45 protein-coding genes and 1 pseudogene (1 of these 46 only partly in view) are annotated in these 49,468 nt (G+C 64.9%); 22 read left to right on the top strand and 24 right to left on the bottom strand.

Going from position 1 to position 49,468, the window contains the following annotated elements:
- Window positions 1–203: 203 nt before the first annotated feature.
- The 3 genes from AC1D1F_RS02365 to AC1D1F_RS02355 form a co-directional block, all read right to left on the bottom strand.
- Complete coding sequence (locus AC1D1F_RS02365; RefSeq protein WP_477679281.1) at window positions 204–749, bottom strand: hypothetical protein; 546 nt, start codon at window positions 747–749, stop codon at window positions 204–206.
- Between the two features lie 203 nt (window positions 750–952).
- Window positions 953–1,405: a DUF2721 domain-containing protein gene (locus AC1D1F_RS02360; protein WP_477679280.1), complete on the bottom strand. Its 453-nt coding sequence runs from the start codon at window positions 1,403–1,405 to the stop codon at window positions 953–955.
- Window positions 1,406–1,468: 63 nt separating this feature from the next.
- On the bottom strand, window positions 1,469–2,224 hold the full coding sequence (locus AC1D1F_RS02355; RefSeq protein ID WP_477700645.1) for a DNA-formamidopyrimidine glycosylase family protein: 756 nt from the start codon (window positions 2,222–2,224) through the stop codon (window positions 1,469–1,471).
- Between the two features lie 242 nt (window positions 2,225–2,466).
- Here AC1D1F_RS02355 and AC1D1F_RS02350 point away from each other — a divergent pair, with 242 nt between their 5' ends.
- On the top strand, window positions 2,467–3,243 hold the full coding sequence (locus AC1D1F_RS02350; protein ID WP_477677826.1) for a glutathione peroxidase: 777 nt from the start codon (window positions 2,467–2,469) through the stop codon (window positions 3,241–3,243).
- 4 nt (window positions 3,244–3,247) lie between these two features.
- On the opposite strand, the gene AC1D1F_RS02345 is transcribed toward AC1D1F_RS02350, so the two are convergent.
- From AC1D1F_RS02345 to AC1D1F_RS02315, 7 genes are all read right to left on the bottom strand, one after another.
- Window positions 3,248–4,060: a hypothetical protein gene (locus AC1D1F_RS02345; protein ID WP_477677827.1), complete on the bottom strand. Its 813-nt coding sequence runs from the start codon at window positions 4,058–4,060 to the stop codon at window positions 3,248–3,250.
- A 447-nt stretch (window positions 4,061–4,507) separates the two neighbouring features.
- Entirely contained in the window at window positions 4,508–5,854 is a 1,347-nt protein-coding gene (locus tag AC1D1F_RS02340) for a type II toxin-antitoxin system HipA family toxin (protein WP_477677828.1), read from the bottom strand.
- A complete protein-coding gene (locus AC1D1F_RS02335) occupies window positions 5,854–6,195 on the bottom strand; it encodes a helix-turn-helix domain-containing protein (RefSeq protein WP_477677829.1) in 342 nt (113 codons plus the stop codon). The genes AC1D1F_RS02340 and AC1D1F_RS02335 overlap by 1 nt, the downstream gene beginning before the upstream one ends.
- Before the next feature lie 157 nt (window positions 6,196–6,352).
- Window positions 6,353–8,473, bottom strand: coding sequence for a TonB-dependent receptor domain-containing protein (locus tag AC1D1F_RS02330; protein WP_477677830.1), 2,121 nt, complete (start codon window positions 8,471–8,473; stop codon window positions 6,353–6,355).
- 107 nt (window positions 8,474–8,580) lie between these two features.
- Window positions 8,581–9,837 carry an Hsp70 family protein gene (locus AC1D1F_RS02325; protein WP_477677831.1) on the bottom strand — a complete coding sequence of 419 codons (1,257 nt, stop codon included), beginning with the start codon at window positions 9,835–9,837 and terminating at the stop codon, window positions 8,581–8,583.
- Window positions 9,834–10,355 carry a hypothetical protein gene (locus AC1D1F_RS02320; RefSeq protein ID WP_477677832.1) on the bottom strand — a complete coding sequence of 174 codons (522 nt, stop codon included), beginning with the start codon at window positions 10,353–10,355 and terminating at the stop codon, window positions 9,834–9,836. Before AC1D1F_RS02320 ends, AC1D1F_RS02325 begins: the two co-directional genes overlap by 4 nt.
- 115 nt (window positions 10,356–10,470) lie before the next feature.
- On the bottom strand, window positions 10,471–10,938 hold the full coding sequence (locus tag AC1D1F_RS02315; protein WP_477677833.1) for a nuclear transport factor 2 family protein: 468 nt from the start codon (window positions 10,936–10,938) through the stop codon (window positions 10,471–10,473).
- A gap of 99 nt (window positions 10,939–11,037) precedes the next feature.
- Here AC1D1F_RS02315 and AC1D1F_RS02310 point away from each other — a divergent pair, with 99 nt between their 5' ends.
- Window positions 11,038–11,637: a TetR/AcrR family transcriptional regulator gene (locus tag AC1D1F_RS02310; protein WP_477679179.1), complete on the top strand. Its 600-nt coding sequence runs from the start codon at window positions 11,038–11,040 to the stop codon at window positions 11,635–11,637.
- Here AC1D1F_RS02310 and AC1D1F_RS02305 read toward each other — a convergent pair.
- Complete coding sequence (locus AC1D1F_RS02305) at window positions 11,594–12,058, bottom strand: MerR family transcriptional regulator (protein WP_477679180.1); 465 nt, start codon at window positions 12,056–12,058, stop codon at window positions 11,594–11,596. The genes AC1D1F_RS02310 and AC1D1F_RS02305 overlap by 44 nt on opposite strands.
- 23 nt (window positions 12,059–12,081) lie before the next feature.
- Window positions 12,082–12,534 (bottom strand): nuclear transport factor 2 family protein, encoded by a 453-nt coding sequence (locus AC1D1F_RS02300; RefSeq protein ID WP_477679181.1) that lies wholly within the window; start codon window positions 12,532–12,534, stop codon window positions 12,082–12,084.
- A 147-nt stretch (window positions 12,535–12,681) separates the two neighbouring features.
- On the opposite strand from AC1D1F_RS02300, the gene AC1D1F_RS02295 reads away from it, so the two are divergent.
- Complete coding sequence (locus AC1D1F_RS02295; RefSeq protein ID WP_436154316.1) at window positions 12,682–12,921, top strand: hypothetical protein; 240 nt, start codon at window positions 12,682–12,684, stop codon at window positions 12,919–12,921.
- Window positions 12,922–12,933: 12 nt separating this feature from the next.
- Here the strand turns inward: AC1D1F_RS02295 and AC1D1F_RS02290 are convergent, their stop codons facing one another.
- The 4 genes from AC1D1F_RS02290 to AC1D1F_RS02275 are packed head-to-tail and all read right to left on the bottom strand — an operon-like array spanning window position 12,934 to window position 15,781.
- The gene (locus AC1D1F_RS02290) at window positions 12,934–13,239 is read right to left on the bottom strand and encodes a hypothetical protein (protein WP_477700644.1); all 306 of its coding nucleotides are present in this window, start codon (window positions 13,237–13,239) and stop codon (window positions 12,934–12,936) included.
- 10 nt (window positions 13,240–13,249) lie between these two features.
- Window positions 13,250–13,924, bottom strand: coding sequence for a hypothetical protein (locus AC1D1F_RS02285; protein WP_477678413.1), 675 nt, complete (start codon window positions 13,922–13,924; stop codon window positions 13,250–13,252).
- Window positions 13,921–14,955, bottom strand: a complete 1,035-nt coding sequence (locus AC1D1F_RS02280; protein ID WP_477697416.1) for an MlaD family protein — start codon at window positions 14,953–14,955, stop codon at window positions 13,921–13,923. The genes AC1D1F_RS02285 and AC1D1F_RS02280 overlap by 4 nt, the downstream gene beginning before the upstream one ends.
- Before the next feature lie 22 nt (window positions 14,956–14,977).
- Window positions 14,978–15,781 (bottom strand): MlaE family ABC transporter permease, encoded by an 804-nt coding sequence (locus AC1D1F_RS02275; RefSeq protein WP_477678415.1) that lies wholly within the window; start codon window positions 15,779–15,781, stop codon window positions 14,978–14,980.
- Between the two features lie 105 nt (window positions 15,782–15,886).
- Between AC1D1F_RS02275 and AC1D1F_RS02270 the strand changes: the two genes are divergently transcribed.
- Window positions 15,887–16,537 (top strand): LysE family transporter, encoded by a 651-nt coding sequence (locus AC1D1F_RS02270; protein ID WP_477697418.1) that lies wholly within the window; start codon window positions 15,887–15,889, stop codon window positions 16,535–16,537.
- A gap of 4 nt (window positions 16,538–16,541) precedes the next feature.
- Here the strand turns inward: AC1D1F_RS02270 and AC1D1F_RS02265 are convergent, their stop codons facing one another.
- Complete coding sequence (locus tag AC1D1F_RS02265; RefSeq protein WP_477697419.1) at window positions 16,542–18,002, bottom strand: aminotransferase-like domain-containing protein; 1,461 nt, start codon at window positions 18,000–18,002, stop codon at window positions 16,542–16,544.
- Between the two features lie 194 nt (window positions 18,003–18,196).
- Between AC1D1F_RS02265 and AC1D1F_RS02260 the strand changes: the two genes are divergently transcribed.
- From AC1D1F_RS02260 to AC1D1F_RS02250, 3 genes are read left to right on the top strand one after another with little or no spacing between them, the layout of a single operon-like run.
- The gene (locus AC1D1F_RS02260) at window positions 18,197–18,565 is read left to right on the top strand and encodes a hypothetical protein (RefSeq protein ID WP_477678418.1); all 369 of its coding nucleotides are present in this window, start codon (window positions 18,197–18,199) and stop codon (window positions 18,563–18,565) included.
- Window positions 18,566–18,615: 50 nt separating this feature from the next.
- Window positions 18,616–19,251 (top strand): LysE family translocator, encoded by a 636-nt coding sequence (locus AC1D1F_RS02255; protein ID WP_477652153.1) that lies wholly within the window; start codon window positions 18,616–18,618, stop codon window positions 19,249–19,251.
- 59 nt (window positions 19,252–19,310) lie between these two features.
- Window positions 19,311–19,793 carry a RidA family protein gene (locus AC1D1F_RS02250; protein ID WP_477697420.1) on the top strand — a complete coding sequence of 161 codons (483 nt, stop codon included), beginning with the start codon at window positions 19,311–19,313 and terminating at the stop codon, window positions 19,791–19,793.
- 251 nt (window positions 19,794–20,044) lie between these two features.
- On the opposite strand, the gene AC1D1F_RS02245 is transcribed toward AC1D1F_RS02250, so the two are convergent.
- Window positions 20,045–21,202 carry a PQQ-dependent sugar dehydrogenase gene (locus AC1D1F_RS02245; protein WP_477678432.1) on the bottom strand — a complete coding sequence of 386 codons (1,158 nt, stop codon included), beginning with the start codon at window positions 21,200–21,202 and terminating at the stop codon, window positions 20,045–20,047.
- 225 nt (window positions 21,203–21,427) lie between these two features.
- Here AC1D1F_RS02245 and AC1D1F_RS02240 point away from each other — a divergent pair.
- Window positions 21,428–21,976: pseudogene (locus AC1D1F_RS02240) on the top strand (C40 family peptidase); the annotation flags it as partial.
- Window positions 21,977–22,163: 187 nt separating this feature from the next.
- On the opposite strand, the gene AC1D1F_RS02235 reads toward AC1D1F_RS02240, so the two are convergent.
- Complete coding sequence (locus AC1D1F_RS02235) at window positions 22,164–27,134, bottom strand: beta strand repeat-containing protein (protein WP_477696997.1); 4,971 nt, start codon at window positions 27,132–27,134, stop codon at window positions 22,164–22,166.
- 62 nt (window positions 27,135–27,196) lie between these two features.
- Window positions 27,197–28,903 carry a ShlB/FhaC/HecB family hemolysin secretion/activation protein gene (locus tag AC1D1F_RS02230; RefSeq protein WP_477678852.1) on the bottom strand — a complete coding sequence of 569 codons (1,707 nt, stop codon included), beginning with the start codon at window positions 28,901–28,903 and terminating at the stop codon, window positions 27,197–27,199.
- 446 nt (window positions 28,904–29,349) lie between these two features.
- Between AC1D1F_RS02230 and AC1D1F_RS02225 the strand changes: the two genes are divergently transcribed.
- From AC1D1F_RS02225 to AC1D1F_RS02175, 11 genes are all read left to right on the top strand, one after another.
- The gene (locus AC1D1F_RS02225; RefSeq protein ID WP_477678851.1) at window positions 29,350–29,760 is read left to right on the top strand and encodes a VOC family protein; all 411 of its coding nucleotides are present in this window, start codon (window positions 29,350–29,352) and stop codon (window positions 29,758–29,760) included.
- A gap of 83 nt (window positions 29,761–29,843) precedes the next feature.
- A complete protein-coding gene (locus AC1D1F_RS02220) occupies window positions 29,844–30,761 on the top strand; it encodes a glycosyltransferase family protein (RefSeq protein ID WP_477696996.1) in 918 nt (305 codons plus the stop codon).
- Window positions 30,762–30,763: 2 nt separating this feature from the next.
- Window positions 30,764–31,882: a winged helix DNA-binding domain-containing protein gene (locus tag AC1D1F_RS02215; RefSeq protein ID WP_477696995.1), complete on the top strand. Its 1,119-nt coding sequence runs from the start codon at window positions 30,764–30,766 to the stop codon at window positions 31,880–31,882.
- 168 nt (window positions 31,883–32,050) lie between these two features.
- A complete protein-coding gene (locus AC1D1F_RS02210; RefSeq protein WP_477676900.1) occupies window positions 32,051–32,554 on the top strand; it encodes a (2Fe-2S)-binding protein in 504 nt (167 codons plus the stop codon).
- Window positions 32,551–34,767, top strand: coding sequence for a xanthine dehydrogenase family protein molybdopterin-binding subunit (locus AC1D1F_RS02205; RefSeq protein ID WP_477676899.1), 2,217 nt, complete (start codon window positions 32,551–32,553; stop codon window positions 34,765–34,767). The genes AC1D1F_RS02210 and AC1D1F_RS02205 overlap by 4 nt, the downstream gene beginning before the upstream one ends.
- A complete protein-coding gene (gene soxX / locus AC1D1F_RS02200; RefSeq protein ID WP_477676898.1) occupies window positions 34,764–35,222 on the top strand; it encodes a sulfur oxidation c-type cytochrome SoxX in 459 nt (152 codons plus the stop codon). The genes AC1D1F_RS02205 and soxX overlap by 4 nt, the downstream gene beginning before the upstream one ends.
- A 9-nt stretch (window positions 35,223–35,231) precedes the next feature.
- Complete coding sequence (locus tag AC1D1F_RS02195) at window positions 35,232–35,708, top strand: SoxY-related AACIE arm protein (protein ID WP_477696993.1); 477 nt, start codon at window positions 35,232–35,234, stop codon at window positions 35,706–35,708.
- Window positions 35,708–36,031 (top strand): thiosulfate oxidation carrier complex protein SoxZ, encoded by a 324-nt coding sequence (soxZ, locus tag AC1D1F_RS02190; protein WP_477676896.1) that lies wholly within the window; start codon window positions 35,708–35,710, stop codon window positions 36,029–36,031. The genes AC1D1F_RS02195 and soxZ overlap by 1 nt, the downstream gene beginning before the upstream one ends.
- Window positions 36,028–36,816, top strand: a complete 789-nt coding sequence (gene soxA, locus AC1D1F_RS02185) for a sulfur oxidation c-type cytochrome SoxA (RefSeq protein WP_477676895.1) — start codon at window positions 36,028–36,030, stop codon at window positions 36,814–36,816. The genes soxZ and soxA overlap by 4 nt, the downstream gene beginning before the upstream one ends.
- A gap of 501 nt (window positions 36,817–37,317) precedes the next feature.
- Entirely contained in the window at window positions 37,318–37,683 is a 366-nt protein-coding gene (locus AC1D1F_RS02180) for a nuclear transport factor 2 family protein (RefSeq protein ID WP_477676903.1), read from the top strand.
- 7 nt (window positions 37,684–37,690) lie between these two features.
- A complete protein-coding gene (locus AC1D1F_RS02175; protein ID WP_477676894.1) occupies window positions 37,691–38,602 on the top strand; it encodes a polysaccharide deacetylase family protein in 912 nt (303 codons plus the stop codon).
- A gap of 56 nt (window positions 38,603–38,658) precedes the next feature.
- Here AC1D1F_RS02175 and lpdA read toward each other — a convergent pair whose 3' ends face one another.
- From lpdA to aceE, 4 genes are read right to left on the bottom strand one after another with little or no spacing between them, the layout of a single operon-like run.
- A complete protein-coding gene (gene lpdA / locus AC1D1F_RS02170) occupies window positions 38,659–40,500 on the bottom strand; it encodes a dihydrolipoyl dehydrogenase (protein WP_477676893.1) in 1,842 nt (613 codons plus the stop codon).
- Window positions 40,497–41,087: an MFS transporter gene (locus AC1D1F_RS02165; protein WP_477676892.1), complete on the bottom strand. Its 591-nt coding sequence runs from the start codon at window positions 41,085–41,087 to the stop codon at window positions 40,497–40,499. Before AC1D1F_RS02165 ends, lpdA begins: the two co-directional genes overlap by 4 nt.
- Before the next feature lie 14 nt (window positions 41,088–41,101).
- A complete protein-coding gene (gene aceF, locus AC1D1F_RS02160; RefSeq protein ID WP_477676891.1) occupies window positions 41,102–42,766 on the bottom strand; it encodes a dihydrolipoyllysine-residue acetyltransferase in 1,665 nt (554 codons plus the stop codon).
- 52 nt (window positions 42,767–42,818) lie between these two features.
- Complete coding sequence (gene aceE / locus AC1D1F_RS02155; RefSeq protein WP_477700643.1) at window positions 42,819–45,554, bottom strand: pyruvate dehydrogenase (acetyl-transferring), homodimeric type; 2,736 nt, start codon at window positions 45,552–45,554, stop codon at window positions 42,819–42,821.
- 294 nt (window positions 45,555–45,848) lie between these two features.
- Here aceE and AC1D1F_RS02150 point away from each other — a divergent pair, with 294 nt between their 5' ends.
- From AC1D1F_RS02150 to folD, 3 genes are all read left to right on the top strand, one after another.
- On the top strand, window positions 45,849–48,416 hold the full coding sequence (locus AC1D1F_RS02150) for a PAS domain-containing sensor histidine kinase (RefSeq protein WP_477652172.1): 2,568 nt from the start codon (window positions 45,849–45,851) through the stop codon (window positions 48,414–48,416).
- Window positions 48,417–48,465: 49 nt separating this feature from the next.
- A complete protein-coding gene (locus AC1D1F_RS02145; protein WP_411877690.1) occupies window positions 48,466–49,092 on the top strand; it encodes a response regulator transcription factor in 627 nt (208 codons plus the stop codon).
- A gap of 84 nt (window positions 49,093–49,176) precedes the next feature.
- Window positions 49,177–49,468, top strand: partial view of a bifunctional methylenetetrahydrofolate dehydrogenase/methenyltetrahydrofolate cyclohydrolase FolD gene (gene folD / locus AC1D1F_RS02140; RefSeq protein ID WP_477696914.1) — the beginning only. It continues 554 nt past the right edge of the window; only the first 292 of its 846 coding nucleotides appear in the window; it begins with the start codon at window positions 49,177–49,179; its stop codon lies off the right edge, out of view.

Here is a 49,468-nt window from a genome sequence, read left to right as displayed (position 1 = left end):
TGAGCCGAAGGCGAGTTTAGCGAGACCCCGTCTGGACCGAGCACCGCAGGTTGCCCGTAGCGCAGCGAAGGGACGCAGCAACCAGGGTCGCCTTTTCTTTTGCTTACTTTTCTTTTGGCGAAGCAAAAGAAAAGTGAGTAGCCGCCGGGCTACCCCGGCCAGCAGAACTCAGAAGAGCACACCGCCGGGGAACAAGCACTGATTTAAATCGAACCAAGGTCTTGAATAGCATCCACCACCATACTCGTCCCCACAGCAATCAGCAGAATGTCAGTGGCAACCCGCACATATTTATGCCCTGCTGGCGGCGCACCCAACTGCACCACCACAGCCGAAGGCACGGGATAGAACACGACGTCGCGAGGGAGCGGCTGGCCGATGGCGTATTTCTTCGCCTGGCCCGGGGGCAGGCAGCCGTTGTTTTTCTTGGCCAGGCCCGGAGGGCAATGGCCGGCCTTGAATTGTTTGCCGTAGTAGTTCTGGACCACGACGCGCTGCTGCGGCACAAAATAGCCGCCGACTTTGACATCAGCGGCATGCTTGTTCTTCTTCGCCTTTTTGCCGCCCTGCCCGTCATCACCGTGGTCGGACTGTTCCGCCTGCTCGTGCTTGTTGCCTTTGTTTTTGCCGCCGCCTGCCCATTCGGGTTTCTCGGCAAAACTCGTGGAGCAAACCATGGCGGCCGCCATCAGCAGTGCAAGGCTGCGGCCGGGCAGGCGCGGTCCAGTGGTCATCGTGGTGTTTTTCATTGTGGTTCTCCGGTAGTTATGGATGAAGGCCGATACGGCGGGCATGCAAACCATGCGAGGCACATGCCTGAACTGTTCAACGGAGGCCGTCCGATGCCGTTGACGGTGTTTTGCCCATTCTGGCTCCGGTGAGATAAAAAGCACTGTAGGGAAACAAGCTGCGACAGCGTCCTACATTTGCTCACATTCAAGTGCCGTGCGCCTCAAGCCGAAGGCTCCGCGAATTTGAGCAAGCGTGTTGCCAGCAAGGTCTCCGCCAGAAAACACACCAGGGCCAGCAGAAAACACACCACCCCCGACAGAAAACACACCGTCGCGATCCGTAGCGTTGGAAGCTCACTGGTTTCCCCGAGGAACAGCAGGATGATGGTGCTGCCGATCAGGATGGCGCAGAAGGTCAGCAAGGCGATGCAGATGTTGACCAGCCAGCCGCGGTGGCGAAGCTCGCGCAGCTCGGCGTACATGCGGTGCGCGCGAGGCTCTTCCACGCCACCGGCTTCGAGCCGGTTTTCCAGGAAGCGCGCGCGGTCGATGATGCGGGCCAGCCGGCCGGCGACGGCGGCGATCATGCCCGAGACGGCGGTGAGCAAAAACACCGGCGCCACCGCCAGCTGGATGCCGTGGGTGACCGTGGCAAGGTCGGGTGCAAAGTTCATGCAAAGCTCCAGCTGCGGGTTGAAAGGCCTGCATTTTGTCATGCCGCTCGCCGGGGCACGGTGCTACTTGAGCTCGAACGGCGCTTCGTAGCGTCGCTGGCAGTTCTCGCAGAAAAAGCTGCGCCGCTGGGTTTTACCGAGATGGGCTCTCACAAAAGGGATTTCGCAGCGCGGGCAGATGGTTTTGGTGTGGGCCAACCAGTGCTGCCTGAGCACAAAGGCTTTTTTCCAGGCGAGAAAATCAAAGCTGTACTGCCGGGCCTGCGCCACCAGCTCGCGCAGTTTGGGCGCAGGCAAAGCCCCGACAATTGACAAGGGGTGGACCCGGATACGAAACAGCACCTCGTTCTTGATGATGTTGCCGACACCGGAGAATACCGTCTGGTCCAGTAGCGCGTCGCACACCAGGGCGTCGGGCATGGCCCGCAGTTTCTTGCGGGCGGCCGCGGGATCCCAGGCATCCGACAACACATCGGCGCTCCAGTCGTAAACAGTGTCCAGGGGCTCTTCGACGTAGCGGACCGAGCAGTTGTAGAAGTTCAGTTCCTGGCCTCGGGCAAACCCCAGGCTCAACCGGGGCGCCGCGCCCTCCTTGCCTTCATTGATGCGATAGCTGCCGAACATCAACAGATGGATGCGGACGGAAAAGCCTTCGAACTCGAGCAAAAAATGCTTGCCCCAACTGCGCACCGCTAAAAGGCGCCGGCCCACCAGCCGCGCGATGTCGATGCGGCTGTTGCCACCGGCGCGCCGTACGATCTTGCCGGCAAAGCCCGCGGCCTGTTCCCTGAGAATTTGGATTGACGGCCCTTCGGGCATGAAAACTCCTCCAGCGCCCGGCGGCAGGCAGGCGTGAGGAGATTCTGGAGTTCGCGCCATGCCGGTGCATGTGGGCCGAGGCCGGTGGCAACTGACGGTGCGCGCGCGGCCGCTCGTGGGATTGCCCTACAGCAATGTCGTCGCTGTCCGACAACTCGCAGCGCGCGATGGTCCGCACAATAAATTCATCTCATCGGCGCGGCTGCGATGCGCAGTAGCGCGCCCCAACCAAAGGACTTCCCATGCTCTCCAACAATGAGGGACAACGCGTCCCCGACGTTACCTTCAAGACCCGCCAGAATGAGCAATGGGTCGACGTCACCAGCGCCGACCTGTTCGCCGGCAAGAACGTCGTGGCCTTCTCCCTGCCCGGCGCCTACACGCCCACCTGCTCATCCACCCACCTGCCGCGCTTCAACGCACTGGCAAGGACCTTCAAGGCCCACGGCATTGACGACGTGATCTGTTTTTCGGTCAACGATGCCTTTGTGATGAACGAATGGGGCAAGGCCCAGGAGGCCGGCAATATCACCCTGGTTCCTGACGGCAACGGCGATTTCTCAAAAGGCATGGGCATGCTGGTCGACAAAAGCGATCTTGGCTTCGGCAAGCGCTCCTGGCGCTACTCCATGCTGGTGCGCGACGGCCTGATCGAAAAGATGTTCATCGAGCCCGAGAAAGACGGCGACCCCTTCGAGGTCTCGGACGCCGACACCATGCTCAGCTACCTCGCACCGGATGCCGTGGCGCCCGAACCCATCACCCTGTTCAGCAAGCCGGGCTGCCCGTTTTGCGCCAAGGCCCGCGCCATGCTGGATGAAGCCGGCCTTTCTTACGAGGAAATCACGCTGAGCCACGGCATCAGCACCAACACGCTGCAGGCGGTGGCGGGCGCCGCCACGGCGCCGCAGGTGTTTGCGGGCGGAAAAAAAATCGGCGGATCGGAAGACCTGCAGGCTTGGCTGAAGGAGTTGAAGTCCAGGGCGGAACCTGCATCGCCGCGCCAGTTTCTCAGCTAGGGCTCTACTTGCCCAGCCCGATCGCCGCGCGCATCTTCTCCAGCTGGTCCGCTGTCGGTACCACAAAGGAGAATTGCGGGCCCAGGTCCAGCGCGACGGCGAGCGGCTTGGAGGGTGCTGTCAGGCCCTGGAAGGCGGCAACAGCCTTCTTGACGGTGGCATCCGGCACACTGGCGTGCAGATACAGGCCAAAGCCGACGCTGGTGGCCTTGGTCGGAACCACCACGAGGCGTGCCTGGTGCACTTTTTCGGAGCGCCCGGCGAGGCCCTTGAGGCTGACGCCCAATGCCGCGGGCTCGCGGGTGACGACGCCTGCCCAGGACTGCTCCTCCCACGCAAAGACGGCTTTTGCAATCAGGCCCTGCTGGCCGACGGTGGCTTGCGGCGCGACATCCTCCACATTGCCGCACAGGCCCTCGGCTTTCGCGATGGCGGCCTCCACACCGGCAGCCGTACCAAAGCACTTGGAGCGTTGGAGCTGGTCCAGCACGGCTTTCTGCTCTGCCGGCGGCAGGGTTTTCAGCGCCACGGCGCCCGCGTCGGTGGCGGCCTTGCCGGCAGCGGTAATCGCCAGCACCGCTGGCTGGACCACTTCATTGTTGAACACCACAAGCTTGTAGCCGCTCATCAGGCCGATGACCTGGTTGGTGTAGACCCAGCAATAAGGCGTCCGCCCCGATGCGGTAATGTCGTCCACTTTCTTGATGGCATACAAGGGCGTCTGCGGCAGGCCGGCGCGACCGATGAAGGCATGCATTTCCTGTTCGGCCACGGCGCTTTGATAGGCTGCTTCACCACGGAAAAGCTGGGGGTTCATGTAGGCCCCTCCGTCGCAGCTTTGTGCCCTGGCGGCCGGTGCCAAGCATGCGGCTGCCAATGCCAGCGAAAGGGAAATACGGGACAAATAGTGCATGTTTGGCTCCAGAAGCGGTGGCATTTGACAATTGGGCAGTTTGGCTGCGGTCACCGGATTTAGTAACAAAGTATGACATGCATACATCGGGCCATGATACGGACGACCCTGCTGGAAAGGCAGGCGTTTACCCGGGGTTGACCCGAATATTAGGCAGTAGACGTTGCCATCAGTTTGGCAAGCCGGCAGCCCGGCCCCCGCTCCCGGCCGGAAGGAAACTATGAAATCGGTAGCACGCCAGGTATGTCGGTATTGGGTTACCAGCTCTTCTTCCGAGCATTGTGGCTAGCCAATAGTTATCCTGCGAGCGGTTTTCAACAAGCCGCAGGCTGCCGGCCAAGGGAGCATCCTCTAAAGCGCTTGCGCCCTGCGCCGGGCGCCCGCCGCGCGCCGGGCCCGCCAGCTCTTCACCGCGTCGCAGGCCTCGAAATGCTTGAGCAAGTTCTGCTTTTGCCGCTCCAGCAGGCTGCTGGCCTCGATCATCCGCGGCCAGGTCTCGCAGGCCTTGCCTACCGCTTCATTGAGGACGCCGCGCACGCGCGTTTCGAACATGCCGGTGGCATTGCAGAAGCTGCGCAAGGTCTGGGCCGTGAGCCTGGCCTGCTTTTCCCCGCCGGGTACAAATCGCAAGGCATGGCCGCGCCCGCCCAGGTAAGCCGCGTAGGCCACCACGTCATAGGCCGGGGACAAGCCGGGCGTGCGGCCATCGCGGTAGAGCACGCCGAAATTCTTGACGTGGGCGTCGTAGTTGCCCAGCATCTCATTGACCATCACGCGGCGTATCAACTCCTCCGCCGCGCCCTCCCCCACCTCTGAAGGCAGGCTCATGCCTTCGCGTAGCGTCCTGGCCATGGCGGCATAGCTGGCGGCGGGATGGGTGTATTTTTCTTCGGGCTGGATGCGCAGGATCTGTGCGAAGTCCTCGCAGTGGATATGCCCCTGCGGCCCGCGGTCAAACCGTTTGACGGCCAGGAAATGGCGGCTCTCGCCGAGCACAAAGGGTTGTTCCGCCACGATTTCGTCCATGGGCGCCAGCCAGGCCTCGCAGATATCCACACCCGCGGCCTGCGCCAGGCGCAGCGAGAGTTCTTCCACCTCGGGCAGCAGGGCGAATTCCGCCGTGGGCAGTTTGGCGATGATGTGCGTGCCCTGGGCGTCGCGGGTGCGCGCCACATAGCGACCCTGCTGCTGCACCAGCGCCAGCTTGGGCTGCACGCCCGACAGCGAAGTCGCATCGGGCAGAGGGTCGGCGGTGACGGACATCTCAAGCGCGTCATGGTGCTGGGTGACCACGCCGGCCAGCGCCTTGGCATCGAGATGCGCCGGGTAAGCGTAAACGTTGCCCGGCAGGTCGGTTCCGCAGGCGGCCAGCATGTCGAAATGGTCGTTGGGCCCGCATCCGCGCAGTTGCTCCAGGTGGCGGCGCAGCGGCCCCTCGGGCAACAGGTTTTGAAAGAAAGCCGGCAGGCGGCCGCCTTCGGCATTGAAGAACGGCGTGTTGACGTAGCTGCGCCAGAAAATCTCGCGGCGATGTGCGTCGTCGTCCGTGGCCGACCAGGAAAACACCGGCGATGCCGGGTTGGACCAGAAGGCCTCGTCGGGAATGAAGCGCGTGAGCGCCGTGCTGCCCGTGCCGTATTGGAACAGCAGCCCGGCGCGCAAGGATCCCAGATAGATATCAAGCGCCAGGACATTCATTACCAAGGGCCTTTGGTTTTCCTTGTGCCTGCCGCAGCCGCAGCGAGCTGCGAGGTCTCGGCCACAATGCGATCCACCCGCGAGAGCGCGGGCGGCGCGGGCTCCTGGACACCGTGCGCCTGCAGGCCGGCGGCCACCACTTTGGGCAGCAGCAGCACTTCCAGCCCTAGCTGGTCGGCAATCGCCATCAGCGTGGTGATGCGCGGTGCGGTGCGCCCTTGAAGCACGTTGCGAACGGACAAGGGCGTGAGCCCCGTCTTTTCGGCCAGGGCCTGGTAGTCCAGCTTCAGGCCTTGCCGTTCCTCTTCGAGGCGTGTCGCGATTTCAGACAATGTTTTCATAAATAAAAATATCGTTTTTTCATAAAACAATAGTATTTTATCTATTTATTGGCTTGCGATGGGAAATAATCCATACAAAACTATCTTTTACTCAATAAAAGATAGTTTTATATAGTTTGATTGCGAATCAATGAAAATGAGGACGCGAGTCCTAAAACTAAAACGCGTAGCTGCCCATCCACGAGAGCAGCCAAGTCCGCCCCGCGGCCGGTTCAAAGTAACGGCCGTTGCCTTCGTTGACGATGACGGAACCCGCGTACTTTTTGTTGAAAAGATTGTCCAGCCGCAACGTGCCCAGCATCTTCCAGCCGCCCGCCTCCACGGCATAGCCGACATGCGCCGCCGCGACGGTGAACGAGGCGGCCGCGTCTGAATTAAGGTCGTTGACGGGAACGCTGCCCAGGTAGCGGGCCTCAACGCCGCCGCGCCATCCCCGCACCGGCCGCCAGCCGGCTTCGAGCGCCAGGGCCGAGCGCGCGATGCCGGGAATCCGGTTGCCCGCCGGCACCGCCACATTGGGTGTGGCGCAAGGCGTGGCCGCGCAGGTCAAAAATGCATCGCGGTAACGCGCCTCCAGCCAGGTATAGGAAAGCTGCACCAGCCAGTCGCCGGACAAGGCAAGGCTGGAGGCCAGTTCCACTCCGTGGCGCCGCGTGGCACCCGCATTCTGGAAGGTGCTGCGCCCACCCACATTGGTCTGGCTGACGATTTCATCCCGCGTGGCGGTCTGGAACACAGCCGCGCTCCACTCCAGCCGGTTGGCCGCGCCGGCCTGCGTATGCCCTTTCGCGCCCAGCTCCAGGTTGTTGCTGCGCGAGGGCTTCAAGCCCAGGTTGGGCCCGGTGGAGCCATCAGCCCGGTAGGCGGTCTCGTTCAAGGTCGGGGTTTCAAAGCCCTTGCCCGCGGTGGCGTACAAGCGCAGGTTGTCGGCGGGCGCATACAGCAGGCCCGCTACCGGCAAGGTGGCGCTGTAGCGCACGCTGCCGCTGTCATCGCCGTTGGGCCCTGCCACGTAATGATCAGCCGAATCAAAGCGCACCGTGCTGCGGCGCAGGCCCGCATGCAAGGTCCAGCGCGGAGAAAGTTTGAGGGTGGCCTGCGCATAAGGATCCAGGCTGCTGACGCGATTGGTTTCATCACGGCGCAGCGCGCCCTGCACGCCCAGGCTGGCGCCGCTGAAGTTCTGCATGCCCAGGCGCTGCTCGCGAAGGCTGTCGTAAGCCAGGCCGGCCACCAGCTCCAGCGGCAAACCGGCCAGCTGTGCCTGTGCCGTCAGGCGCAGGTCCGCGCCGGCATAAGAACGGTTCAAATCGATCACGCCGCCCGGATGCAGCGGGCTGGCCTGCGCCGCCACCGGGATGGCCTGGTATTGCACCGTGGCGCGCTGGCCCTGGTAAACCATGGCGCGCAGCCGGTTGCCGCCGCCAAGCGGCAGCTCATAGACCAGGCCCGCCTGGCTCTGGCGCACCGTCTTACGGGTGTTGAACTGGGTGGCCGAGGGGTCGGCGCTTTGAGGCGCGGCATCAAACTGCGCGCGGCTGAGGCCCAGCGGGTCGTCGGCGCGAAGGTCCACATGGTTGGCCACCAGCATGAGCTGCCCGCCGTTGGCGAGTTGCCAGTCGAGGCGCGCATTCGCCAGGTCACGCCGCGCCGCGCTGTGTGCCCGGAAGCCATCGCTGCTGAATTGGCTGGCATTCAAGGTGTAGCCCAGTGCGCCCGCGCTGCCCATGGCTTTGAGGCCGCTGCGGTAAAAACCATCGCTGCCCCAGGCAAGGCTGGGCGTGAGGGTGAGCGGGCCCTGGCCCTGCTCGGTGAACACCTGCACCACCCCGCCCGACGAATTGCCGTACAGCGCTGAAAACGGCCCGCGCAAGACCTCCACCCGGCTGGCCGAGCTCAGGTCTATGTGCGAGAGCTGGCCCTGGCCGTCGGGCATGGTGGCCGGGATGCCGTCGACATAAATACGAACGCCGCGCACCCCAAAGGTAGAGCGTGCCCCGAAGCCGCGCACCGACAACTGCAGGTCCTGCGCCTGGTTTTGCCGATCACGCGCCAGCACCCCGGGCGTCAGCGCCAGGCTTTCCGAGAGGTTGAGCTGCGCGCGGCCGTCGGCGCGAAGCCGCTCGCCGTCGATGACGTCGACCGAAGCCGGCACCTCAAAGGGCGGCAGCTCGGTGCGGGTGGCGCTGACCGTGACAGGCGCGAGCGACTGGGCCAGCGTCGTCGCACCCAGCAAGGGCGACAAGGCCAGCGCGGAGAGGCGAAGGCGGTAAGGCATGAAAGCGGGCACTCGATGGACTATGGACAAGGGCCGGGCCATCGTAGCCTGCCGCCGCGGCCCTTGCCACTGCGCGGCTGTAGGCCGAAGCCGCAAAAACCAGCTGGCTAAGCGAACTTGCGCACCGCATCCAGCGCCAATCCGGCGCCAATGCTGCCAAACCGGTCGCCTTCCACGCTGCGCGCCTGGGGCAGCAACGCGGAGATCTGCTCGCGCAGCAGGGGAACGCCGCTGGAGCCACCGGTGAAGAACACCGTGTCGATGTCGTCCCCGTTGACGCCGGCATCCTTGAGCAGCGCCACGACGGTGCGCGACACCGTGTCCACCAGCTCGCCGATGGCGCTATCGAAATCGGCACGGTGCAAAGTAAGTGTCTCGCCCGGAGCGATGCGTCCCAAATCCATGATGGCTTCGGGCGCATCGGACAGCGCGATCTTGGCCGCTTCCACCTGCATGGCCAGCCAGTGGCCGGCGCGCTCGCGCACCAGGTTCTGCAGGCGGTCCAGCTTGTCCTTGTCGACCGCGCCACGCCGTATGTCACTGATCTGCGTCCAGGATTTTTTGCTGTAGACCTGGTTGATGGTGTGCCAGGTCGCCAGGTTGAAGTACTGGGCCGAGGGCACCTCCAGCCCGCTCGCCAGCCGGCTGCCCAGCCCCAGTGTGGGCATCACGCTGGCCAGACTCAAGTATTTGTCGAAGTCGGTGCCGCCTATGTGCACGCCGCCGCTGGCCAGGATGTCGTCCCGCCGCTCGGCTTTTTTCGCGCGCTCGGGCGACAGGCGCACCAGCGCGAAGTCGGACGTGCCGCCGCCTATGTCCACCACCAGTACCAGCTCTTCGCGCCTGATCTGCGACTCGTAATCGAAGGCCGCCGCGATAGGCTCGTACTGGAAGGCGATGTCTTTCAGACCGACCGCATGGGCGATCTCGGCCAGGGTGTTTTCGGCTTTCTTGTCGGCCTTGGCGTCGTCATCCACAAAAAACACCGGGCGGCCCAACACCGCGCGGCTGAAGGACTGGTCCGCGGCTTTTTCGGCGCGGTGTTTGAGCTCACCGATGAACTGTGCCAGCAGCACGCGAAACGGCAACGCGCGGCCGGCGACCTCGGTGTGGTCGTCGATCATGGCCGTGCCCAACAGGCTTTTGAGCGAGCGCATCAGCCGCCCTTCGTAGCCTGCCAGATAGTCGGCCAACGCTGCGCGGCCGTAACTCACATGCTCGTCTTCCGCATGGAAAAACACCACCGAAGGCAGCGTGGGCTTGCCGCCTTCCAGCGGCAGCAGCGCGGGGAGCCCGGGCCGGCTCCAGCCCGCCGTGGAGTTGGAGGTGCCGAAGTCGATCCCGCAGGCTTGCAGGCCGCTCACCGCCCGGCCGGCTTGGCGAAGCCGTTTTCGGCCCAGGCCACGGCGCTGGCGCGGTTGAGCTTGAAGGACGGCGCCACGCGCACCTGCGCCAGCTGCTCGCCGGTTTCGTCGGCGGCGCTGAGCAGGCCGTGCGGGTTGTCCTCATCGGGAACGATGTCCAGCGAGACGGTCAGGCGCGCCGCGTTGGCGGTCACGGTGATGCTCTGGTGCAGCGTGGCGTGCAGCTGCTGCTCATGCCTGCGCACGAATTCCGAAGCCGTCTTGACCAGGGTGCTGAAGGCCGGCCCATCCAGCGGCTTGGGATTTTTCTTGTCGCGGCCCATGGTCCAGGGGCCGACCAGCGCGGGCTCGGGCTCGCCGTCCTTGATCATCGCGACGGCCCAGCCGTCATCGTCTTCATTCTTGATGACCTTGGCCGTCCAGCCATCGCCGCGCCAAAGCCGCGGCTCCTGGATGGGCGGGGTGTCATTGGGGGATTCATCGGCCAGGCCGGCAGCGGGTGTGTGGGAGTCAGTCAAAACGCGGTCACTCGGGTGGGGCGCCCCGGCAAGGGGCCGGGGGGAAATTCAGGTCACGCAGCGCCTTCAGCGGTGCGCAGGGGGACGTGGATTCTACAGCCCGACCTGAATCCCGTCACAACCCGAGGTCGCTCAGGCTTGGGTGGTCGTCCGGCCGACGGCCCAGCGGCCAGAAAAACTTGCGGTCCGCTTCCTTGATCGGCAGGTCGTTGATGCTGGCGTGGCGCACCGCCATCAGGCCGTTCTCGTCGAACTCCCAGTTTTCATTGCCGTAGGAACGGAACCAGTTGCCGGCATCGTCATGCCACTCGTAGGCAAAGCGCACGGCGATACGGTTGCCGCCAAAGGCCCATAGCTCCTTGATGAGCCGGTAGTCGAGCTCACGCGCCCATTTGCGCGACAGCAGGCCCACGATTTCCTCGCGGCCGGTGACGAACTCGGCGCGGTTGCGCCAGCGGCTTTGCGCCGTGTAGGCCAGCGATACGCGCTGCGGGTCGCGCGTGTTCCAGCCGTCTTCGGCGGCGCGGACTTTCTGTACCGCGGTGTCGTAGGTAAAGGGTGGGAGCGGCGGCCGGGTTTCCATGGTGGGGTCCTTTGGGTGAGGTGGGTGAAAGATGGTAGACAGACCTGTCTACTCGCTGCGATTCTGGCACAGGTAGACAGACTTGTCTACAATCGCGCCATGGACGTCTCCACCCCCTCCCCGCGCGACCGCATCCTGCTCACCGCGCACGACCTGTTCTACCGAGACGGCCTGCGCGCCACCGGCATAGACCGCATCATTGCCGAGTCGGGCGTGGCCAAGCTCACCTTCTACCGCTGCTTTCCCAGCAAGGACGAGCTGATACGTACCTTCCTGGATTACCGCCACGAACGCTGGATGGCCTGGTTTGTCGATGCCCTGGGGCGGCACGGCGCCACGGCGGGCGGCGGCCTGGCGCCGCTGCTGCCCACGCTGGCCGAATGGTTTGCCGACCCGCTGTTTCGCGGCTGCGCCTTCATCAACGCCATGGCCGAAGCCGGCGCCCTGCCCGGCGTGGCGCCGATCGTGCAAAACCATAAAAACGATATGCGGCAGGTGATTGCCGGCCTGTTGCCCGCCAGGCCGGGCCAGCAAGCCCTTGCCGGCGCGGCGGCGCTGGCCGTGGACGGCGCCATCGTGCGGGCGCAGATGGAAAGCGCTGAATCGGCGCTGGCGGGCCTGCGCCTGCTGCTGGATGCGCTGGACGCTCGGCCGACTAAGCCGTCACGGACCGCGGCTTTGCCTTGGGCCGGGACTTGAGCGCCGGCACCGCAGGCCCGGCAATTTTCGCCACCTTCACCGCCGGCCGTTTGCCCGAGGCCACCCACTCGTCGTAGAAGTCGATTTTTTTGTCCAGCAGCCTGAGCGCGAGCTGCCATTCGGCAATCATGCCCTTGACCTGCTCGCGGTGCGCCGACAGCAGCGCCTGCCGTTTGCTGAGGGTGCCGCTGCCCTGCTTGACCAGTGCCGTGTATTCACGCATTTCGGCGATCGACATGCCGGTGCGCCGCAGCCTGTCCATCAGGTCCAGCCAGCTGATGTGCAGCTCGCCGTAGACGCGGCGGCGCCCGGCGTCGCGTGCCACACCGGGAATCAGGCCCTGGGCCTCGTACCAGCGTATGGTGTGCACGCTGCGCCCGGTGCGCGCGGCAAGTTGCCCGATCAGGAAGTTTTCAGCCATGCCTGACTGTATAAAACCAGGGCTCAGGCGGCAAGCGCGGCGGACGATGACGAGGAAGGCGCTTCCAGTGCCGAATTCACCAGCGCGGTGTCGAGGTACTCCATCAAGTCCTTCATCTTCCCGTCCTCCATGCGGCAGACATAGCAATAACGGTTGTTGTAGGCCTTGCCGGCCTTGGTCGTGACCCGCCCTTCGAATTCGATGATGACCATGTCACCGTCGGCCATCACGCGGCGCGTGGTGCTGATGTAAGGCGTGGCGAACTGGGCGTACAGGGGCCGCAGCAGTTCGTTGATGACCACCTGCTTGCCGCTGTAGGTGCGCGACCACGGTGTATCGCCCGGGATGGTCCATGAAAAATCATCGGCCATGGCGTCGACAAAAGCCGTTCCATTGCCTTTGTCCAGTTCCGCCATGACCTGGCGGATGTGCTGCCTGTTGGCGTCGGTGGTGTTCGTAGTGGATGCTGTGTTCATGAGGAAGCTCCTTGAATGCCCGTCACACCGGGTGTGGGGCCCGGCAATTTGCGAGGGCTTGAAGGAATTGGAAAACCTTGAGTGCACTCAAGGTCAAGCCCGGCCATGGCAGCGTTGTTGTTTTGCAGGGCAACCCTACAATGCCCCATGAACCAGAAACGACCCGCCGCCAGCGAATGGGTGACAAAGATGCTGGCCGTACTCAAAACCGGCAACACCTCGGCGGCATTGGCCCAGATCAAGGCCACCACCAGCAGCAAGGATTTGCGGCAACTGCATGCCGCGCTCGAAAAAGCGCAGCTTCTGAAACAGCTCGCTGCTGTCGACACCGCGATTTCCGACCAGTTGCAGGCGCTGGCCTCGCCGCGGCTCAGCCGCTCGCCCTGAGAAGACTTCCCGCTAGGCCGGACGAATCTCGAACTGGGCATCGCCCATATAACGATTCGGCCCCAAGGCTGCCGTCACGGCCGCCAGCTCCGCCACCTGCCATTGGCTGAAAACCTCCAGCTCGTCGGCTGACAGCACATCTTCCGCAGGTGATTCGCCGTAGGTCGAAACCAGCCGCATGTATGCGGTGTACACCGGCAGCACCAGGCTTTCATGGCCCAGCGCGGCCTCCAGCGCCGTCCTGAAGCGCTGCTCGGCCGCCTGCAGCTCTCCCTCGGACGCGTCTTCATAGGCGTAGAGCCTGAGCCGGTAACTCACAGGATTCCCTTCATGGCTTCGCAGGTGCCGGCATGTTCTGCGTCAATTCGATGCGGCGGCGCAGGCGATCGGCTTCGGTGGTGTTGCCGCCCTGCTCCACCCGGCGCAGCTCCACGCCCAGCCAGGCCAGCAGCGGGCGCCGCCAGCCCTGGGCCGAGGCGGTGTCGATCGCCTGGCTGATCACGGCCGGGTCGGCCTTGCCGGTTTGCAGCAGCACGCCGGCCGCCACCAGCTTCGACAGCGGGTCGGTGATGCCCGCCAGTGCGCCCGCATTGCCGGCCGCAGCCGCGCGTTGCGATTCAGGCAGCAAGGCAATCCCCTGCGACCGGACCCCGCCCTTGAGGTAATCGGCATAGGCCCGCTGGGCTTCGGTGGCATCGGTACGCAGTTTTTCAAAACCGGTGCAGGGCTCGTCCAATACCAGGCTGGCGATGCGTGTCGCGCAATGCAGCAGTTCGGCCGTGGCCAGCAGGTCGGCGCGGCCCGAGCGCGTGAGCTGGCCGCGCGCGCGCTCCAGCTCGGCCATCTCGACGCGGCTGTTGCCTTCCATGTAGGCTGCGACGGATCTGTCCATGGAGCCTTTGGCTTCGAGCTGCCAGTCCGGCGCGCGCGGGCCGCTGGAACAGGCGGCCAGCAGCCCGGCGGCAGCCAGCAACATGGCAAGTTTTGTGGCGGTGGTGTTCATGGCAGTTTCATCTCCGCCTCGCTCGCATCCTTGGCGAAAGGCCATTTGCGGCTGATCTCGTTGATCAGGCCTTCCACCTTGCGCAGGCTGGCCTCCACGTCGGCGCGCAGCGCGCCCAGGTCATCGGTGGCGACCTTGGCGTTGCGGGTCACGGCCTGGGCGTCCTGCAGCAGCGCATCGACCTTCTTGAGGCTGGTGCGGGCCTCGCCAAGCATGGTGTTGAGCTGCACCACGGTGGCGCGGGTTTCCGGCATCAGGCCCTTGTCGCCGAAGACCTGGGTGTCGGTCTTGGCGGCCAGGCCGTCCAGCTTGGCAAGCAGGGAATTCGTGCGATCCAGCGTGGCGGCGAACTTCTTCGCTTCGGCTTCGCTGCCCAGCAGCACCGTGAGCGCGCCGCCCGGGCCGTTGAGGCGCTCTGTCAGGGTTTTAACGTTGGCCAGGCTGGCGCCCACCGCGCCGCCCTCGCCGGTCAGGGTGTTGAGGTTTTCGATCAGTTCCTTGGCCGCGGCGACCACCTTGGGGACCTCGGCGGCGGCATCGCCCAGCAGCACGGTACGCTCCGCGCCTGCGGGCAGCGGCGGGTCGTTCAGCAGCCCGGTGTAGGCGCGCAGGCCTGTGCCGCCGACCAGCCCGCGCACCAGCGTGAACACGCTGCTGGTGCGCAACCAGTGGGCGTCCTTGGCCGCCACATCGACCAAAATGCGGGCCTTGCCGTCGGGCGCCAGCTCGACGCGGTTGACCCGGCCGATCGGGAAGCCCGAGAAGGTCAGGTCCATGCCGACCACCACGCCGTCCGAATCGTCGGCGATCAGCACCAGGCGCTGGGTCGATTCAAACGCGCCGCGCGCATACATCACATACAGCGCCGAACCGCACACCAGCAGCAGCATGAAGAGCAGCAGCAGCCTGGCCTTGAACTCCAGGCCGGCGATTTCCGCCGGCGAGGACTCCGTCTCGCGCGAGGGCTGCAGCGGGTCCGGCCGGCCGGGCGGCGGCGGTGATGGGTTGGGGGTGTCGTGGGATGAACTCATGGGATGTACTTTTTTTGTTGAGTCAATAGTAATTGCCGACCAGCGACGCCACTTCGATCAGCAAAATCACGGCGAACATGCGCACCAGCCCGCGCATCTCGGCGCTGGTGCGCACGCTGGCTTCGGACATGCCGTACAGCGCCGAAGCCATCGGAATCAGCGACACGGCCAGGCAGAAAAACAGGGTCTTGAGCACAAAGATCAGCGTGACCGCCGGGCTGAACACCTGGCCGAAGAGCCGGGTGTAAGACGCCAGGCCCGAAAGCGTGAAACCGTAGGTCGCGATGTAGGCCACCACCAGCGCCACCACACAGCTGAGCGCGGCCAGCGTGATGCCCGAGAACATGCCCGCCACCACGCGCGGCAGCACCTCGCGCCGCACCGGCTCTATGCCCTTGCGCCGCATTTCGTCGAGCTCGCCGCTGGCCTGCATGGCCGTCAGTTCGGCGCCGTCGGGAATCGTGCAGCGTAGCGCCACGAACAGCGCCGCCGTCAGCGGGATCAGCTCCAGCACCAGCACCCGAATCACCACCTGCAGGGCATACTGCGACAGCCCGTAGCTGAGCGCCGTCACCAGCACGATGCGCGTCAGCACCACCGTCACCAGCGCGCACAGCACGGTAAACCACAAAAGAATCGGCGCGGTGTTGATATAGATGTGGCGCGCCAGAATCGCGCGGCTTTGCGGGCTGTAGCTTGAGGGCGACAGCGTCAGCACCAGGATGATCGCCCCCAGGTGCACCAGCCGCCACCACTCGATCACCCACTGCTGCGCGGCACGGCCGGTTTGCGTGAGTCGATCCTGTCCGTGTGCCTTGGATGCCATCCGGGCATGATACCCGCGGGCCTTGCCGGTTCCATGTAGGATGGCAGGCGTTTTGCCCTCCCCTCCCCCTCCCCTTCTTCCGACCTCCCTGGTCGCAAATACTCCATGGCCCTCGACACCTGGACCGCCTACTTCCTCGCCTCCATCCTGATTGCCTTGTCCCCGGGTTCGGGCGCGGTGCTGGCCATGAGCCACGGCCTGAGTTTTGGCATGCGGCGCACGCGCGCGACGATTGCCGGTTTGCAGATCGGGCTGGTTGTCATCCTGCTGGTGGCGGGTGCGGGCGTGGGTTCGCTGCTGGTGGCCTCGGAGCTGGCTTTCAGCGTCGTCAAAATCCTGGGCGCGGCCTACCTGATCTACATCGGCTGGTCGCAGTGGCGTTCATCAAACGGCATTGCGCCGGATGGCGGGGCCGCGGCGGCCGACGGGAACGGCCTCTCGGCCAGGCGGCGCTTTTTCACCGGGCTGCTGACCAACGTGACCAACCCCAAGGGCATTCTGTTCATGGTGGCGGTGCTGCCGCAATTCATCAGCCCCAGCCGGCCGCTCTGGCCGCAGTTGCTGGTGATGGCCGTGACCACGGTAGCGGTGGACACCGTGGTGATGCACGGCTATGCCTTCGCGGCCAGCCGCTTGCAAACCTTTTTCAAGAATGCACGCGCGGTACGGCTGCAGAACCGCGTCTTCGGCGGCATGCTGATGGCGGTGGGCGCGGGCCTGTTCTTCGTCAAGCGCAGCCACGCGGCGGCGCACTAGCCTCTCAAGCTTTCGCCACCTGGGCCGAGACAATCGCGGCCAGCGTGCGCAGCGCCTCGTCGGCCTGGCCGGAAAACGGCGCACCGCAGCTGATGCGCAGAAAATTGTCGAAGCGATTCGAGTTGGAAAACATGGAGCCCGGCGCAACGCGTATGCCCTGGCGTATGGCGGTGTCGAAGACGGCCTGCGCCGAGGTGCCGGCCGGCAGTTCCACCCACAGCATCATGCTGCCCCGGGGCACCGACAAGCGTGTGCCGGGCGGGAAATGAGCCGCGATGGCTTCGGCCATCTGCTCGCGCTGCGCGTTGAGCATGCGGCGCAGCCTGGCCATGTGGCGGTCATAAGCGCTGGAGGCCATGAACTCGGCCACGGTGTACTGGGCCAGGGTTTCGTTGGCGCGGCTTTGCGCGTACTTGATCATCTGGATGCGGGCCTGCCAGCGGCCGCCGGCGACCCAGCCCAGGCGCAGGCCGGGCGCCAGCGTCTTGCGCAGCGAGGCGCAGTAAATCACCGAACCATCGCGGTCCCAGGCCTTGGCGGCCTTCAGCGGAACGTCATCGGGACCCAGCGTGCCATAGGTATCGTCTTCAATCAGCGCGATCTGCTGGCGCTCGCACAGCCGCACCAGCTTTTCTTTTTCGGTGTCGGGCATGACGCTGCCCAGCGGGTTGTGGAAATTCGGCATGACCACCACGGCGCGTATGCGGTCGTGGGTGCGCAGGGCCAAGTCCAGCGCCTCGACGGAAATGCCTTGCTGCGGGCTGGTGGGAATCTCCAGCGCGCGCAGGCCCAGGCTTTCGAGAATCTGCAGCAGGCCGTGGTAAGTGGGAGACTCCACCGCGACGGTATCGCCGGGCTGCGCCACCGCGCGTAAGGCGATGTTGAGCGCCTCTATGCAGCCGTGGGTCACCAGGATGTCCTCGGGCGACAGCTGCATGCCGGCTTCCAGCGCGCGTTTGGCCAGCACCGCATTGAGCGGTGAATCGTGCAGAAAATCAGGCGCGCTCACCAGCAGGAAGGGATGCTTGCGCAGGGTCCGCGTGGCGGCGTTCTTGAGCGCCTCGGCGGGGTACATATCGGGCGAGCCGTACGTCCCCGCGAGGTTGGTGACCAGCGGGTAGAAGTCGCACTTGGCGACAAAGTCCGAGACGCGGTCATGGATGCCGACGTACTGGGCCGGGTCCAGCTTGCGGCCCAACTCTGGCTCGCTGGGCGGCTGCAGGTCGGTGCGCCGCCGCTTGAGCACAAAGTAGCCGGACCGCGGCCGCGCCTCCAGCAGGCCTTCATCCTCCAGCGTATGGCAGGCCTCAACGGCAGTGGAGAGGCTGACCTGGTGCAGCCGTGTCAGCGCCCTGACGGAGGGCATGCGTTCGCCGGGCATCAGCACGCCGGACTGGATGGCCTGCCGGTAGTGGCTGGAAAGCCGCAGGTAGAGGGGTTGTTGCGTCAGGGGTAACACGTCCATGGCTTGAATGATCCGTGAAGGGGCTGCGGCGACACAGCCACAGATGGGGCGAAATCAGACCATAACAGATGAAGAAAAAGTCTTCTGTACCGATACAGAAAGGCCTTGTGTGCATCTGTCGGGAATCCGGCGCTTTCCTTAATCTTGCAGCCATGTCCTCCCCTTGTCCACGCAAAGCCCTAAATGGAGCCGCCATGCAAGACCCTTACGCCTCCCGCCGCCTTGAACTCGACGCCGGTGAATCCCTGTTCTTCCACAGCAAGGCCGGCAGCGCGCTGATCAGCACCTCGGGCACGTTGCTGGTGACGGGCGCGCCGCGCTGGCTGGGCGAACAGGTGTTTTGCAGCGCCACGGCGCTGGAATCCGGACAGTCGCACATCCTCGTCCAGGATGGCTGGGTCACGGTAACCGCCCAGCATGGCGGAGCGGCCTGCCTTGTATGCCAGCCCATCCGTGCATCGCGGCTGGAAAGGCTGGCGGCGGCGGGCAAAAAATGGTTCATCCGCCTCTCAGGAATCACACAGGCCGCGCGCGGCCGATACCGCAGCGCCAAGCCGGTTTAAAGCCGGCACGGTAAATTCGATCTTCATTCCCACCCCTTTCACCCACACCCATGACCACTTCCGCCTGGCTTTTGTTCATCACCATTTCGCTTGTGACCGCGCTCAGCCCCGGGCCGGGCATTTTGCTGGCGGTTTCCAATGCCGTGGCCTGGGGGCCGCGCAAAACGCTGTGGAGCTCCTCCGGCAATGTGCTGGGCGTGTTTTCGGTGTCGGCCGCGGCCATGGCCGGCCTGGGCACTTTGCTGCACACCTCGGCCTGGCTGTTCGCGGTCCTGAAAACTGTGGGCGCGGTTTACCTGGTTTACCTAGGCTGGCGCCAATGGACCAGCAAGACTTCGATGTTCGACGCGCCCTTGCCGGAACAATCGCTGCCGGGAAAAAGCAATGCCGCGCTGTTCCGCCAGGGCCTGCTGGTGGCGCTGACCAACCCGAAAAGCATCCTGTTTTTCACCGCGCTATTTCCCCAGTTCATCCACCCCGAAGCCCCGGTGCTGCCGCAGTTCCTGGCGCTGACCAGCGCGTTCGCCGCCTGCGTACTGGTCTCGCACATGGCTTACGTGCTGCTGGCGCGCCACACGCACCGCTGGTTCGGCACGCCGCGCCGGGCCCGGGTGTTCAACCGCATCTGCGGCGGCGCCTTCGGCCTGCTGGGCTTAAGCCTGCTGCGGCTCAAAAGCCCCAGCTGATTCCCCTGGACTTCTGCCCTCCCCTCTATATATATAACCACCCCAAGAAAGCCCCCGCCATGGAAGATTCACGCGACGCCCGTTTTGCCGCCCAGGAAGCCGCCCTCGGCTACAGCTTCGAAGGCGAGATCAAGATAGGCGGCAATTACGTGTCCACCCTGAGGCACGGCGACACCGTCTACGTCAGCGGCCAGGTGCCGCGTGTGGGCAGCACGGTCGTGGTCACCGGCCGCGCCGGCTCGGACGTATCGCTGGCCCAGGCCCAGTTGGCCGCCAGGGTCTGCGCCATGCGCGCGCTGGTGCTGCTGCGGCAAAGCCTGGGCAGCCTGGACCGCATAGCGCAAATCCTGCGCGTCACGGTTTACACCCAGTCCGCGGCCGACTTCACCCAGCAAAGCGAGGTGGCCGATGCCGCGTCGGAACTGCTGCATACGGTGCTGGGCACGGCCGGCACCCATACGCGCACCTCCGTAGGCGTGGCGCAGCTGCCGAAAAATGCCGCGGTGGAACTGGACCTGATCGCCGCCGTTACGCCGGACTAAGGGCCTGTTAACGCTATTTATGCAAATGCGAATGGGGTGAAAACGGCGCCAATCAAGGCGCGCGACGACGCCCAGACCGGGCGTCTGGGCTAGGAGCGCAACGCCGAGTGGCGCCGTTTTCACCCCATTCCCTTCGGGTTGCGATCAAAAAGGCCTTGACGGGGTCTACCCCGCCTGCGTTTTGCGCCTTGCTCAAGGCCTTTTTGACTCGCAACGCATCTTGCATAAATAGCGTTAACAGGCCCTAGGCTTCAACTCCCCGGCAGCACGCGAACCAGCTTGCCGTTGCTGCTGTCGGTCAGCACATAGAGCAGCCCGTCCGGGCCCTGGCGCACGTCGCGTATGCGCTCACCGAGTTCGGTGAGCAGCTTGCTTTCGCGCACCACCTTGCCGGCGAAAGGCGCGGAGAGTTCGATACGGTCCAGGTAGCCGAACTTGAGCGACCCAACGAACAAATTGCCCTGCCAGGCCTTGCCGTAGCGTTCGCTCGTCAAGAAGGCCATGCCCGAAGGCGCGATCGACGGCACCCAAAAATGCAGGGGTTGCTGCATGCCGGCTTTTTCGGTCAGGCCTTCGCCAATCTTGCCGCCGCCGTAGTTCTCGCCGTAGGTGATGACGGGCCAGCCGTAGTTGGCGCCGGCCTTGGAAAGGTTGATTTCATCGCCGCCTTGCAGGCCGTGTTCGTGCATCCAGAAAGTGCCGTCGGGCGCCAGCGTGGCGCCCTGGGCATTGCGGTGGCCGTAGCTCCAGATCTCCGGCAGGGCCCCGGCCTTGCCCACGAAAGGATTGTCCTGGGGGACGGTGCCGTCCTTGTTGATGCGGACGATCTTGCCGTGGTGGTTGTCCAGCGCCTGGGCGTCTTCCTTGCGCGAAAAGCGCTCGCCCAGCGTCAGGAAAAGCTTGCCGTCAACGGCGCCGCCGGCAGCCCGGCTTTCGACGATGCGGCAGCCGAAGTGCGAGCTGCTGGCCACCTTGGGTTTCTGGCTGAAGATGATCTTGAGGTTCTCGAGCCGGCTGTCGTCGGCGCTCAGGGTCGCCCGCGCCAGCGCGGTGCTGTTGCCGCGGCCCCCAGGCCCGGGCTCGGAAAAGCAGAAAAAGACCGTGCGGTTGCGGGCAAAGTCGCTGTCGGTGACCACGTCGAGCAGCCCACCCTGCCCGCCGGCGGCGATCCCGGGCAATCCGGCCGCCGGCGGCCCCAGCTTACCGTCAGCGGCGATGACCCGTAGCCGGCCCGGGCGCTCGGTCACCAGGAAACGGCCGCCGGGCAAAAAAGCCAGGCCCCAGGGGTTTTGCAGGCCGGTTGCCACGGTTTCAGTGCGCACACTCTGCGCCCGGGCAGGGAGTCCGGCCAGGAAAATTGCTATCAAAACAAGAGCTGACTTTCCATATGCCGCTTGGAAGTAAGCCATATTTCACTCCTTAAAGTTACGCGAAAGCCGGCGGCCGCAAGATTGGGCCCGAGGCAGGCAACAGGTAGCCCGGCAATGCGTCCTTTTCATATGCAAACATAGCACCTGAATCGTAAAAAGGGGTTTTCCCGTAGATAAACTCGTTACAAATCAAGGGTTTGTAAAGCTTATCAAGAAGCCACTTGAGGTTGACGTAGGACAGATCTGTCAAGTATCCTAGGCGCCATGCGAAAAATTGCCCCTGCCCTCATCATTGCCTCTGCTGCCTTGTTGGCGGCGGGCGTGCACGCGGCACCGGGCAGCTCCGGCGATGACATGGACAAATTGCTGGCCGACAAGGGCCTGCTCACCAAGATCGACCACGTTCGCCAGAACGTCAGCAACAAGGCTTCCGAGTTGGTGGTCAACGCCATGGGTTTCCTGGGGGTTCCCTACAAGCGCGGCGGCAACACGGTGGAAACCGGCTTTGACTGCAGCGGTTTTGTGCGCGCCATTTACGAACAAAGCGTCGGCCTGCTGCTGCCGCGCCGCGCCGAACAACAGGCCGCGGCCACCCAGCGCATCGACAAGAACGACCTGCAGCCCGGCGACCTGGTGTTTTTCAACACCATGCGGCGCGCCTTCAGCCATGTCGGTATTTACGTCGGCGACGGCAAATTCATCCACTCCCCCAAGCCCGGCGCCGAAGTGCGTGTCGAAAGCATGGGCGTGAGCTACTGGCAGCGCCGCTTTGACGGCGCCCGCCGCGTCACCCCGCAAGGCAACACCGTGCCGGAAACCCAGCGCACGTCGGCACTGCCGGTTTCCCAGCCTGCGACGGCCGCAGCCTCCGAAATCCAGGCCGTGCAAAACGCCGCACCGCAACTCGCAGCCAGCCTGCAGGCACAGCAAGTGATGCAGCAGGAACAATACCGGCGCTGAGCCGGTTTTTTTGCCCTCTTTCCAGGGCTTTCCCCTTCTCTTAGTCCTTCTCGCGCTCGTTTTTCGGCGACATGTCGAGTTCCACGGCTTGGCCGTTGTCGATGGCCTCGCCGGCGCCGGACGGTGAACTGCGGACCGTGCGCACCTCGGTGTCCGCCACCAGGCTGGCAGCCTGGGCCAGCTGAAGCACGGGCTGCTCGGCCGGGGTGCCTTCCACCAGATTGCTGCCTGAAGGGATCACGCGGTTGTTTTCGGTGTTGGACGACAGCTGCTGGTTGCCCTGGGGTTTGCCGTTGACGTTGACCAGGCCGCCGCCCGAATTGGTGACCTGCCCGAAATTGCCGCTGACGCTGCCGCTGCCCGCGTTCATCGTGACCTGCGAGGACGAGCCGGAGAGCTGGGCCTCGCCCACGGCGGCCACCGTCACCACGGGCGCCACGACATTGGCGACCACCGAGTCGCCGGCCAGTGAGGCGGAGCCCGTGGCCACCACCACCACGTTCACGTCGCCCTGCGGTGCCTGCACGACCACATTGTTGCCGCTGATGTTGCCGCTGACGTTGCCGGTGCTGCTACTGACCGTCACATTGCCCTGGCTGGTGGTGGTGGCGCTGATGTCGCCCTGCGCCTGCACGACCACACTGGTGCCGCTGATGCTGCCGCTGACGTTGCCGGTGCTGCTGCTGACCTGCACATTGCCCTGGCTGGTGGTGGTGCCGCTCACGTCGCCGACGGCGGCCACCGCAACCTCGCTGGCGGTGACGTTGGCCGAGACATCGCCGCCGCTGGTGACCTGGACGGCGCCCTGGCTGATGGTGGAGCCGCTCACGTCGCCGCCGGCGTTCAGGGTGTTGGTGGCGCCGGCGTCCTGGCCGCGCAGGGTGTGGTTGCTCAGCGCGACATTGCCCAGCGCGTCGATGCCATAGCCCTTGACCCACAGTGTGCTGTCCAGGCTGAAGGCGTTGGACACCACCTCGAATTGGCCCAGCGCATTGGCCTCGGTGCCGCCCGACAGCATGTGCACATTGCCGCGGCTGGCGCCCGAACCGGCGACCAGGCTCAGCGCGCGGGCTGTGGCCCCGGCATTCTGGATGTCGCCGTTGAGGGTGATGTCGGCGCCCAGGGTGGCCAGCGTCGTGTCGCCCAGCAGGCTGACCGGCGCATTGAACACGATGCCGCCCGCGCCGTCGGCCGTCACCGTGCCGGCGATGCCGGAGCCGCCCGCGCCGGCATTGAGCGCCAGGCTGTGCACGGTGCTGTCACTGAAGTAGAAGTTGTAGGGGTTGTTCACCACCACGTTCTCGCCGTAGGCGCCGGCGCCCACGCGGATGTTGGCGCCGTTGCCAGCGTTGCCCATCGCCGTGCCGATGGACAGGGCCTGGGTGCCGCCGCCCAGCAGGCTGCCGATGCCGACGTGGAAGTCCTGCGTGGCCTGTGCGCCGTTCCAGCCCTGCACGTAGCTGGAGGCCGAGCTGCCCAGGTTGACGGCGTAGTCGTAGGCGTTCTGCTGCGAGGCCTGCAGCCAGGTGTACTGGTTGTTGTCGCTCGCCGTGCTGGCGTTGCGCACCGCGAAGTCGAAGCCGGCGATGCTGAGCGCGCCGAAGTTGCGGCTGGCCGACTCGTCCTGCATGAAGACCGGGTTGCGCTCGGTAAACGTGTTATTGCCCGCCACCGTGATGTTGTTCACCTGCTGGTTGTAGAAGCGGTTGGCCTGGTAAAGCGCCAGGCCGCCCCAGGCGTTGTTGCGCGTGGTGCTGTTGCTGACAGTCACGTTAGCGCTGTCGGTTAGCTGGATGCCGGCCCCCTGCGTGCTGCCCGCATCGTTGCCCACGGGCGCGCCGTTGGCCGTGACATGGTCTATGAGCGCGCCGTCCACGCCGTTGAGGTCCAACTCGGCCCGGCCCGCGCCGCGGGTAGTGACGTTGCGGATCGAAAAATTGCGCAGCCGGGCCGATGCCCCGCCCACGGGCGCCACCTTGATGCCGTAGGACGATGCCACGTTGGCGCTGGGTCCGTAAAGCGTGAAGTCCCTGAGCGACACATTGTCGGCCGTCACGTTGATGCCGTAGCCGTTGACGTTATGCGCGTCGATCACGGTCGCGCCCTGGCCTGAACCGGTCAAGGTCACGCCGCGGTCGACCACCAGCGTGGAAGGCTGCACAAAGGTGCCGCCGCCCACGTTGACCGTGCCGCCGGCGACCACGGCATTCACGCCGCGCTGGATGCTTCCGCTGGCCTGCGTGACGTAGACATTGCCGTCCGTCCAGGTCACCAGGCCGCGCCCGGTGGTGTCCAGCGCATGGGTCACGCGGTCTTCAATGGCGAAACCGTCTGCCGCGCCCACAAAGACGGCGCCTCGGGCGTCGACCGAGGTGTTGTCGACGACGATGTCCTGACCGTTGTTCTTGAACTGCGTCCCGGTGATGGTGACGCTGGTCTGTCCACCGTTTCCGTTTCCGTTTCCGTTTCCATTTCCATTTCCATTGCCGTTGTTGCCGTTACCGTTTCCATTGCCATTACCGTTGTTGTTGCCACGGCTCAGCGTTTCAAAGCGTATGCCGGCATGGCTGGAGTCTTCGATGCTGCCGCCCGAGATATTCACGCTTTGCAGGGTGGCCGGCGCTGCGCTATAGCTGCTGTCACCGGGGATACCGCGGGTCTTGATGACCACCGCCGCGGCTGTCGGGTCGTTCGAGCTATAGCCCGAGTTCTTGACCACCACATTGTCGAAATTGATCGAATTGAAAGCGTCGTACTTGAGGTTGATGTCTATGCCCGCGCCGAACTGGCGGTGCAGCGACGAGGTGGGGGGCGCGCCGTAATTTCCGGCGTTGCTGACAGTGACGTTCCTGAGCGTCAGGTCGTTCGCGGTTTCAAAGTAAAAGCCCTTGAAGCTCGGCCCGTCCACCGTGACGTTCTCGAACAGAGCGTTGCTGAAAGAGCCCGTAGCGACCGGGTGGCCACCCACCATCTGGTAGTTGTTGTAGGTCTGCACACCGATCTGTCCGCCGGTGATGCTGCTGTTCAACATGCGGAAGTTATCGGCCCGGGTCGTCGTGCCGTTGCGCATACCGGAGGTGTTGTTGTTGAAGGCGACCCGATTGACCGTCACGTTGCTGGAAGTTCCGTCTATGCGCAGGCCGTTGCCGTAGTTGGCGATCGACAGGTCGGAGACCGTGACGTTGGAGGCGTTGTTGATGGTCACCCCGTCACCGACGCCCGCCGAGGCGGCCTGCAGCACCGTCTGCCCCGCGCCTGCGCCATCCAGCGTCAGCGCTTTGGTGATGCTGACGCCGCCGGTGTAGGTGCCGGCTGCGACATTGACCGTGCCGCCCATGACCACGGCGTCCACGCCGCCCTGGACGCTGCCCAGCGGCGTGAGCGCGCTGCCTTGCGCGCCGCCGGAACCCGTGGTGGCCACGTTCACGTGTGTGCGGTTGGACGAGGTGTAGCCCTGGTCCTGCACCGACCAGCCGCCGTTGGCGGCGCTCAGGGCCAGCAATGCCTGCTGCCAGGCCAGGGTCGGGCTCGCGGCCATCGGGTTGCTGCGGATCGTTGAGCCGTCCACGTAACCGTTCAGGTGCAGGTTCAGCCCCCATTCGTTGCCCGTCGGGCCCTGGCTATTGCCGGCCATCGCGATGCTGCTGCCGTCGGTGTACTGCACCGAGATGGCGCTCTTGGTGTTTTCAATGCGGTTGCCGGTGACGCTGCCGGTGTTGCGCCCGTCGATCAGGATGCCGTTGCGCACGTCGTGGATGTTGTTGTTGGCGATGGTGAAGCCGGTCACGCCGTTGGCGACGGCGACGCCGCGGCTGATATTGGAGCCCCAGGCGTAGTTGAGGTAAGGCAGGTTGACCGGACCGGCGATCTCCAGGCCGGTCACGGTCACGTTGTTGGCGCTGATGCTGACGCCGTTGACCTGCGCCGCGTCGGGCACCACGATCTTCGCGCCCGACAGGCCGGTCAGCGTGAGGTTGGCCTTGTTGAGCGTCACCTGTTCGGCATAGCTCCCCGCGTGCACGTCCACGGCCGCCCCGTTACCGGTCGTGCCGGCTTTGGCGATGTTCACCGCATCCTGGATTCGCGCGCCGCCGTAGACGTCAATATGGTTGGAGTTTCCGCTGACGCTGGGCGCCTGCAGGGCCGACTTGAGCACCACAGCATTACCGTTCACGACAATCGCATTGCTGGCCCGCTGCACGCCCTCGAGGTTGATCACGCCCGACAGCAGGTTGGCCGCGTCGCCGACACCCAGCCATAGAGTGGTGCCGTCCAGGCTGGCGCCGGCCGCATTGGACACGCTGCTCCCGGTCGCGCCGGCGGCGATGGCGAATTCATAGAGACCGTTATTGAGCGAGACCGTGGCGGCCGTGGCGCCGGCCAGCGCGATGGTGCCGCCGGTGGCACTGATGCTGCCCTGGTTGGTGACCGAAGGCGCGACCAGCGCCACCAGCCCGGCGCCCCGCGCGGTGATGCCACCCTCGTTGACGATGCTGCCGGTGGCGCCCGTGATCTGCGCGCCGCCGGTGCTCATGAAGTAGGTCGCGTCAATGGTGCCCGTGGTGGCGATCAGCGAGCCCACGTTCACCACGGCGTTCGGCCCAAACATCACGCCGTTGGGATTCATCAGCATCACCGTGCCGGTAGCCGACAGGCCGCCCAGGATTTGCGAGGCGTTGGTGTCGCCGGTGATGCGGTTCAGGATGGCCGACGCGGCATTGGGTTGCGTGATCTGCACCGCCTTGCCGAAGTCGATGTTGAAGGTCCCCCAGTCCATCACGGCCCGGGGGCTGGTCTGGGTGATGGTCATCTGGTTGCCGGTCACCGAGCCCGAAGCTGCGCCGGAAAACACCGTGCCGTTTTGCGGCAGGCCCGCCACACCGACGATGTCGACGGTCCAGCCGGGCGGCGCGAACAGCAACGCCGCTGCCGCGGGAAGCGTTTTCAGCGCAAAAGACGGCCGGCGGCGGGACGGAGGACGCAGGCCTTGCGGATGGAACTTGACTTGCATGGAATCACCTCTTGAGAACAAAGACGGCAAAGAACAATCAGGACCGATTCAGCGAACACACATCAAAACCGTGCCAGCAGCGAACCCATCAGCCGCGGGTTCTTGCCGCCGGTCTGGTAGCTCGCGATGGATTTCGTCAGGGGCCAGGCCGCCTCGATCGCGGCCACCACATTTTTTTCAAGGAAAAGGCGCAGCCCCAGGCCGGCGGAAGCCAGGCTCTGGCTGTCCGGCGTGCCGGGCGTGACACTGCCAACCTTCCAGACCTTGCCGATGTCGTAGAAGCCGAACAGCTGCCAGGACTTGAGCCCCGGCATGCCGGTGGCGGCGCCGACAAAGCGCGGCTCGATGCGAAAGGCCAGCGCGCGTTCGCCCACCAGCTCCGCCGGCTCATAAGCCCGGCCGAAGCGCCGCCCGCCCAAGGCGTACTGCTCGGAAGACAGCAGCGGCGTATTGGCCCACTGCCCGCCCGCGCCCACGGTGAACGAAAAATTCGGGCCCACGAACTGCGAACGCTCGTAGTCGAACGTGAACTTGTTGAACACCCCCTTGGCGCCGACCCGGCTCTTGAGCAGGTCGGACTCCTGGGTGCCGCCCAGCCCCTGGCTGAAGTCCAGCTCCAGCGCGTTCTGCCCGTCCGTGCGGTCCAGCAGGCGCCAGCTCAGGCCCAGGCGCAGCGCGCGTATACGGTCCTCGATCACGCGGGTGCCCAGTATTTCGGTCTGGACATCGGAATGGTCATAGGCTGCGCGCGCTATCAGGCTTTCATTGCGGGTGCGCAGCAAGGGGTAGGCGGCGCCCAGCGACACCGTGTCCGCATTGCCGCGCACCTCGAAAGGCGTGAGGATGTCGCCGGGCTGCGTGCGCGCCTGGGACACGGCGGCCGAAAGCCTGAGGCCCTCGATTGTGACGACCTGGCTATAGGACAGCTGCGCATACGCCATCTTGGAGTTGCCGCTGCCCACGCCGACAAAGCGCCACTGGTCGTTCACGCCCAGCAACTGGTTGCCGGCCACACTCAGCGTCAGCTGGTCAGGCCCGAGGTATTTGGAGCCGTAGTTGTCGATGGAGGCAAAGCCCTCCACGCGCTTCATGCTGGCGACCAGCGTGAGGTCGGCCGCGCCCGGCGCCTGCGAAGGTGCGAGCACGCTGCGCAGTTCGATACCGGGGAAGTCATTGGCGATCAGCAGGTAGCGCTCCAGCACGCGGCCCTCTATGGGCCTGGAGGCCTGGATTTTTTCGCCGATGCGCCTCAGCTCTTCTTGCACAAAGGCGCTGACGCCGGGGCCGGCCTGGACGTTCACGCGGTCTATATAGCCCTCGACGACACGCAAGGTCAGCGTGCCGTCCGCGAGCGATTGCGGCGGCACCACGACCAGCGAAAGGATGTAGCCCGCGTTGCGGTACATAGCGGTCAGCGAAGACGCGAGCTCGAGGATGTCGCCGCCCGTGATCTCACGCCCGGTATAGCTGTCGGCCCGCGCCTGCAGCACATTGCCCGGCAGCGCTGTAGCGCTCTCGATGCGGATTTCCTTGAGCGTGACGCGTATGGATTTGAGTGAATCCGGCAAGGGCTCGGCGGAGTCGCTCCTGACTTGCGTGGGCGGTGCCGCGGGTGCGGGCTCGGGCTGGAAATCGAAGCGTTCGCGAAGCCGGCCCGGGTCTATGGTCGAAGGGGCTTGTTGTGCCGAGGCGACGGCCGGAATGACCAGACACAGCGCAACGACATGAGAAAGAACGTCGTGTAAGCCAACGCCATCAGTACGCTTCATTGTTCATCCTGCCTAAAGATCAAGATTTATGCGCCGCTGCAATATCACAGACGGCATCTACCGCATCCCAATTCCGTGAATTAATTCACAGTAACCAATTGTCAAACTTGATACAAGCCAGGAAAAGTGATTAATTCCGGCGAACTTCGTGTAATAGTTTTCCCCCATTTTTTTGGGCATTAATTCTTGCGACTTACATTCACTTACTTTTGTCTCGCATTTTCTGCCTCCAATTACCTATATCTACTACCTACGACTTATTTTTGTAGGCACCAGGGCCATGACATCACGGCCGGAAACTTCTAAAAAAATGCCGGCAGTTGTGTAAAGTTTTGGGCCAGGGCTCGCGCCCAATTGCCTGGACGGCATTCACCCTTGCTTGCATGCTTGTTGACCCGCAGGTAGAAAATCGGCGTTGCCTTGATTGGCCTTGAGGGGAGCCCGCCATGTCCAACTCACTCATCATTCCCTGCCTGCGCTACCGCGACGCGGCCGCCGCCATCGACTGGCTGTGCAGCGCTTTCGGTTTTGAAAAACAGGCGGCCTATCCCAACCCCGACGGCTCCATCGCGCATGCCCAGCTCACGCTGGACGGCGGCATGGTCATGCTGGGCTCGGTGGGCAAGGTGCCCACCGAGTGGGGCAAGCTGATACGCCAGCCCGACGAACTCGGCGGCGTCGAGACACAAAGCGCCTACGTCTGCGTGCACGATGCAGACACCGTGTATGCGCGCGCCAAGGCGGCGGGCGCCGCCATCGTGATCGACATCAAGGATGAGGACTACGGCGGCCGCGGCTTCAGCTGCCGCGACCCTGAGGGCCACCTCTGGAGCATAGGCAGCTACAACCCCTGGTGAGCGGCCGGCGCTTTTCGTGCTCCCGCCGCGCCGCGAATTTGCGCTATAAGCGGCGAAGGCAAAAGAAAAAACCGGGAAGCGCATTGAGAGTCCACATCTATACCGACATCGACACCCTGTTCGGCCGCGCCGCGCGCCTGTGGATGGACGTGCTGCTGCAGGCCGGGCACGAGGCCGAGTTCGTCGACATGGGCAACAGCACCGAGGCGCCGCTGCCCGACGCCGGCCCCAGCGACATCAACCTGCTGATCGCCGGCATCTACGCCCTTCCGCGCTTTGCCAGGCAAGGCCTGCCGCGGCACGGCAAGCACGTGCTCTGGATGTTCGACCCGCTGACGCGAGACGCATCGGCCACGGTGCACAGTTACAAGGCCGGGCTGTTCGATGCCATCGCGCCCGGCCTGCATGCCGTGATGGCCATGGACGCCTCCATCGCGCGCTACCTCGCGCAGCATTTCCCGGCGCTCACAACCTTCCACCTGCCCTACCTGGTGGCGGACAAGCACGTGCGTGAGCCGCTCCCCGAAACGTCAAGAAGCCGGGACGTCGTCATGCTGGGCGGCGACACACCGCGGCGACGCGAGGCCGAGCGCCTGTTCCTCGCGAGCGGCACAAGCCTCCCGGTGCAGGCCGAGTTCATCTGGAGCGGCCTCTGGGGCGCGGCGCGCGATGCCTGCCGCGCCGGCGCACGCATCAACCTCAATGTGCACGCCGATTCCGAACTGCGCTACTTCGACCAGTTCCGCACCTTCGAGGCCTGGGCGGCCGGCACGGCCGTGGTGTCCGACAGCTTTGAAGGCTGGGAAGATTTCGGCATCAAGCCCGGCGTGCACATGGCCATGGCTGAACTGCAAGACCTGCCGCGGGCCTGCGCGGAGCTGCTGGCCGACGTGCCGCGGCGCGAGGCCATGGTGCGCGCCTCGCAGGCACTGCTGCGCGAACGTTTTTCGCCGGCGGCATGGCAGGGCCGCATGCTGGCGATGATGGAAAGCATCGCCTGAACATGGCGGAGATCTCCCGGCAGGAACTGATCGCGCTGCGGCTGGCCAGCCACCGTCTGGCGCCGGCCCTGTCTGCGAAGCCAGCCCCTTTCAAGCGGGTAGCGCAAGCCGTGCAATGGCTGGGCGCCGTGCAGGCACAGGAATACGCCCATGCGCGCTGGGCCGTCGGTTCACGCTTCGCGGCTGGGGCGGCCATCAGCGACGCGGCCGTCGAGCAAGCGCTGGCACAGCGCAAGGTGGTGCGCAGCTGGGTCTTGCGCGGCACACTGCACCTGGCGGCGGCGGCCGACCTGCGCTGGATGCTGGCCCTGGCCGCGCCGGCCTTGCTGACCCGCACCGCGGCGGCCTACCGCGAAGTGAATCTCGATGAAGCCGCCTTCCGCAAAATCCTTCCAGCCCTGCGCGAGTGCCTGGAGGGCGACCGGCAACTCACGCGCGTAGAACTTTTTGCCGCACTCGCGCGGCGCCGCATCGACACCGAAGGTCATCGCGGCGGACGCATCCTCTACCGCGCGGCACAGACCGGGCTGATCTGCCTGGGCGATCCGCAGGGCAGGCAGGCACGCTACACGCTGCTCGATGAATGGCTGCCGCCGGAGCCTGAACTGCCTCGCGAGGACGGCCTCCGGAAACTAGCGCAGCGCTACTTCGCCAGCCACGGCCCCGCCACGCCGGCCGATTTCACAGGCTGGTCGGGACTGGCGGCCGGAGAAGCCAGGGCCGCGCTGGAGATGGCCGCGCCCGGTCTCACGCATGCACTGTTTGAGGGCAGCACCGTGTGGTGGTCCAAGCGCGCGTCAGGACCTGCGCAGCCGGCCGGGAAGCCGGCGCTGCACTTGCTGGCGGGCTTTGACGAATACGTGCTGGGCTACACGGACCGCAAGGCCATCATCGACCCCGCGCATGCCGGCAAGCTCATGACAAGCAACGGCCTGTTCCGCCCGGCGTTGCTGCTCGATGGCCGTGTCGCCGGCACGTGGCAAGCAGAGGCGAAAAAAGGCGCACTCCACATCAGCACCACACCCTTCGCGCCGCTGCCGCGCGGCAGCGCCGGCGCGCTGCGGCTCGCGGCCCAGCGCTATGCCGACTTCATCGGCTTGCCACTGGCGGAAATTCGCTGAGGCAAAAGGTCGGCCATCACAAGGGTTTACCCGGCCGAACTTTCTTCTTCATCGCAAGTCAGCACATTACTCAGGTATAGAAGTCCCGGGTGCATCTGACTTGCACCAGCGCTACTATCGCCCCAGTCTTCCGGCCCATCCTTCCTTCAAATATTGAGGAGCGCATCCATGGCAAAGCTGAACGTCAACGGTACCGTGCGTGAGTTTGAAGTGGAGGACGACACACCGCTGCTGTGGGTCCTCCGCGAGCAGCTCGGGCTCACCGGCACAAAATACGGCTGCGGTATCGCAGCCTGCGGTGCCTGCACCGTGCACATCGACGGCGTGCCTACACGAAGCTGCGTGCGGCCCGTCTCCACGGTGAGCGCCACCGAAAAAATCGTGACCATCGAAGGCCTGTCGCCCGACGGCTCGCACCCGGTGCAGAAGGCCTGGGTGGCGCTGGACGTTCCGCAATGCGGCTACTGCCAGTGCGGCATGGTGATGACGGCCGCGGCGCTGCTCAAGGCCAAGCCGAACCCGACGGATGCCGACATCAACGAGGCGATGACCAACATCTGCCGCTGCGGCACCTACAACCGCATCCGTGCCGCCATCAAGGTCGTTGCCGCGGGCGGCAGCACCAAAAGCGCGGCACTCGCCATCCAGCACACCGACGGGAGCACAACATGAGCGCCACCACCCTGCCCTCCTCATCCGCTTCCGCATCGCCCCGCCTGTCGCGCCGCCGCTTCCTGGCCTCGGGCGCATCGGCTGGTCTTGTCGTCGGGTTCCACATTCCGTTCGCCGGCACGGCCGCGGCGCAAGGCGCCGACTCGCCGGAGATCAACGCCTGGGTCGTGGTGCGCCCCGACGACACGGTCATCATCCGCATCGCCCGCTCTGAAATGGGCCAGGGCAGCCTGACCGGCCTGGCACAGCTCGTGGCCGAAGAGCTGGAATGCAACTGGGCGAAAGTCACCACCGAATACCCGACACCGGGGCAGAACCTCGCGCGCAACCGCGCCTGGGGCAATTTCTCCACCGGCGGCAGCCGCGGCATCCGCGAGTCGCACGACTACGTGCGCAAGGGCGGCGCCACCGCCCGCATGATGCTGGTGCAGGCAGCGGCTGACGAATGGAAGGTACCTGTGGCTGAATGCACGGCGGCCAGCAGCGTGATCACCCACACGCCATCGGGCCGAAAGACCACCTACGGAAAGGTGGCGGTTGCGGCGGCCAAGGTGGCGCCGCCCGCCGAGCCCAAGCTCAAGGATCCGAAAGACTGGAAGCTCGTGGGCAAGCGCCTGGCGCGCCTGGACACCACGGACAAGGTCACGGGCAAGCAGGTCTACGGTGCCGACCTCAAGCTGCCCGGCATGCTCAATGCGGCCATCAAGGACTGCCCGGTGTTCGGCGGCAAGGTCAAGAGCTTCAACGCCGCCGCCATCGAAAAGCGCCCGGGCGTGAAGAAGGTGCTGGCCGTCGGGGACAGCGCGGTGGCCGTCGTCGCCGACACCTGGTGGCGCGCCAAGACCGCGCTGGACGCGCTGCCCATCGAATGGGACAACGGCCCCAATGCCGCCAACTCCAGCGCCAGTGTGGCGCAGATGCTCAAGGCCGGGCTGGACGCGAACGACGCCGTCGTCGGCAACCAGAACGGCGACGCCAAGGCCGCGCTGGCGTCGGCGGCCAGGCGCATCGAGGCGGTGTACTCCTACCCGCACCAGAACCACGCGACCATGGAGCCCATGAACGCGACGGCGCGCTGGACGCCCGAGCGCTGCGAGGTCTGGACGCCCACGCAGAACGGCGAGGCGGCGCTGGCCGCCGCCTCCGAAGCGGCGGGACTGCCGGTCGGCAAATGCGAGGTCTACAAGATCCACCTGGGCGGCGGCTTCGGGCGGCGCGGCGCGGTGCACGACTGGGTGCGCCAGGCCGTCGACATCGCCAAACAGATGCCGGGCGTGCCGGTCAAGCTGCTGTGGTCGCGCGAGGAAGACATGCTGCACGGCCGCTACCACCCGGTCACGCAGTGCAAGCTGCAGGCCGGGCTGGACGCGCAGGGCAATGTCACGGCCCTGCACATGCGCATCTCGGGCCAGTCCATCCTGGCCGGCGTGTTTCCGCAAAACATCCGCAACGGGCTGGACCCGGTGCAGTTCCAGGGCCTGAATGCGCCGGGGCCTGAAGCCTCCATAGGCTACAGCTTCCCCAACCTGCTGATAGACCATGCGATGCGCAACCCCAGCGTGCCGCCCGGCTTCTGGCGCGGTGTGAACCTGAACCAGAACACCATCTACCTCGAGTCCTTCATCGACGAGATCGCGTTTGCCACCAAGCAGGACCCACTGGCCCTGCGGCGCAAACTCATGGGCAGCCATCCCAAGCACCTGGCCGTCCTCAACGCCGTGGCCGAGCGCGTCAAGTGGAACGTGCCGCCGCCCGACGTGGGCGGCCAGAAGGTCTTCCGCGGCCTGGCCCAGACCATGGGCTTCGGCAGCTATGTGGCGGCCTGCGCCGAGGTGTCGGTGAGCCCGGACGGTGTGCTCAAGGTGCACCGCATCGTGGCGGCCACCGACCCGGGCTATGCCGTCAACCCGCAGCAGATCGAGGCGCAAGTCGAAGGCTCTTTCGCCTATGGCCTGTCGGCGGCCCTGTTCGGCGAATGCACGCAGAAAGACGGGCGCATGGAGCAGGACAACTTCAGCACCTACCCCGTCGTGCAGATGCAGCACATGCCGGCGGTGGAGACCCTCATCGTGGCTTCGGGCGGCTTCTGGGGCGGCGTCGGTGAACCGACGATCGCGGTCGCCGCGCCGGCCGTCCTGAATGCCGTGTTCGCCGCGACGGGCAAACGCATACGCGACCTGCCGCTGAAGAACCACGACCTCAAGAAGGCATGAACTGGCAAGGGGCCGTCGCCGGCGGGATGATGATGATGGCGCCCTGGACCAGCTTCGCGCAACAAGCGGTGGCGGCAGTGCCGCCGCTGCAGGTCGTCGGCGATGCCATCCCGCAGGCGCTGACGGCCACGCCCGGCGACCCGGCGCGCGGCCGCGCCATCGTCGCCAACCGCCAGTTGGGCCTGTGCCTGCTGTGCCACACCGGGCCGGTTCCCGAAGAGCGCTTCCAGGGCAACCTGGCGCCCGACCTGGCGGGTGCGGGCACGCGCTGGAACGAAGGCCAGCTGCGCCTGCGCATCGCCGACGCGCAGCGCCTGAACCCGGCCAGCCTCATGCCCGCCTATTACCGCAGTGAAGGCCTGGCGCGCGTGGGTGCGGCCTGGCAAGGCAAGCCCATCCTGGATGCCCAGCAGATCGAGGACGTGGTGGCCTACTTGCGTACGTTACGCAACTAAGAGGAAAAGATGACGCTGCCCCCACACAAACCCGCCCTGCCCCGCCGGCGCCATGTCCTGGCAAGCGCCGCCGGTGTGCTTGCTAGCGTGGTGCTGCAGCCGGCCTCCGCCGCCGCGGGCGACCTGGCGGTGGCCGTGGCGGCCTATACAAAAAATGAGCCCGTCCGCGCGGGCAAGGTCAAGCTCGACGTGGCCGAGCTGGTGGACAACGGCAATGTGGTGCCCATCACCGTCACGGCGGACAGCCCCATGACGGCCGCCGAGCACGTGAAAAGCATTGCCCTCTTCAACGAGAAAAATCCCCAGCGCGACGTCGCCCGCTTCACGCTGGGGCCGCGCGCCGGCAAGGCCGCCGTGACCACGCGCATACGGCTGGCAACTTCGCAGCAACTGGTGGCGGTGGCGCAGATGAGCGACGGCAGCTACTGGTCGCACACGGTGAATGTGATCGTCACGCTCGCCGCCTGTATTGAAGGTGAACCCTGATGGCCCGCACCCTGATCAACGCGCCCACCAGCGCCAGGCGCGGCGAGGTCATAGAAATCCGCGCCACCATAGGCCACCCCATGGAAACCGGTTTTCGCGCCGGCGAGGACGGCAAGGTTTTGCCGCGCAACATCATCCAGAATTTCAGCTGCCGCTACAACGGCGAGCTGGTCTTCAGCGGCGAGCTGTTTTCAGCCGTCTCGGCCAACCCCTACATCGCCTTTCACACCGTGGCCACCGACAGCGGCACGCTGGTGCTCAGCTGGGAAGGCGACAACGGGTTCACGCAGACGGAAAGCATCAGCCTGACCGTCTCGCCATGAGGCATTTCTTGCAAGGCCTGTTACCAGGCCTCTTGGTAGGCCTGCTGGTGAGCCACGCGGGCGCGCAGACCGTGCAGGGCAAGGACGCACGCCGCTCGGGCTTCGAGGACATGGGTGCGTCCACCCAGGCCATGCAGAAAGACGATGCGCTCAATCCCGGCATGCTGTGGGTCAAGGACGGCGAGGCGCTGTGGAAGCAGCCGGCGGGCGCTAGCGGCAAGGCCTGCATCAGCTGCCATGCAGCGGCCCAGAGCAGCATGCGCGGCGTGGCGGCGCGTTATCCGGCGTTTGACACCCCGCTGGGTCGCCCCATCACCCTGAGCCAGCGCATCAACCAGTGCCGCCAGCAGCACCAGCAGGCCGCACCGCTGCGCGCCGAAAGCCCCGAACTGCTGAGCCTGGAAAGCTATGTCGCGTTGCAGTCGCGCGGCTTGCCGCTGGCGCCGCCCAACGACGCCAGGCTGGAGCCCTTCCGCCAGCGCGGGCAGCAGCTGTTCGCGCAGCGCATAGGCCAGCTGAACCTGTCCTGCGCGCAATGCCACGACGGCCTGGCCGGCGGGCGCCTGGCCGGCAGCGTAATCCCCGAGGCCCACCCCACGGGCTACCCGGTGTACCGGCTTGAATGGCAGGCACTGGGCTCGCTGCAGCGCCGCCTGCGCGGCTGCATGAGCGGCGTGCGCGCCCAGCCCTTTGCCTATGGCGCGCAGGAACTGGTGGAGCTGGAGCTGTACCTGAATGCTCGCGCCAAGGGCATGGCGATGGAGTCGCCTGGCGTGCGGCCCTGACTTGAGCGCTACTCTGCGGGCGCTATCAATTACATCGCTTATTGACCAGGCCCATCAAGGGGCTGCTGCACTTTTCTACCTTACCACCAGACCCGCGCTGTTGGGGTCAGTGCCGGCTTGCCACGGCATGCGGCGGCCTCGCGCCGACGCTGACCAGATAAACGCGTGGGCGTTTGCGGCGCCTCTCCCCCGCGAGGCTTATGCCGTCGCGCCACCGCAGGCTGGGAGAGGGAAGCGCCTTCTGGTTCCCGGCGCCAGGGCGCAGTGAAAACCCATCCACAAAGCGCGTATGCATGAAAAGTCGAATTGGCACACAAGTTGCAGATCGCCAGACGTCCTCAGCCGTTTCCCGCTTTCAACCCTGTTGATGGTTGCCAATGCAGCCACATGATTTTTCCGGCAACGACAGCCGCAGGAGCCCCCTGATTGAACAGCACCAAGGCCTTTTTCAGCGGCACGGCAAGCGCTGCCGAAGTGGTCAATGAGTTCCTTCGGCTCATCATGCTTCCTGACCCGGTGGCCGCCAGCCGGTTCACGGCACCCGGCATGAAGATTCTTTTCACCGGCGGCCGGGCCATGAGCGCCCCCACCGAGTGCACCAAATTCAATGCATCGCGCTACAAATGGGTGAAAAAAAGGATTGAGCGCACCGAAACGGTTGCCGCCGGCTCCAACGGCGCCGCGCCCGATGAAGCAGTGGTCTACAGCCTGGGAACCCTGTACGGAGAATGGCCTGACGGGACGTCTTTTGAAGGCAACCGCTATGTGGACCGCTATGTCGTCAAAAGCGGGCTGATCACACACATGGATGTGTGGAACGACAGCGCCGAGTGGTTGCTGGTGCGCGCCGGCCTGGCCGTGCTTTGATCAGCTGATGGCGGCAAACTACAGCGGCGCTCTGCCAACGCACAATCGCTTTGATTACCAGGCGATCAATCGGCGCAAACCTTATCGCTGGCCCAACGGCGCCGGTCTGGCTGTTTACCTGGGTTTCAACATCGAGCACTTTGCCTTCGGCGAGGGTATGGGCGCCACCATCGGCCCGGCCAGCCCGCAACCGGATGTCCTGAACTACAGCTGGCGCGAGTACGGAAACCGCGTTGGCAGCTGGCGCTGCCTCGAGCTGTTTGACAGCTTGGGCCTGCCTGCGGCGGCCCTGATCAACACCGCACTGTATGACCACTGCCCGGAGCTGGTGGCCGCCTGCGTGGCGCGCGGCGACGAACTGGTCGGCCATGGCCACAGCAACGCTGAACGCCAGGCGGCAATGACTGAAGCGAACGAAGGTAGCCTGCTGGTGCAGTGCCGCACGCGCATGCAACTGGAAAGCGGCCAAGCACCGGCCGGGTGGCTTTCACCGTGGATTTCGGAAAGCCTGCAAACGCCTGACCTGCTCGCCGAAAGCGGCTACGGCTACACCCTGAACTGGTGTCACGACGACCAGCCGCTGCCGATGCGCACTCGCAGCGGGCAGGCTTTATGGGCCGTGCCCTACCCGCAGGAACTCAATGACATCCCGATGATCATTGCACGGCAGATGGACGGGAAAGACTTTGCGCAGATGATCATCGACCAGCTTGACGAGATGCTGGAGCAATCGCAGGCCAGCAGTTCAGCACCGCTGGTGATGGGCATTGCACTGCACCCCTACATCGTCGGCCAGCCTTACCGCCTGCGCCACTTGCGGCGTGCGCTTCAGCATGTTGCCGCCGCACGTGACCGGGGCCAGGTCTGGATGGCCACGCCGGGCGATATTTTCCGGCACGCCGTACAGATGGCCACGTGAGCGCCCCCTGGAGGAGGCGCCCCGCGTGCGTGCCAGAGTGACTTGAGGCCGCCGGCTTACTTGCGCGCGGGCGGCAAATCCGTGCAGCTGCCGTGCGCCACTTCCGCCGCCATGCCCATGCTTTCGCCCAGCGTGGGATGCGGGTGTATGGTCTTGCCGATGTCGACGGCGTCGGCGCCCATCTCGATGGCCAGCGCGATCTCGCCGATCATGTCGCCGGCGTGTGTGCCGACGATGCCGCCGCCCAGGATCTTGCCGTGGCCGTGCGCTTCAGGGCTGTCGTCAAACAGCAGCTTGGTGAAGCCTTCGTCCCGGCCGTTGGCGATGGCGCGTCCGGAAGCCGTCCAGGGGAACAAGCCCTTTTTGACCTTGATGCCCTGTGCCTTGGCCTGGTCCTCAGTGAGGCCCACCCAGGCGATTTCGGGGTCGGTGTAGGCCACGCTGGGGATCACGCGCGCGTTGAAGGCGGCGCTGGCGAGTTCCTTGTTGCCCTGCAGCTCGCCGGCGATGACTTCTGCAGCCACGTGCGCTTCATGCACGGCCTTGTGCGCCAGCATGGGCTGGCCCACGATGTCGCCGATGGCGAAGATGTGGGGCACGTTGGTGCGCATCTGGATGTCGACGGGGATGAAGCCGCGGTCGCTGACGCTGATGCCGGCCTTGTCGGCGGCGATCTTCTTGCCGTTGGGCGTGCGGCCCACGGCCTGCAGCACCAGGTCGTAGGTCTGCGGCGCCGGTGCGCCCTCGCCTTCGAAGCTGACTTCAATCCCGGCCTTGGTCGCCTTGGCGCCCACGGTTTTGGTCTTGAGCATGATGTTGTCGAAACGCGGTGCGTTCATCTTCTGCCAGACCTTGACGAGGTCGCGGTCGGCGCCCTGCATCAGGCCGTCCATCATCTCGACCACGTCGAGGCGCGCGCCCAGGGTGGAGTACACCGTGCCCATTTCCAGGCCTATGATGCCGCCGCCCAGGATCAGCATGCGCTTGGGGACTTCCTTGAGGTCTAACGCGCCGGTGGAATCGACCACACGCGGATCGACTGGCATGAAAGGCAGGCGCACGGCTTGTGAGCCTGCCGCGATGATGCAGTTCTTGAAGGCGATGGTCTGCTTCTTGCCGGTCTTTTCCTGGCCTTCGGCCCCTGCGGTTTCCTCAACCTGGAGGTGATGGGCGCCCACAAACTGGCCCACGCCGCGCACCACGGTGACCTTGCGCATCTTGGCCATGGCCGTCAGCCCGCCGGTGAGCTTGCCGACGACTTTTTCCTTGTGCGTGCGCAGCTTGTTGATGTCGAGTTTGGGTTCCCCAAAACTCACACCCAGGCTGTCGAAATGCTTGACCTCATCCATGACCGCGGCCACGTGCAGCAATGCCTTGGAAGGAATGCAGCCCACGTTGAGGCAGACGCCGCCCAGGGTGGCGTAGCGCTCGACCAGCACGACCTTCAGGCCCAGATCGGCGGCGCGGAAAGCGGCCGAATAGCCGCCGGGGCCGGCGCCGAGCACCAGCACGTCGCAATCCAGATCGGCGGAGCCGCTGAAGGTGGCGGCAGCCGGAGCGGGTGCGACAGGCGCGCTGGCGGCCGGTGCGGGTGCGGGGGCCGCGGCCGCGGCCTGCTTTTTCTCCGGCGCGGGCGCAGCAGCAGCGGCGGCGGACGCTTCGAGCGTCAGCACCACGGAACCTTGCTTGACCTTGTCGCCGAGCTTGACCTTGACTTCCTTGACCACGCCGGCGGCGGAGGACGGGATTTCCATCGAGGCCTTGTCGGATTCGACGGTGATCAGGCTTTGTTCGGCCTTGATGGTGTCGCCGGGCTTGACCAGCACTTCAATCACGGACACTTCGTCAAAATCGCCAATGTCCGGCACCTTGATGTCTAGCAGGCTGGATGCGCTCATTTGGAGGCTTTCAATTTAAGGGTGAATATGTCGACGGGGCCTGCCGAGTTCTTGTCGAACTCGCAGCCCGCGTTGAGGCCGGCCACGGCGACTTCGCGCGCGGTCTTGGCCTTGTCCCAGGCGGCGTGCATGGCGCCCAGCGCAAAGCTGCGGCCCGAGCCTATGCCCCAGAATTCCTTGAACTCGAAGACTTCGCGGTAGCTGTAGAGGCCGTAGATGCCGCTGGCGTTGGCAATGACGACGGTGAACTGGCTGGATTCATAGGGGTCGTTGTCGTCCTCCTTGGTCTGCAGGAAGAACGTCTCCTTGAGCAACGGGTGCAGCTTGACGAAGGTGTCGAACACCTCGTCGCGAGAACCCAGCTTGAGCTGGTCTTTGGGCAGGGCCGCCATGGCCTTGCGCAGCACCGGAAAATGCGCCACCGTGCCGGCCATGCCGACGTAGCTCAGGCCGGCGGGCGTGTCGACCTTGAAGATCTTGCTGTTGGCCTCGAAACGCTGGCCCAGGCTGGTGTCGCCGAAGGTGACCAGCGTGTCGGCGGCGATAGCGACCTGCCCCGCCTTTTTGACGACTACAAGTGTTGTCATGCTTCCGCCCCTGTTTACAGCAGGACGCGGCGGAAGTCGGCGAGGATCTGGCCCAGGTAGGCGTTGAAGCGCGCGGCGGCGGCGCCGTCGATCACGCGGTGGTCCCAGCTCAGCGACAGCGGCAGCATCAGGCGCGGCTGGAAGGCCTTGCCGTCCCAGACCGGCTCCGTCGAGCTCTTGCAGACGCCCAGGATGGCGACTTCGGGCGCGTTGATGATGGGCGTGAAGTAGCGCCCGCCAATGCCGCCAAGCGACGAGATCGTGAAGCAGGCGCCGGACATGTCGGCCGGGCTCAGCTTGCCGTCGCGCGCCTTCTTGGCGAGCTCGCCCATCTCTTGCGAGATCTGCACGATGCCCTTCTGGTCGGCGTTCTTGATGACGGGGACGACCAGGCCGTTGGGGGTGTCGGCGGCGAAGGCGACGTTGTAGTACTGCTTGAGCACCAGCTGGTCGCCGTCGAGCGAGGCGTTGAATTCGGGGAATTTCTTGAGCGCGGCGACCGAGGCCTTGATCAGGAAGGCCAGCATGGTGATCTTGATGCCGGCTTTCTCGTTTTCCTTGTTCATGAGCACGCGGAAGGCTTCGAGTTCGGTGATGTCGGCATCGTCGTGGTTGCAGACGTGCGGGATCATCACCCAGTTGCGGTGCAGGTTGGCGCCACTGATCTTCTTGATGCGCGACATGTCCTTGCGCTCGACCGGGCCGAACTTGGTGAAGTCGACCTTGGGCCATGGCAACAGGTCCAGCCCCGCCCCGCCGCCCGAAGACGCGGGCGCCTTGGCGGCCTGCGCCTGGGTGCGGACGCTGCCGTCCATCACCGACTTGGTGAAGGCCTGCACGTCGTCCTGCGTGATGCGGCCCTTGGGGCCTGAGCCCTTGACTTCGGCCAGCGGCACGCCGAGTTCGCGCGCGAACTTGCGCACCGAGGGGGATGCGTGCGGCAGGCTGCCCTGCGGGGCAGTGGTGGGGTCGTGGGCGGGCTGGCTGGCGGCGGATACGGCGGCAGGCGCTGGCGCGGACGCCGTGGCAGGCGCCGAAGCGGCTGCAGGGGCTGCGGGTGCCGGTGCGGCGGCGGGTGCTGCGCTGGCGGCAACAGAGCCTTCCAGCACGGCCAGCAGGTCGCCGATGTTGACGACGTCGCCCATCTTGACCTTGAGATCTTTGAGCACGCCGGCGGCGGACGACGGGATTTCCATCGAGGCCTTGTCGGATTCGACGGTGATCAGCGACTGCTCGGCCTTGATGGTGTCGCCGGGCTTGACCAGGATCTCAATGACGGACACGTCCTTGAAGTCGCCGATGTCGGGCACGCGGACTTCGACCGGGCCGGAGGCGGAAGGTGCGGCGGCAGGTGCGGGTGCCGGGGCGCTGGCCGCCGGAGCCGCAGGCGCAGCGGCGGGTTTTGCCGCCGCTGCTGGTGCTGGTGCAGCGGCTTCGGCCCCCGCGACTTCCAGCGTCAGCACGACCGAGCCCTGCTTGACCTTGTCGTCGAGCTTGACCCGCAGTTCCTTGACCACGCCGGCGTGGCTCGAAGGGATTTCCATGGAGGCCTTGTCGGACTCCACGGTGATCAGCGACTGCTCTGCCTTGACAGTGTCGCCGGGCTTGACCAGCAATTCGATCACCGTCACTTCGTCGAAATCCCCGATATCAGGAACTTGAATGTCTACCACTGCCATATCTTGTCTCCGTTTGCTTCAGGCGTTCAGGCGTCTACGTCAGGGTTTTAACTCAAGCGTAAAGCGGATTGATTTTGTCGACATTGATGCCGTACTTCTTGATGGCTTCGCTCACCTTGGCGACGGGCACCGTGCCCTCTTCGCTGAGCGCCTTCAAGGCCGCCACGACGATGTAGTGGCGGTTGATCTCGAAGTGCTCGCGCAGCTTGCTGCGGAAGTCGCTGCGGCCGAAACCGTCGGTGCCCAGCACCTTGAAGGTGCGGCCCTTGGGGATGAAGGAGCGGATCTGCTCGGCGTAGGCCTTCATGTAGTCGGTCGAGGCGATGACGGGGCCGGTGTGCTTTTCAAGCTGCTCGGCCACAAACGGCACCTTGGCTTTTTCGGCCGGGTGCAGCAGGCTCCAGCGTTCGGCGGTCTGGCCGTCGCGGGCCAGTTCGTTGAAGCTCGGGCAGCTCCAGACGTTGGCGGCGACGCCCCATTCTTTTTCGAGCAGCTCCTGCGCGGCGATGGACTCGCGCAGGATGGTGCCGGAACCCAGCAGTTGCACGCGCGGCGTGAGCTTGGCGCCTTCCTTGCACAGGTACATGCCTTTGATGATCTGCTCTTCGGTGCCGGGCTTGAGGCCGGGCATGGCGTAGTTCTCATTGAGCAGCGTGAGGTAGAAGTAGACGTTGTCCTGCTTCTCGACCATGCGCTTGAGGCCGTGGTGCAGGATGACGCCGACTTCGTGCGCGAAGGTCGGGTCGTAGCTGATGCAGTTGGGGATGGTGCCGGCCAGGATGTGGCTGTGGCCGTCTTCGTGCTGCAGGCCTTCGCCGTTGAGCGTGGTGCGGCCCGAGGTGCCGCCCAGCAGGAAGCCGCGCGCCTGCATGTCACCGGCCGCCCAGGCCAGGTCGCCGATGCGCTGGAAGCCGAACATCGAGTAGTACACGTAGAACGGCACCATGATGCGGTTGTTGGTGCTGTACGAGGTGGCGGCCGCGATCCAGCTGCTCATGCCGCCGGCTTCGTTGATGCCTTCCTGCAGGATCTGGCCCTGTTTGTCTTCCTTGTAGTACATCACCTGGTCTTTGTCGACCGGCGTGTATTTCTGGCCATCGGGGTTGTAGATGCCGATCTGGCGGAACAGGCCTTCCATGCCGAAAGTACGGGCCTCGTCCACCAGGATGGGCACCACGCGCGGGCCCAGGGCCTGGTCGCGCAGCAGCTGCGTGAGGAAGCGCACATAGGCCTGGGTGGTCGAGATTTCGCGGCCTTCGGCCGTGGGCTCGATCACCGACTTGAAGGTCTCCAGCGCGGGCACGGTGAACTGCTCGTCGGCCTTGACGCGGCGGTGCGGCAGGTAGCCGCCCAGGGCCTTGCGGCGCTCGTGCAGGTAGCGCATCTCGGGCGTGTCTTCGGCCGGCTTGTAGAAGGGGATGTCGGCCAGCTGGCTGTCGGGAATCGGGATGTTGAAGCGGTCGCGGAAGGCCTTGATGTCTTCGTCGGCCAGTTTTTTGGTCTGGTGGACGTTGTTCTTGCCTTCGCCGATCTTGCCCATGCCGAAGCCCTTGACGGTCTTGATCAGCAGGACGGTGGGCTGGCCCTTGTGGTTGACGGCCTTGTGGAAGGCCGCATAGACCTTTTGCGAATCGTGGCCGCCGCGGCGCAGGTTGAAGATGTCCTCGTCGCTCATCTTGGCGACCATCTCGAGCGTGCGCGGGTCCTGGCCGAAGAAATGCTTGCGCACGTAGGCACCGTCATTGGCCTTCATGGCCTGGTAGTCGCCGTCCAGCGTGTCCATCATGACCTTCTTGAGCGCGCCATCCTTGTCGCGGGCCAGCAATGGGTCCCAGTTGCTGCCCCAGAGCAGCTTGATGACGTTCCAGCCGGCGCCGCGGAACTCGCCTTCGAGTTCCTGGATGATCTTGCCGTTGCCGCGCACCGGGCCGTCCAGGCGTTGCAGGTTGCAGTTGATGACGAAGACCAGGTTGTCGAGCTTTTCGCGCGCGGCCAGGCCGATGGCGCCCATGGATTCGACTTCGTCCATCTCGCCGTCGCCGAGGAAGGCCCAGACCTTGCGGTTTTCGGTGTTGGCGATGCCGCGGGCATGCAGGTACTTGAGGAAACGCGCCTGGTAGATCGCCATCAGCGGGCCCAGGCCCATGGAGACGGTGGGAAACTGCCAGAACTCGGGCATCAGCTTGGGATGCGGGTAGCTGGACAGGCCCTTGCCGTCGACTTCCTGGCGGAAGTTGAGCAATTGCTCTTCGGTCAGGCGGCCTTCGAGGTAGGCGCGGGCATAGACGCCGGGCGACACGTGGCCCTGGATGTAGAGGCAGTCGCCGCCGTGCTCTTTACCCGGTTCAGCGCTCTCGGCGTGCCAGAAGTGGTTGAAGCCGGCGCCGAACAGGCTGGCCAGCGAGGCGAAGGAGCCGATGTGGCCGCCCAGGTCGCCGCCGTCGGCGGGATGCAGGCGGTTGGCCTTGACCACCATGGCCATGGCGTTCCAGCGCATGTAGGCGCGCAGGCGTTCCTCGATCTCGAGGTTGCCGGGCGAACGCTCTTCCTGGTCGGTCTCAATGGTGTTGACGTAGCCGGTGTTGGCCGAGAAAGGCATGTCGATGCTCTTCTGGCGGGCATGCTCCAGCAGTTGCTCGAGCAGGAAATGGGCGCGCTCCGGACCTTCGCTTTCGATCACGGCGGACAGGGCGTCCATCCATTCGCGGGTTTCCTGGCTGTCTTTGTCCAGCGCGTCGTTGGCGGCGGCGCGCAAGTTGTCGCCGGCTTGGGTGGGATTGGCAGCCATTTTTTGTCTCCTGAGTAGCCTGGTAGAGCTTTGTTAACCTGCGATACGGCCTCTTGTTGAGCCGTACACAGAGCCTGTTCCAACTTGGGTCTAAGCGTGTTGTAAACGCAAATTAGATTCAAGTCTCTAGTTTCCCACAATATTCGCACAATTTCAAATAGTGCTTACTCGTTTCATATTAAGAAATTTAAAAGTAAGCATACGTCGCATTGAGGGTGATTCGCTTCACCTTAAACGATCAGGGTCAACCCAGCTACGCCGAGGGCATCTCCCTTAAACTGCACCCTTCCTCTTATGACCCAGCAAGCCCCCGCCCCCGCCGACATCGCGGCCAATCCCGCTCCCCTGGCCCTGTGGCGCCACTGGTGGCGCCGGCAGTCGCCGTCGCGCCAGGACCGTTTCATCACGCTGGGCCCGCTGCTGGCCGTCGTGCTTTTCCTGGCGGCCGTGATCGCCGCTTTCGGCTACCTGCGCATCGAGGAAATCGACCGTGAGCAGCAAGCCGTCAAGCGAGACGTGGAATATGCCCAGCAGCGCCTGCGCCTGCGCCTGCTGGAGCGGCAGGAGCAGCTCATGCGCATAGGCCGCGACGTCTCGAACAAGGAAATCGACACCGAGGAGTTCATCACCCAGGCCGAATCGCTGGTCAACCAGTACCCCGAGCTGATGGCGGTGACCTGGGTGGACAGCAAACGGCGCATCAAGGTCGCCTACGTATCGCCCAGTGCCAACGCCAGCCAGCTGCGCGGCGCGGGCGAACAGCTCAAGGTAGGCGAGACCGACGGCACTTATGACCTCGCCAGGGACCTGCGCCAGCCGGTGTATTCACGCCCGCTGGCGGCCAAGGAAGCCAGCGGCTACAACGCGCCCACCCTGCAGCTGCAAGTGCCGCTGGACGACCAGGGGAAGTTCGCCGGCGTCATCATGGGCGAGTACTCCATCGACGGCCTGCTGCGTTTTGGCGTGCCGACCGAGGTCACGGCCAAATATGCGGTAACCCTGATCGACGACAAGAACCAGGTGCTGGCGGGCAACCTGCCGCCACCGCGCAATCCCGCGGCCCGGCTGCTGCCCTGGTCAGACGGCGCGGCCGAATACGAGATACCGGTCTCACCGGTGGGCAACGGCCTGCTGATACGCGCCGAGGGCTACCGCACCTCGCTGGGTGTGGTGGGCAGCGGCTTCTTCTGGCTGGTCAGCGCCCTGAGCGCGCTCACGGTGTGGATGCTGCTGGGCACCTGGCGCCACACGCGCCGCCGCGTGCAGGCCCAGCAGGCGTTGATCTCAGAGACCAACTTCCGCCGCGCCATGGAAAACTCCATGCTGACCGGCATGCGCGCGCTGGACCTGCAGGGCCGCATCACCTACGTCAACCCGGCTTTCTGCCAGATGACGGGCCTGACCGAAGGCGACCTGGTGGGCCGCACGCCGCCGTTTCCGCACTGGCCGGAAGGCGAGATCGACACCCTGATGCAGCGGCTGGACGACGAGCTGCACGGCCGCACGCCGCCGGGCGGCTTCGAGGTTCGCGTCAAGCGCAAGAACGGCCAGATTTTCGACGCCCGCATGTATGTGTCGCCGCTGATAGACCCGCGCGGACAGCAGACCGGCTGGATGACCTCAATGACGGACATCACCGAGCCCAAGCGCATCCGCGAGGAACTGACCGCCTCCTATGAGCGCTTCACCACGGTACTGGAGGGGCTGGACGCGGCCGTCTCCGTGGCGCCGCTGGGCAGCGAGGAACTGCTGTTCGCCAACAAGCTGTACCGCTCCTGGTTCGGCGGCGAAGTGTCGGGCCACCTGAACCTGATTGCGCAGGCCGGGGTACCCAGTGCCGTGCCCACCGACGACACGCTGGACGCGGTCGACGGCCTGGCCGGCTTTCCGACCGATACGCTGACGGCGGCGCAAACGGAGAATGCCGAGATCTTTGTGCCCGAACTCAGCAAATGGCTGGAAGTGCGTTCGCGCTATCTGACCTGGGTGGACGGCCGGCTGGCGCAGATGGTGATCGCCACCGACATCACGCCGCGGCGCCATGCCGAGGAGCAGGCCGCCCAGCAGAACGAACGCGCACAGACCGCCAGCCGCCTGATCACCATGGGCGAGATGGCCTCCAGCGTGGCGCACGAGCTGAACCAGCCGCTCACGGCCATCAACAATTACTGTAACGGCATGGTGTCGCGCATCAAGGGCAAACAGATCAGCAACGAGGACCTGCTGATAGCGCTGGACAAGACCGCCAAGCAGGCGCACCGCGCCGGGCAGATCATCCAGCGCATACGCTCCTTCGTCAAACGCAGCGAGCCCAACCGCACGGCGGCCGACGTGGCCACCATGGTCAGCAACGCCATGGAGCTGGCCGACATCGAACTGCGCCGCCACCACGTGCGCCTGAGCCACTACATCGCGGCCCGCCTGCCCGAAATCATGGTGGACCCCATCCTGATCGAGCAGGTGCTGATCAACCTGATGAAAAACGCGGCCGAATCCATAGAGCAGGCACACCTGCCGACGGCGCGCCGCAGCGTCGAGCTGCGGGTGGTGCCCAAGCAGATTGAAGACCAGGCCGTGGTGGAGTTTTCGGTGCTCGACACCGGGCGCGGCCTGTCGCCCGAGGTCATGGGCCGGCTCTATGAAGCCTTCTACTCCACCAAGGCGGAGGGCATGGGCATAGGCCTGAAGCTGTGCCGCAGCATCGTCGAGTCCCACCAGGGAAGAATGGAGGCCGAGAACCTCTACAATGGGGACGAAGTGGTGGGGTGCCGGTTTACCTTCTGGATCCCTGTGACACCCCTGCTCTTGCCGACGGCGCCAGCCGGCGACAACACGGCAGCCAGGAACGCAGGCGTTCACTGAAAACCCTTCAAGAACCGTCTCTTGAGAAGTTCACGAAAGAAAGTTTGGCATGAGCTTGATTCCCAAAAAAGGTACCGTCTACGTCGTTGATGATGACGAGGGCGTGCGCGACTCGCTGCAGTGGCTGCTCGAAGGCAAGGACTACCGCGTCCGCTGCTACGACTCCGCCGAAACTTTCCTCTCCCGCTACGACCCGCGCGAAGTGGCCTGCCTGATCGTCGACATCCGCATGGGCGGCATGACGGGCCTGGAGCTGCAAGACCGCCTGGTCGAGCGCAAGTCGCCGCTGCCCATCGTGTTCATCACCGGCCACGGCGACGTGCCCATGGCGGTCAACACCATGAAAAAAGGCGCGATGGACTTCATCCAGAAGCCTTTCCAGGAAGAAGCCCTGGTCAATCTGGTCGAGCGCATGCTGGAGCAGGCCAAGGAGGCCTTCAGCGAATTCCAGCAGTCCGCCAGCCGCGACGCCCTGCTGGCCAAGCTCACCTCGCGCGAAGCCCAGGTGCTCGAGCGCATCGTGGCGGGACGCCTCAACAAGCAGATCGCCGACGACCTGGGCATCAGCATCAAGACGGTGGAAGCCCACCGTGCCAACATCATGGAAAAGCTCAACGCCAACACCGTGGCCGACCTGCTCAAAATCGCCCTGGGGTCCAACGCGCCCAAGGCCTGATTCCCTCTTTCGCTATCCCTTGATAGCTTTAACGCCCGTATTGATTGGACCAACGGGCGTTTTTACTTTGAGAAGCCGATTCAAATGACCGCCCAGCTGATTGACGGAAACGCCCTCTCCAAACAATTGCGCGCTGACGTCGCCCGGCGGGCCGCCGCCCTGCGCGCACGCGGCGTCACGCCCGGCCTGGCCGTGGTGCTGGTGGGCGAAAACCCGGCCAGCCAGGTCTATGTGCGCAACAAGGTCAAAGCCTGCGAAGACAACGGCCTGCATTCTGTGCTCGAAAAATACCCCGACACCCTCAGCGAAGCCGATCTGCTGGCGCGCGTGGACGCGCTCAATAATGACCCGTCCATCCACGGCATCCTGGTGCAGC

Source organism: Polaromonas sp. P1_H6, from assembly GCF_056405195.1.
The sequence above is the reverse complement of the archived record's forward strand: the minus strand, read 5'-3'. Positions and strand labels throughout refer to the sequence as shown.

Excerpts from the sequence above, each read along its gene's own strand:
- AC1D1F_RS02365 (WP_477679281.1), bottom strand. The coding sequence starts at position 749 with ATGAAAAACACCACGATGACCACTGGACCGCGCCTGCCCGGCCGCAGC.
- AC1D1F_RS02360 (WP_477679280.1), bottom strand. The coding sequence starts at position 1,405 with ATGAACTTTGCACCCGACCTTGCCACGGTCACCCACGGCATCCAGCTG.
- AC1D1F_RS02355 (WP_477700645.1), bottom strand. The coding sequence starts at position 2,224 with ATGCCCGAAGGGCCGTCAATCCAAATTCTCAGGGAACAGGCCGCGGGC.
- AC1D1F_RS02350 (WP_477677826.1), top strand. The coding sequence starts at position 2,467 with ATGCTCTCCAACAATGAGGGACAACGCGTCCCCGACGTTACCTTCAAG.
- AC1D1F_RS02345 (WP_477677827.1), bottom strand. The coding sequence starts at position 4,060 with ATGAACCCCCAGCTTTTCCGTGGTGAAGCAGCCTATCAAAGCGCCGTG.
- AC1D1F_RS02340 (WP_477677828.1), bottom strand. The coding sequence starts at position 5,854 with ATGAATGTCCTGGCGCTTGATATCTATCTGGGATCCTTGCGCGCCGGG.
- AC1D1F_RS02335 (WP_477677829.1), bottom strand. The coding sequence starts at position 6,195 with ATGAAAACATTGTCTGAAATCGCGACACGCCTCGAAGAGGAACGGCAA.
- AC1D1F_RS02330 (WP_477677830.1), bottom strand. The coding sequence starts at position 8,473 with ATGCCTTACCGCCTTCGCCTCTCCGCGCTGGCCTTGTCGCCCTTGCTG.
- AC1D1F_RS02315 (WP_477677833.1), bottom strand. The coding sequence starts at position 10,938 with ATGGAAACCCGGCCGCCGCTCCCACCCTTTACCTACGACACCGCGGTA.
- AC1D1F_RS02310 (WP_477679179.1), top strand. The coding sequence starts at position 11,038 with ATGGACGTCTCCACCCCCTCCCCGCGCGACCGCATCCTGCTCACCGCG.
- AC1D1F_RS02305 (WP_477679180.1), bottom strand. The coding sequence starts at position 12,058 with ATGGCTGAAAACTTCCTGATCGGGCAACTTGCCGCGCGCACCGGGCGC.
- AC1D1F_RS02300 (WP_477679181.1), bottom strand. The coding sequence starts at position 12,534 with ATGAACACAGCATCCACTACGAACACCACCGACGCCAACAGGCAGCAC.
- AC1D1F_RS02295 (WP_436154316.1), top strand. The coding sequence starts at position 12,682 with ATGAACCAGAAACGACCCGCCGCCAGCGAATGGGTGACAAAGATGCTG.
- AC1D1F_RS02285 (WP_477678413.1), bottom strand. The coding sequence starts at position 13,924 with ATGAACACCACCGCCACAAAACTTGCCATGTTGCTGGCTGCCGCCGGG.
- AC1D1F_RS02280 (WP_477697416.1), bottom strand. The coding sequence starts at position 14,955 with ATGAGTTCATCCCACGACACCCCCAACCCATCACCGCCGCCGCCCGGC.
- AC1D1F_RS02275 (WP_477678415.1), bottom strand. The coding sequence starts at position 15,781 with ATGGCATCCAAGGCACACGGACAGGATCGACTCACGCAAACCGGCCGT.
- AC1D1F_RS02270 (WP_477697418.1), top strand. The coding sequence starts at position 15,887 with ATGGCCCTCGACACCTGGACCGCCTACTTCCTCGCCTCCATCCTGATT.
- AC1D1F_RS02265 (WP_477697419.1), bottom strand. The coding sequence starts at position 18,002 with ATGGACGTGTTACCCCTGACGCAACAACCCCTCTACCTGCGGCTTTCC.
- AC1D1F_RS02260 (WP_477678418.1), top strand. The coding sequence starts at position 18,197 with ATGCAAGACCCTTACGCCTCCCGCCGCCTTGAACTCGACGCCGGTGAA.
- AC1D1F_RS02255 (WP_477652153.1), top strand. The coding sequence starts at position 18,616 with ATGACCACTTCCGCCTGGCTTTTGTTCATCACCATTTCGCTTGTGACC.
- AC1D1F_RS02250 (WP_477697420.1), top strand. The coding sequence starts at position 19,311 with ATGGAAGATTCACGCGACGCCCGTTTTGCCGCCCAGGAAGCCGCCCTC.
- AC1D1F_RS02245 (WP_477678432.1), bottom strand. The coding sequence starts at position 21,202 with ATGGCTTACTTCCAAGCGGCATATGGAAAGTCAGCTCTTGTTTTGATA.
- AC1D1F_RS02235 (WP_477696997.1), bottom strand. The coding sequence starts at position 27,134 with ATGCAAGTCAAGTTCCATCCGCAAGGCCTGCGTCCTCCGTCCCGCCGC.
- AC1D1F_RS02230 (WP_477678852.1), bottom strand. The coding sequence starts at position 28,903 with ATGAAGCGTACTGATGGCGTTGGCTTACACGACGTTCTTTCTCATGTC.
- AC1D1F_RS02225 (WP_477678851.1), top strand. The coding sequence starts at position 29,350 with ATGTCCAACTCACTCATCATTCCCTGCCTGCGCTACCGCGACGCGGCC.
- AC1D1F_RS02215 (WP_477696995.1), top strand. The coding sequence starts at position 30,764 with ATGGCGGAGATCTCCCGGCAGGAACTGATCGCGCTGCGGCTGGCCAGC.
- AC1D1F_RS02210 (WP_477676900.1), top strand. The coding sequence starts at position 32,051 with ATGGCAAAGCTGAACGTCAACGGTACCGTGCGTGAGTTTGAAGTGGAG.
- AC1D1F_RS02205 (WP_477676899.1), top strand. The coding sequence starts at position 32,551 with ATGAGCGCCACCACCCTGCCCTCCTCATCCGCTTCCGCATCGCCCCGC.
- soxX (WP_477676898.1), top strand. The coding sequence starts at position 34,764 with ATGAACTGGCAAGGGGCCGTCGCCGGCGGGATGATGATGATGGCGCCC.
- AC1D1F_RS02195 (WP_477696993.1), top strand. The coding sequence starts at position 35,232 with ATGACGCTGCCCCCACACAAACCCGCCCTGCCCCGCCGGCGCCATGTC.
- soxZ (WP_477676896.1), top strand. The coding sequence starts at position 35,708 with ATGGCCCGCACCCTGATCAACGCGCCCACCAGCGCCAGGCGCGGCGAG.
- soxA (WP_477676895.1), top strand. The coding sequence starts at position 36,028 with ATGAGGCATTTCTTGCAAGGCCTGTTACCAGGCCTCTTGGTAGGCCTG.
- AC1D1F_RS02180 (WP_477676903.1), top strand. The coding sequence starts at position 37,318 with ATGCTTCCTGACCCGGTGGCCGCCAGCCGGTTCACGGCACCCGGCATG.
- AC1D1F_RS02175 (WP_477676894.1), top strand. The coding sequence starts at position 37,691 with ATGGCGGCAAACTACAGCGGCGCTCTGCCAACGCACAATCGCTTTGAT.
- lpdA (WP_477676893.1), bottom strand. The coding sequence starts at position 40,500 with ATGAGCGCATCCAGCCTGCTAGACATCAAGGTGCCGGACATTGGCGAT.
- AC1D1F_RS02165 (WP_477676892.1), bottom strand. The coding sequence starts at position 41,087 with ATGACAACACTTGTAGTCGTCAAAAAGGCGGGGCAGGTCGCTATCGCC.
- aceF (WP_477676891.1), bottom strand. The coding sequence starts at position 42,766 with ATGGCAGTGGTAGACATTCAAGTTCCTGATATCGGGGATTTCGACGAA.
- aceE (WP_477700643.1), bottom strand. The coding sequence starts at position 45,554 with ATGGCTGCCAATCCCACCCAAGCCGGCGACAACTTGCGCGCCGCCGCC.
- AC1D1F_RS02150 (WP_477652172.1), top strand. The coding sequence starts at position 45,849 with ATGACCCAGCAAGCCCCCGCCCCCGCCGACATCGCGGCCAATCCCGCT.
- AC1D1F_RS02145 (WP_411877690.1), top strand. The coding sequence starts at position 48,466 with ATGAGCTTGATTCCCAAAAAAGGTACCGTCTACGTCGTTGATGATGAC.